This window comes from Streptosporangium sp. NPDC002524 (assembly GCF_040295985.1).
Lineage (GTDB): Bacteria > Actinomycetota > Actinomycetes > Streptosporangiales > Streptosporangiaceae > Streptosporangium.
The window spans coordinates 55,277-111,324 of sequence record NZ_JBEOWK010000033.1 but is presented as its reverse complement, the minus strand read 5'-3'; the positions used below and the strand labels follow the sequence as shown (position 1 = coordinate 111,324).

The window sequence follows — 56,048 nt, the reverse complement described above, 5'->3', positions numbered from 1 at the left end:
GCGAGCGCTACGGCGTGGGCATGGGAGAGTCGGCCAACTGCGTGATCGTGGCGGCGCCGCCCCCGGCCCCGCTCCCGCCTCCGCCCCCGTCACCAAACCCGTCACCGAACCCGTCACCGCACCCGTCACCACCCTCGTCACCACCCTCGTCGCCGAACCCGTCACCGCCCCCGTCGTCGAACCCGTCGTCGAACCCGGAAGGAAGTCACGACCCGTGAACCCCGTGAACAAGGTCCTGAGGTACGCCGCGGCCATCCTGATGGCCGGGCTCGGGCTGCTGCTCGGCGCCCCGGCCGCCTCCGCCGCACCCGCCACCATCTCCACCGCTGCCTCCACCACCGCCTCCGCCGCGCCCGGCTCGCCCCTCGCCCTGGAGGTCGCCGGAGACGGCGCCCGCAATGTCAACGTGCTGTTCACCTGGAAGAAGGACGGCCGCCCGGTCACCGACATCGTCGCGGCGACCCTGTTCGCGAAGGCGGCCGACGGCCGTACCTTCGGCCCGATCCCGCTGAAGTCGGCCCCCGAGGGCCAGAACCTCTACAACGCGGCCGAGCCGCTCCCCGCGGGCGAGTGGAAGGTCACCGTGACCGCCACCAAGCCCGCCGAGGCCCGCAGCAAGTCGACGACCGTGAAGGCACAGGACATCAAGCTCCCCGCCGCGACCACTCCGGCGTCCACCACGGCCCTGGCCGAACGCGCCGCCCAGGAGAGCTCGTCCGACGACCTCCCCCTCCAGATCGGCATCATCGCCGCCGCCGCCCTGGCCGCCGTCGGCATCATGGTCGTCCTGGTCCGCCGCCGGAACGTCTCCGGCTGACCTCCGGGCCTGAGGCCCCCCCGTCCGGCCTGTCGGCAACCCCGCCCCGACGACCCGACCGACAAAGCACCGCTAGGCGCCGCTGTGGATGTGGGCAGCCCATGCCGAGGGCCGGTTCGGCGCCAGCGAGCGAAGGGATCTCGTCGCCCGGTGCAGCGCCCTGGCGGCTGAGCCTTCCGGTGATCCCGGGCCCGCCGCGAGATCGGCCGTGAGATCGGCGTAGACGACCTTCGCGACCCGAACGGCCGGTCGGTCCCTGATCTCCCAGAGGGTGCCGATGACGTTCCGGTAGCCGGCCAGCTGGAACGCGGAGATCAGGTGGATCGCCTCGTCGGGGATCGCGGTGCCGGTCCGGGCGGTGGCGCAGGCGGACAGGAACGCGAACTCGGCCTGGGTGAGCCGGAGCCGCGCCACATCGGCGACCTTCAGCCCGCCCCCGGGATCGTCGTCCAGGTGAAGCCGGTTGCTGGACGGATCCGCGAGCTCACTGAACCCGTGGCAGCAGAAATGTGCCCACGGGTATCGCGACAGCGCCGCCACCACGGCCTCGCGCAGCCCCGGCCCGCCGTCAAGGACGCGGGCCCGCGCCCCGAACAGGGCGGTGAGCAGCTCCGCCTCGTGCTTGGTACCGGGAATGGCGGCCGTCGACGCGGTACGGGGCACAGACACCACGACGACCTGGCCGGCCGGCTTCTCAGCCGCCGGTCCACCCCGGCGGCGCGCGTGACGCAGCGAGCGGATCGTCGGCGTGTAGGACGACATCACCCGATCGAGCACCGTCATCGGGACGGGCTCCGACCGGGTCGCATGGTGCCCGGCGGCGTGCAGGGGCAGCAACGACAACAGCCCTGACGGGCACCACCACAGCCGCGGCCACGGTCCTCCCCGCGAGGGCCGGCCGCCGATGCCGAGTCCCTCGTCGAGTACCGGTCCCGCGATCGTGTCCCAGAGCCGGCCCAGCATCCGGATCAGATCCGGCTCCTCGGCGGCTCCGTCCACCGCGCCGAGTACGTCACCGACGTGCTCCCGGACGATCTCCGGAGTCTCCGGGGACAGCGGAACGACGCTGATTCCGCCCACGCTGAGGACGAGCGCGTCCGACCGGATCGAACTCACGTTGAGCAGCACGAAGTGCTCGTCCGCCGACGCGGGCAGCAGTTCGTGCGCGGGCGGCGGAAGCAGGAAGTTCGCGAAGCCGGGCAGACTGCGGATTTCCGCCACGATCTGCTCGAATTCCTCGCGGATCGCGCGCCGCCCGAGCGCTTCGCGCTGCTCTCGCCGAACGGCCGACACCACGTGGCCGCGCACAGGGACGGGCGCCGCGGCCGTATCGAGCGAGAACCCGCTGAGCCGTTCACGCAACGCCAGGAAGCGCCCGCCGATGTCCTCATGCGCCTGGAGCAGGTCGCTCACATCGCTCCTGATGTCGAGAGCCTGCCCGATGAGGACCCCTCGTCCTTGCTCCCAGAGGCTGACCGCCAGCTCGGGATCGCCGATTTCCAGGCAGCAGGCGACCGCGTCCGAGGCCAGCCCGGACAGGCGTCCCAGGGTGAATTCCTGATCGAGCCGGTTCAGGTCGCGGGGGGCCGTGCTCGTCAGCAGCTCGACCGCCGTCCGATAGCCCTGGACGGCTTCGGCCCAGTCCCCCGTCTCCGCGGCCACTCTCCCCCACCGGCGCGCCGCCTGAGCGCGGATCGCGGCAGGAGCCGTGCGGGCCGACGCGGCGGCCCTGAGGTGATCCATCGCCTCGGCGCGATCCCCCGACCGGTGCCGCACCAGCAGGGCGACCGCGAGGTCGTTCGACCGGCCGGCGAACTCGGGATTGTCGTGCGACGTCAGCCGGACGACTTCGCGGCCGACGGCGACGGCGTCATCGAGATCGGCAGGCCGGCCGGTGGCGTCGAACCTGGCGACCAGCGCGGTGCCGAGGATGGTCAGATATCTGGAGCGGTCGGGGTTCTCGGCCGCCGTGCCGTCGACCGCCGCCTTGACGGCGCGTACCGCCGCGTCCGCGTCGGCGGCCGAACCTCCGAGTTCCGATCTGACCCTGAGCGGGAGACTCAGGTTGGAGAGGATCGCCGCACGGTCCGGGTCGTCGCGCGGCATCGAAGCGACCGCCTCCTCCCCCGCGTCGATCGCGCCGTCGAGATCCGCGGTGGAGCGGGTCCGGTGGAACCTGACGAAGCGAGCGGTGCCCAGGTTGGAGAGCCGGGCGCTCCGATCCGGATGGCCGCGCGCGGTCTCGTCCACCGCCGCCTCGGCGAGCTCGACGGCATGGTCGAGGTCGACGAGCGCACCGGCGCGCTCGTACCGGGCGGACAGGGCCACGCTGAGATTCGACAGCCGGCTGGGCCGGTCCGGGTCGCCCACAGCGGTGACGGTGGCGGCCTCCAGGCCGGACGCGACGGCCTCGTCGAGATCCGCGGGCGCACCGGTCGCCTCGTACCTGCAGAGCAAGGCCACGCCGAGGTTGGTGCCGAACATGGCCCGGTTCGGATGGCCCACCCGGACGGACGCGACGGCGTCCCGGTACAGGAGGATGGATTCGTCGAGTTCGCCGATGTCCCCCCTCCACTCGAACGAGCGCAGCAGCGCGCCGGCGAGGGTCGAAAGGCGGCCGGGCCGTTCGGGATGGCCGTCCGCGGTCCGCGCGACCGCCAGGCGGCCGGCTCCGATCGCGTTCTCCAAATCGGCCGTCAGGCCCGTCCTGCCGAACCGCTCCAGCAGGGTCGTCCCCAGCCCGGCCAGGTACGTCGAGCGATCCGGATGCCCGGCCGGGGCGACCTTGAGCGCGGCTTCCTGTGCCCGGCAGGCCGCGTCCAGATCGTCGACGTCCGACGCGTGCTCGCCCCGGGCGGACAGGGCCATTCCGAGCGCGTTGAGCCGGCCGGCCCGTTTGACCGCGGAACCCGGCTCGATCGCGCAAGCCCGTTCGGCGGCCGATACGGCCTCGTCGACGTCGGAGGTCGTGCCGGTCCGCTCGAACCGGCGCAGCAGTGCGGTCGACAGGCCGGTCAGGTGGTCCGCACGCTCGGCGCCGTCCGCGACCGCCAGCGCGACCGCCTGCCGGCACAGGTCGACGGCCTCGTCGATGACGTCCGGCGCCCCGGAGCGTTCGAACGAGACACGGAGCGCGCCGGCGAGGTTGGCCAGGAACATGCCGTTGGAGGGAGCGGTCGCGACGCACTCCCGCAGCAGCGCGATTCCCTCGGCCGGATCGGCGTCGAGAAGTTCGTGCTCGGCCCCTGTGGACAACGCGGTGCCCAGCAGATTCAGCAGTGTGGCCCGATCGGGATCCGCGACGGGGGTTCCGGCGAGCGCGCTTCCGGCCAGGGCGATGGTCTCGGCCAGGTCCTCGCGGTCCTCGCCGAGGTCGAAGCGGGCGAACAGGTCGAACGCGAGATCGGCCATGCTCTCGGGCTGGTCGGGGCCGGCCGCCAGCCGGTCCCTGCCCAGCACGATCGCCTCGTCCAGATCGCGCGGGTCGCCCGCCTGGTCGTAGCGGTCGCGCAGGACGACGCCGAGGGCGACCAGATGGTCACGCCGATCGGGATGGTCCGCGGGGAGGCAGGCCACGGCCGCCCGCCCGAAGGCGACCGCGTCGTCCAGGTCGTTGAAGAGGCCCGTCCGCTCGAAGCGATCCTGCAGGTCGACGCGGAGGTTGCTGAGATACATGGCCCGATCGGAGCCGAGGTCGGCGGTGACGGCGACGAGCCGCCTGCCTAGGGCGATCGCCTCGTCCAGGTCGGTGAGCGAACCGGTGAGATTCCATCTCGCCGACAGCGCGAGGCTCAGCCCGTTCAGCCGATCCGCCAGGTCGGGATGGTCGTCCGGCGTCGCGGCCACGACCATCCGGAAAAGCCCGACGGACTCCTCCAGATCGGCCGGCTCGTCGACGTCCTCGGCTCGGCGGTAGAGGGCGTCGGCGAGGTGGAACAGCTGATTCATGCCGCCGGGATGGTCGATGGAGACCAGGATCATGCTGTGCCGCAGGAGGTGGATCGCCGCGTCCAGAGCGGCGGGATCTTCGGAATCCACCTCCGGGCGCACGCCGTACGCCACGGTGAGAAGGTCCAGCGCCGCGTCGAACGTCTCGTCGCTCTCCGCGCCCTCCGGCAACACCAGGAACCGGAACCAGAGCAACGTGCCCGCCGCCCGGGCGACGTCGACGTCGGCCGCCGGGTCGGCGACGGATCCGAGAAGATCGGAGACCTCGGTACGCGCCGCCTCCGACAGCACCGATTCCGGGATCGGCCTCTCCTGAAAGGCCGCGACCCTGGCCTGCACCTTTCTCAACCGCGCGCGAGCGGCACCGTCCGGCACAACCGTCACAGTCCCACGTGGATGAAGGCGGCCCACTGCTCGGGGTCGCGCGGGTAGCGCTTCCTGAGGCGGCGCACCGCGGCGTCGAGGGCGAAGGCGGACGCGTCGGAGTCGGGGACTCCTGCCGGGACGAGGGCGGCGTACAGGGCCGTGACCATGCGGCACGCGATCGCGTCCGTCACCGGCCAGAGGGTGGCGATGACGTGCCGGAAACCCACGATGCGCATGGCCGCCGCGAGATTGACCGACTCGTCGTACAGCCGCGCGCTCCCGCCCGAGGTCTCACACGCGGACAGGACCGCCAGGTCGGCGTCCGCCAACTGCTCCTGGGCGAGTTCGCCGACCGTGAGCGGGTCATCTCGCCAATCCCACAGCAGGAACGCGCTGTCGACCGGGTGCCGGTGGTCGTGCCGGGCGTGGCAGGCGAAATGGACCCACTGACTCCGGCGTAGTTCGCTTCGGACCGCGTCCGCGGTCGCGTCCGCACCGGAAAGGACGTGCACCCGATCCGCCGGAAGGCGTTTCGCCACTGCGGCGATCTCCCGGGCGGTGCCCGGCAACAGGGTCTGGCCGGTGAGGCGGGGCAGCCCGATCACGAGCTGGCGTACCGCGGCGGGCCGGGGTTTCGCCCGGGCCTCCAGCAGCGCGGCCAGCGTGGGTGTGTAGGAGGACACGACGTGAGCGGCGGCGCTGTCGTTCCGGTCCTCCGCGGCGTGCAGGGGCAGGAACGACGCGGGCCCGATCGGCGACCACCACACCCTCGGCCGTGTCTGCCCGGCCGCCCGATCCATGGCGGCCAGGACCGGAGCGACGATCGTCTGCCACAGCGAGGCCAGGAGCTCGGCGGTGGTCACCCGTTCGGCCGCTCCGGAGACCGGGACGGGCGACCAGGAGTCGGTGAGCCGTACGATCTCGGCGTGCGTCACCAGGTCGAGCGGGACGACACGGGCGTCTCCCGCGGAGACGACGATCGCGTGGCAACCGAGGCTGCTGGTGTTGAGCAGGACGACCGGACCGTACTCCGCCGCCTCGGCCAACGCCTCGAAGGGCGCCGCCCGCTGGAAGTCCGTGAACCCGTCGAGGTCCCGGACCTGTGAGATCAGCGCGTCCCACCGTCTGGCCGCTCGCCGCCGTTCGACGAGGCTCGCCTCGGTCCCCATTCTGGCGCCGCCGCGGAAGAGCCGGCTGGTGCGCGACCATTCGGCGGGCCGGTCGAGCCGGGTGCGAAGCGCACGCAGCTCCGCCGCGAGCTCCGGATGGGCGTCGCCCAGTTCCTGCACGGCCCCGCGCAGGTGCAGGAGCTGGCCCCACAGGACCGAACGTCCCTGCTCGGCGAGTTCGACGGCTCGCCGGGGCTGCCCGGAGATCGCCAGGCAGCTCACCGCCTGGGACACCAGGCCGTTCCATACGGCCAGGGAGTCCTCCTGCGTCTCACGGTCGAAGCCGTGCCAGGCGAGGGTCGGCAGCAGCTCGATCGCGGTGGCGAAACCGAGAGCGGCGTCCTGCTCGTCACCCCGCTCCCACGACCGCACCCCCCAGCGATGGGCCGCCCGGATGCGGTCCTTGACCCGTGCGGTCGGTAGGCCGGCCGCCGTTCGTACCCACGTCAACGCCTCGTCGTACCCGGTCGGCGAGGCGGATCGGACGGCGTCGGCGTGCACCGCGTCGGCGAGCGAGAGCAGGGTGGAGGCCCGGTCCGGATGATCCACCGGCGTCGATTCCACCGCCTGCCGGCCGAGTCGTACGGCCTCCCGCAGCTCGGCTTCGTCGCCGGTGCGCTCGGCGCGCGTCCGCAGCCTGTCGGCGAGCGCCGCGATGTAGAGCGGTCGCAGCGGATCGCTGTCGACCATCGCGCGCAGCGCGGCGCGACCGGCCTCGACGGCGTCGGCCAGGTCCTGCGCGCCGCCTCGGCGGCTGAACCGGTCCTCCAGGGCCAGGCCCAGATTGTGCAGGTAGAGCGCCCGGTCGGGATGCGGCCGGGGGCAGGCTTCCACGGCCTCCCGGCTGAACCTGACGGTGTCCTCGAGATCGGAGTCGGCCAGGGTCAGTTCGTACCGGGCGTGCGTCGCGGTGGCCAGGTTGGAGCGGAAGATCGCCGCCCCGGGGTTGTCCGGAGGGACGGATGCGTACGCGGTCCGGGCGAGCTCGACCGCTTCGTCGAGGTCGCGCCGGATGCCCATGAACTCGTAGCGCAACCGCAGGCTGAGCGCCAGGTTGGTCAGGAAGTCCGCCCGCTGGAAGTGCCCGTCCGGTATACCCGCCAGCGCGATGCGCTCGGCGTCGATCGCCTCGTCCAGATCGGCCTCGTCGCCGCGACGCAGGTGGCGTTCGCGAAGCGTCATGCCGAGGTTGGCCATGCACATCGCGAACGCCACGTCGTGGTCGGTCGTGCCGTCGACGGCGGCTCGGACCACGGTGATCGCCTCGTCCAGATCGGCGAGTCCACCGGTGTGGGTGTACCGCTCGCACAGCGTCGCGCCGTAGTTGCCCTGATAGAGGGACAGGTCCGGACTGCCTTCCGGGGTGCGGGCGACCGCGTCGCGCCCGGCCGCGAGAGCCGCTTCGAGATCGGCGAGGTCGCCGCGCCGATCGAACCGGGTGCGCAGGATCAGGCCGAGGTTGTTCAGGTACATGGGCAGGTCCGGGTCGTCGTCCGCGGTCGACTCGATCGCGTGCCCGAGCGCGTCGGCGGCGGCGTCGATGTCCTCGTCCCGGCCGGACGCCCCGAAGCGGGTGTTCAGCGCGACGCCGAGGTTGGACAGGTACATGCCGATGTCCGGGTCCTCCGGGTCCGCCCCCCGCACCGCCTGCCGGCCGGCCTCGACGGCGGCGTCGAGGTCTGCGGGACCGCCGTACCAGTCGTAGCGGGTACGCAGGGAGCCGCACAGGTTCGACAGCCAGGCAGGACGATTCGGGTCGTCCTCGGAGGCGTCCTCCAGACCGCGCCGGCCCACCTCGATCGATTCGTCGAGATCCTCCGCGCGCAAGGTCCGCTCGAAGCAGACGCGGAGCGCGAGGCTCAGGTTGGCGCGGTACATCGGCAGATTCGCGTCGCGGGGGGCGGCCGCGGCCACGGCGGCGCGGCCGTACCGGACCGCGTCCTCCAAATCGGCCGCCGATCCGGTCCGCTCGGCCAGGTCCCGCAGGGCGTTGCCGTGGTTGGACAGGTACATGGCGTACGAGGGATCGCCGGATCCGCTGGCCTCCACGGCCGCCTTGGAGAGGCCGACGGTCGCGTCGATGTCCGCCGGATCCCCTCGGTGGTCGAACCGGAGGTGCAGCGAGTTCGCCAAGGCGGACAGATGGAAGGCGAGGTCCGGGTCGTGCGCCGCGTCCCCCGCCACGGACTCGCCGCCGACCGCGATCGCGGCGTCGAGGTCGGCTTCGGAGCCGGTCCGGTCGAAGCGGAGTCGCAGGGCGAGCCCGAGGTCGCCCGCCAGCACCCGCCGTTCCGGCCCGCCAGGCGGCGTTCGGCGGAGGGCGTCGACGGCGGCGTCGAGTTCGCCGGCGTTCAGGCGCGCCCTGGCCTCGGCCAGGGACTTCTCCGCGTCACCCGCCCGGCTACGGCGAAAAACCCACCGCGGCATCCTGTCACCCGGTCTCTCAGGCGGATCCCTCGGCCCCGTCGGCATCGTCGGGTTCCATCGTGTGGACCAGGTAAACCACCTGCTCGCGCAACTTTTTCGACGGCGGCCTTTCCTCCTCGTCCCCCACCTTGATGACCCGGTACGGACTCGCCAGGTCGAGCTCGATCGTGGCCGCGTGCAGCGCGGACAGGTCACCGCGGGCGAGGGCGTCGGCGATCGATTCGATGATCGGGGAGATCGTCTCCCAGTGTGCTGGAGTGGCGCTCCAGTCCAGGACGTCCCGCAGGGCGTCGAGTGCTTCGGCCGTGATCTGCTCCGGGCCGATGGGGGGCTCGTCGTCGAAGGTGCCGAGGTCGTGCTCGCGCATACCCAAACCCTATCCAGTGGCCACGCGGCGGGAGTCTCCATCGTTAGACTTGGTATCCGTCACTTCCTCAGCGGCCCAGCGCCGCGCTCTAGCCGGGAGCCGTCGATGAGGACGACAGCAAACGTTTCCCTCGTAGCGGAGCAGGAACTCGTCGCGCATGTGTTCGTCGTCGAGGACGGCTGGCGGCGCGAGGGCTGCGGCCGGACGATCGAGCTCCTGACGGCGCGCGGCGAGGAACATCTGGGCACGACCAATCCCATCCCGCTGCGCGGCGGCCCGTTCGACGGTGTCATCGCCCTCCGGCAGAGCCCCGGCCGGGACGCCCAGCTGCTGACCCGCCGCGAGAACGGCGTCGTCTGCGTCTCCGTGCTGCTCGCCGCCTCCCGGGAGGCCCCCGACCCCGCGGACGCGCTGACTCCGTGGCAGCGGATGGACCGGCTGCTGGACGCCGTGGTCGGCGACGTGACCGAGGGCCTCATCGGTGTCGTACGCCTCTATCTGGGAAAACACACCGATCCCGCAGGCGCCGGCGCCGAGCTCGCCCCCCTGCTGCCGCCGGCCGGGCAGGAGACGGGCTGGTGGAATCGCGACTCCTCGTCCGGGTCCGGATTGACCGCCTGGGAGCTGACGTCCCGGCCGGACAGCCGGATCGAGCGAAGGATCGTGGTTCTCGCCCCTCCGGACGGCAACCGGCAGCTCAGCGTATGGACCTGGTCCGACGGAACGCCCCTGCTTCCACCGTTGGCCCGCTATCTCCAGCATGTCGCCAAGATCCGCTACGAACTGCGTGTCCTGTCCCGCGCACGACCGGCGAGCGAACTGTGCCGGCTGATCGAAAGCGGCATCCTCGAACTTCACGGGCTGGTGAACGCCGCGGGCCGGTCCGCCGGGCCGTTCGACCGGGACGCGATCGGCTGCCGGCTCGACTCCCTGCGCGCCGACCAGGCCCGGGCAGCGGCGCGGATCGCGAAGCTCAAGACCATGCGCCGCACCGTCGCGATCGCCACCGCGAGCGGGCGGGCGGCGCTGGAGGGCGACGCCGCCGGCCAGGGGTATCTGTTCCACGACGACACGGAGCTCTTCTCCTGGTTCGAGCGGCAGCTCGAGGATGACATCTCCTACCTGGAGTCCGCGTACGAGGGCGCGGCGCGGCTGGGCGAGAGCCTGGAGAGGTTCGGCGTTCCGCACCGGCCGGCCCGGCCCCCCGCCACGGTGCCGCGCCCGGTCGTGGGCATCGTGACGGCGATGCCGGAGGAGTTCGTGGCCATGCGCGCCATGCTCGAGAACCGGACCCGGACGAACGTGGCGGGCGACCGGGCCAACTACGTCGTCGGCACCCTGCCGGGCCTCGCGCCGGACGTTCCACATCATGTCGTGCTGACCCTGCTCGGCGACACCGGCAACGACTCGGCCGCCGACGGCTGCGCCAACCTGGTCCGGAGTTTCGACTCGGTCGCACAGATCCTGATGGTGGGGATCGCGGCCGGCGTGCCCGATCCGGTACGGCCGGAGCGACACGTCCGGCTCGGCGACATCGTCGTCTCCACCTGGGGAATCGTCGACTACGACCACGTGATCGACCGGGTCGGCGGGCCGGTTCTGCGCCAGCCGTTCCCGCGGCCGTCGCGGCTCCTCACGCACCACGCCAACTGGCTCGCGGCCGAGGAACTGCAGGGCAGGCGTGCCTGGGAGGCGCTGCTCTCCGCGGCCCTGGAAGCCGGCCTGCCCGACTTCGCCCGCCCGCCGGCGGCCACCGACCAGCTCTTCCTCGCCGAGGAGCCGACCCACCTCGTGCCACATCCGGACCCCCGGCTCAGCGGGCACCGGCCCGGCTGGCCGAAGGTCCACCACGGCCACATCGGCAGCGCGGACCACTCCCTGCGAAACGCCCGCGTGCGCGCCGAGCTCGCGGCCGAACACAACCTGCGCGCCCTGGAGATGGAGGGCAAGGGCATCGGGAACGCCGGGTTCGCCAACGGCCTCGAGTGGCTCGTCATCCGCGGCATCAGTGACTACGGCGACAGCCGCACCGACAACGTCTGGCGGAAGTACGCCTCGCTGGTCGCCGCGTCCTACGCGCGGGCGCTGCTGGCCGTCTGTCCCCCCATCGCCCCCCGGGGCGGGCACACGGGAGCGGCGACCTTGTCCGGGCAGTGAGGGGCGGTGAGCCTCTGTCCACAATGACTCGAACGGAATGCGGTCAAGGCGATGAGCGACCTTTTCACCGAGTTGGTGCACCTCCGTCGCGGACGCGGCGTCCTTACCGGCACTCTGATCGACCGCGTCGGCCCGCTGCTGCGCGCACGGGCGGGGATCGGCGACTCCGACGGGGACACCGAGGTCGCCGAACGCTTGGTCGCCTATCTGGAGACACTGGCCGACACACTGCCGGCTGATCTTGCCCTGGCCTTCCGGGTCGGCTTGGCGCTGCATCCGGACGCGCAGTTCCGGTTCTTCGAAGAGCGGATGGAGTGGCTCGGCACGGAGTTCGACCGGGACGCCCGCACCATGCGGCGCCGCTTCGACGAGGCGGCCCGTCTCCTCGAGATGAAGAGCCGGGAGGGCGTTCCCTCCGAGGGGCCGCTGAAGTACCAGAGCGAGTACCTCTACCGGCCGCGGGCGCTGACCGAGTCCTCGGACATCCGGATCGGCTTCATCACCGGAGACATCCGGCGGGTCAGGTGCGCCGACATCTGGGTGAACTCCGAGAACACCCGCATGGAGATGGCCAGGTTCGAGGAGCACTCCGTCTCGGCCGTCATCCGCTACCACGGCGCTCGGCGCGACGAGACCGGCCACGTGGTCGACGACCGGATCGCGCGGGAACTCACCCAGAAGCTGGGGCAGAGCGGCCAGGTCGCCCCGGGAACGGCCATCGCCACCCGATCCGGGGACCTCAGGGAGACCAACGGGGTCCGGTTCATCGTGCATGTGGCGACGGTCCAGGGCCAGCCCGGCACGGGTTACCGCCAGGTGCGCGACATCGGCCACTGCGTGGCCAAGGCACTGGAGACGGCCGAGAGGCTCGCGAGCACCGATCCCACCCTGCGGACCATCCTGTTCCCCATTCTCGGCTCGGGCGTGGGCGGCGCGGAGCCGGTGGGCACCCTCCGCACGCTGGTCGGAGAGACTCTCGACCACCTGGTGGCGGTCCAGGGCGGGCTGCGGACCGTGCTCTTCCTGGCCTACAGCGCGAAGGACCTCGCCGCCTGCCGGGTCGCGTTCCCGGCGGATTCCCCGTTCCTCGTCGCCGTCAACGACGTCAAGGCCCATCAGCACTGACGCCGGCCGATCTGTCCTTGAACTGTCCGGAAACTGTCCGCTGCGCCGAGAAGCCCCGTGGAAACATGATGGTCAATCACTTGCGATCATGTTCCGGAGGACGAGGTGGCCGTATTCGGTTACGACGAATCGTGTCAGGAGCGCTGGACGATTTCGGATGACGAGGCTTCCAGACGGTTTCCGCGCCAACCGGAACGGCTGTCCTTCGGTCATCTCGCGCGGCTCGCCAACGGTGTCCTGAACGCCGAAAGCCGCCGGCTCACCGCGCGCTGGACCAGCGCCGAACTGGCCGGGATCGATGTCGTCGTCCTGCCCGATCCGGCGCTGCCGCATCCGATCGACCGGGCCGGGATCGACGCCCTCGTGAACTTCGTCAGAAACGGCGGCGGGCTCTTCCTCATCGTGAGTCACCGCAATTCCGGACCCGAATCGGCCGCTTCGGTGATCGCGGCGGCCTTCGGCGTCCGAGTCACCGGCGACGAGGTCGTCTCGTCCCGGCACGGCCACGATCACCTGCTGTCGGCGGTCACGACGTGCGCGGGCATCCAGGCGCGCGGGCCCGCGTCGGGGGTGCGGCACATCGTCTGCCACGGGGGCGTCTCGCTGGAATGCGCACGCGAACCGCTCACCGCGATCACCGCGCCGGCCGGGCACATGGTTTTCGCGGCGGTGTCACACGGACTGGGTCGTGTAGCGGTCATCGGCTCCGGCGAACTCTTTTCGATCCCGTACGTCGGCCAGGCGGACAACGCGCTTCTCTACATCGGCACCCTGGCCTGGCTGGCAGGGGAAGACCCTCGCGAAGACGAGTCCGAACGCCGTAGGGAGACCATCCGTGAACTCCTCGGGGAGAACCATTACTCGCCCCGCCTGCCGCCACGCGGAATGGGAGCGGGCGACGAGAAGGCGATTCCCACCATCGACGTCTCGGCGGCGAAACGGAAACTCCTCCGGCTCTATCGAAGGGGCCTTTCACCGTATGCGGACATCGGCGGCTTTCTTCGGCATGCGGAATCGTCATACCACGAACTGCCCACGGACATCAGGCACGCCATCGCTGATTTCAGAAACAACTCCAACGATTCCGGCGCTCTTCTCGTCACGGGCCTGCCCAGCGACCCCGCCCTTCCGCCGACTCCCGGCGACCCGGCCGCCGCACCTTTCCGGGACACCTATTTCAGCGAATTCTGGCTCACCGTCGTGAGTTGCGGTCTCGGGGATCAGGTGGGCTACATGCAGGAGGGCGGCGGGACGTTCTTCCGCAACGTCCTGCCGACCTCGGAGAACGCGACACTGCTGTCCTCCGAGAGCTCCGCCGCCCCGCTGGACTTCCATACCGAGATCGCGTTCCACCCGGCCATGCCGGATTACCTGCTGCTCTACTGCCTGCGCCCGGCCCCGCGAAACGACGCCCGGACCCTGGTGGCGGGCGCCCGAAACATGATCGCGCTCGTACCACTTGGATTCCGCCCGGTCCTCTTCCGCCGGGCGTTCCGGACCGGCGTCGACTACTCGTTCGGCAGCCAGAACGGGCAGGCCGGGAACGGCCCCCTGACCTCCGTACTGTACGGAGATCCCTTCGACCCGCTGCTGTGCCTGGATCCCGACCTCATGGTCGGGGAGGACGAGGAGGCGAGCGCGGCCCTGGCGGCGATCAAGGCCACCATGGCGAGTTGCGCGGCCGAGGTATCCCTCGGCACATCCGACCTGCTGGTCATCGACAACCGCCGCGCCGTGCACGGGCGAAGCCGGTTCACGGCCTGCTACGACGGCCAGGACCGCTGGCTCCAGCGCTCCTACGCGGTGCGCGACATCAACCGGTACTCCGAAGAGCTGGTCGGCGACGGGCGGGTCTTCGGTACGGCCTTCGCCGTCTGACAGAAAGCGGGCACGAAAGATGGTCAACGCGCTCGGCTTCCTCGGCCACCCGCACCCCGGAACCGCGAGCCGCGAGCCGGTGTTCGCGGGGTGGGACTCGGGTTGGTACCACAATTCCGCGGCCGCGACGATGAACGGGAGGGGAATCGTCGCGGCCGCGGAAGAAGAGCGTTTCAGCCGGAACAAGCACACCGGTGTGTTCCCCGCGCAGGCCATCGGCTACTGCGTCGGGGAGACGCGCGGAGGTCTGGACGTGGTCGCGTTCGGCGAGACCGGCGGGTTCGGCGACCTGCGTGATCCCGCCATCAGCGTGGAGGCGGTGCGCGGCCTGCTCGAAACCGAATGCGGTCTCGACACATCGGGCACAGAGGTCACGCTGATCGACCACCACACGAGTCACGCCTACAGCGCCGCGATGGCGTCCGGTCTCTCGGACGCGCTGGTGGTCACCGTCGACGGGTTCGGGGACGGCATCTCCGGTTCGTTCCGGATGATGAGCGGCGGCGCTCTGGCGGAGCCGTACCGGGTGATCCCGTTCAGCAAGTCCCTGGGCCGGTTCTACTCCTCGGCGCTGTCCTACCTCGGATACGGCGACGGCGACGAGTACAAGGTCATGGGACTCGCCCCGTACGGGGATCCGGACCGTTTCGCGGCGCCCTTCGCGGAGTTGTTCGACATCGAGGACGACGGCGGGTTCGCCATCGCCGGCCATGAGCAGGACGCCATGTTCCAGCGGTTGCGCCGGCTGGGACCGGAACGGGCGCCCGGTTCGCGGTTCGCGAAGCATCACGCGGACATCGCGGCGGCACTTCAGGCGGCGCTGGAGAAGATTTTCCTCCATGTTCTCGATCATGAGATGAAGCGCACGGGGACGCGGGCGGTCTGCTTCGCGGGCGGTGTGGCCCACAACTCGAGCATGCTCGGGAAGCTGGCCCGGGAACTGCGGCCGGACGAGCTGTTCGTACAACCGGCCGCCGACGACGCGGGCATAGCGTTGGGCGCGGCGTACGCCGGCCTGGACAAGATCAAGGCCAACCCCGTCCGCGGTCTCGGCGACGCGTTCCTCGGGCCCGGCATCGACGAGTCCTCGGTCGGCGCGGCCGTCCGGCGGTGGCGCGGCTGGCTCTCGGTCGAGCGTTCGGGCAAGCCCGTCGAGGCCCTCACGCGACTCCTCGCCGAGGGTGCCGTGGTCGGGGTCGCCCGAGGACGGATGGAGTTCGGGCCGAGGGCACTGGGCAACCGCAGCATTCTGGCCGATCCCCGGCCCGCGGAGAATCGGGACCGGGTCAACCGGCTGGTGAAGTCCCGCGAGTCGTTCCGGCCGTTCGCACCGGCGGCCGCGGAAGAGGACGCGACCCGGTTCTTCGATCTCGACCTGTCGCCGTCGGCGTACCGGTTCATGACGCTCGTGAGCAGCGTGCGGCCGCGGTTCCGGTCGACCCTGGCCGCGGTCACCCACGTCGACGGCACCGCGCGCGTGCAGACCGTGTCTCGGGAGACGAACCCGTTCCTGCACGCCCTGCTCCGCGACTTCGGCGCGCGCACCGGCGTTCCGGTACTGCTCAACACCTCGCTGAACAACCACCGCGAACCGATCGTGATGACCGCGGAGGACGCCATCGCCTTCCTGCTCACCTCGGGCATCGACTGCCTCCTCCTCGGTGCGGACACCATCGTCCGCCGCGCGCCCGGCCGCTCCCGGATCGAGTTGCTCCGCGAGAGCCGCTTCGTGCTGCGGCGCGGGTGTTTCGCCGCGGCGGTCGACCGCGGCGAGGACCGCCGCCACGTCGTCGTGGGCCCGGGACGCAGGGAGATCCCGGTGGGGCGGGAGTCCTTCCTGGTCCTCACCGGCGTGATCCCTCCCCCGGAGGCGTCCGACGAGGGGCTCGACGACCTGTTCCGCCTGTGGACCGAACGTGTCGTCGACGTGGTTCCCGGTACCGACCCGACGTTCCACTCGAAAGGGAGCCGATGAGCAGCCTGGAGGGTCTTCTGTCCTCCGCGGTACGGCCGGCCTTCGCCGAGATCAGCGGCGACGCACTGGCCGATCCGATCCTGCGCAGGTCCACCCGGTGCGACTACCAGCTGAACGGGGCGCTTCCGCTGGCCCGGACGCTGTCGGTGAGCCCGCGTGAGGCGGCGGCCCGCGTCATGGATTCCGTCGATCTCCGCGACCTCGTCGACCTGGTCGAGATCGCTCCCAACGGCTTCATCAACCTCACCGTGCGCGACGACGTGATCTCCCGTCTGCTCGACGAGCAGCTCGCCGACCCCCGGCTGGGGATCCGGACCGCGACGGAGGTCAAGACGATCGTGGTCGACTACTCGCACCCGAACGTCGCGAAGGAGATGCACGTCGGGCACCTGCGTACGACGATCATCGGCGATTCGCTGGTCCGGATGCTGCGGCGCCTGGGCCACACCGTGATCAAGCAGAATCACATCGGCGACTGGGGCACGCCGTTCGGCATGCTCATCGAGCATCTCCTCGACATCGGTGAGGCGAACACCGCGGCGCTGCTGTCCGTCGGCGATCTCAACGGGTTCTACCGGGCCGGGCGGGAGAAGTTCGACGCGGACCCGGACTTCGCGGACAGATCGCGCCGGCGCGTGGTTTCGCTGCAGAGCGGCGACGAGGAGAGCGTCTCGCTCTGGCGCGTTCTCGTCGACCAGTCCATCGGCTACTTCCAGCACGTCTACGCCAAGCTGGGCGTGCTGCTCGAACCCTCGGACATCGTCGGCGAGAGTTTCTACAACGATCTGCTGCCCGGCGTCACCGCGGACCTCGCCGCCGCCGGTCTGGTTACCGAATCCGATGGCGCGATGTGCTGCTTTCCCACCGGTTTCGTCACGCGCACCGGCGATCCGCTGCCCCTCATCGTGCGCAAGTCCGACGGCGGTTACGGCTACGCGGCCACCGACCTGGCGGCCCTGCGCGACCGCGCGGGCCGCCTGGGAGCCGACGAGATCCTTTACGTGGTCGGCGCTCCGCAGCGCGAACACCTGGCCATGTGCATCGCCACCGCTCGTGAGGCGGGCTGGGTGCCCGACGAGGTACGGACCGAACATGTCGCGTTCGGCAGCGTCCTCGGCCCCGACCGCCGCCCGTTCAAGACCCGCGCCGGTGCCTCCGTCCGGCTGATCGACCTGCTGGACGAGGCGGTGCTGAAGGCCGGCCAGGTGGTGCGGGAGAAGAGCCCCTCGCTGGACCCGGACGAACACGAGTCGATCGCCGAAGCGGTCGGCATCGGCGCCATCAAGTACGCCGAGCTCTCCATCGACCGGGTCAAGGACTACGTCTTCGACTGGGCGCACATGCTGTCCTTCGAGGGCAGCACCGGGCCGTACCTGCAGTACGCGCACGTTCGAGCCCGCTCGATCCTGCGAAAGGCCGGACATGCCGGATCTGTGCCCATCTCTGTCCGCGAGCCGGCGGAGCGCAGGCTCGCCCTCGCCCTGCTCGACTACGGCGGGACGGTCACCGACGCGATCGCCGATCACGCGCCGCACCGGCTGTGCAACCACCTTTTCGGGGTCGCGGAGAGCTTCGCGGCCTTCTACGAGTCATGTCCGATCCTCAAAGCGGACGAACCCGTTCGGGGCAGCCGCCTCGCGTTGACCGAGGGCACCGCACTGGTCTTGAAAGACGGCCTGGGCCTGCTGGGAATCGCGGCTCCCGACCGGCTTTGACTCACGCCGAGGCGGCCCCGTCAAGCAGGCCCAGCAGCCGGGCGGCCAGATCCCGCCCGCCGCCGGGGTCGCGCGAGACGACGACGACCGAGTCGTCGCCCGCGACGGTGCCGAGAACACAGTGCCAGTGGACCTGGTCGACGGCGGAGGCCAGATACCGGGCGGCTCCGGGCGGCGTATGCAGAATCACCACGTTGTTTGACGTGTCGACCGATACCAGGAGTTTCCGAGCCAGCCGCGTCAGCCGGGCATCGGGTGACTCCACGGCCGCTCCCCGCCCGCTGCCGGGCTTCGGCGCCACGTAGACCAGCCTGCCGTCCGGCGCCCGCAGCCGGACGGCACCGATCTCCAGGAGGTCGCGCGAGATGGTGGCCTGGGCGACCCTCAGCCCGCGCGCCGCGAGGTGCCGCGCCAGCTCGGTCTGGGAGCGCACCGCGTGGTGCGCCAGGACGTCCCGCACGTACGCCTGCCGCGTCTCCTTGGTCGGGGGCGTCTTCCCCGAGACGCCCCCGGACCCGGGGTCAGGGCTGTTCCCGTCCGTCATAGCGCCGGTCCCGCATCGCAGCGATCTTGCTGGGCAGACGCCACAGATCGACGAAACCTTTGGCGGCGCTCTGGTCGAAGGCGTCCCCCTCTCCGTAGGTGGCGAGGTCGTACTGGTAGAGCGAGGCCGCGCTCCGCCGGCCGGTCACCTCCGCCCGCCCGCCGCAGAGGGTCAGCCGGACATCGCCGGTGACGTACTGCTGGGTGTTGGCGATGAAGAGATCGAGGGCGCTCTTCAGCGGGGCGTACCAGAGTCCGTCGTAGACGAGTTCGGTCCACCGCTGGTCCACCTGGCGCTTGAATCGGGCGAGATCCCGCTCGATGGTGACGCCTTCCAGCTCCCGGTGCGCGGCGAGCAGCGTGATCGCCGCCGGAGCCTCGTAGACCTCGCGGGATTTGATGCCGACCAGCCGGTCCTCGACCATGTCCAGCCGGCCGACCCCGCGTGCCCCCGCCCGGGCGTTCAACTCGGTGACGAGTTCGAACGGAGGCAGTGACCTCCCGTCGATCCTGGTCGGCACGCCGCGCTCGAAGCCGATGACCAGTTCGTCCGCCTCGGTGGACGCGGCCGGGTTGGTCGTGTACGTATACATGTCCTCCAGCGGGGCGTTCCAGATGTCCTCCAGCAGGCCGGCCTCCACGGCACGCCCCCAGAGGTTCTGATCGACGGAGTACGGCTTCGCCTCACTGGCCTCGATCGGCAGTCCGCGCTCCTCGGCGAAGGCGATGGCCTTGTCCCGAGTCCAGGCATGATCACGCGCGGGCGCGATGCATTGAAGGTCCGGTTTGAGTACGGCCAGTCCCGCCTCGAACCGAACCTGATCGTTGCCTTTGCCGGTGCAGCCGTGCGCGACATGGGTGCCGCCGAACCGGTCGGCCGCTGCGGCGAGATGTTTCACGATCAACGGCCGGGACAGCGCCGACACGAGGGGATACCGCCCCATATAGAGGGCGTTGGCGCGGATGGCGGGGAAGCAGTAGTCCCGGATGAACTCCTGCTTGGCGTCGACGACGATGGACTCGACGGCGCCGCAGTCGAGCGCGCGCCGCCGGATCGCCTCCATGTCCTCGCCGCCTTGTCCGCAGTCGACCGTCATGGCGATCACCTCGGCGCCCATCCGTTCGGCCAGGAACGGGATGGCGACAGAGGTGTCCAGCCCTCCGGAGAAGGCCAGGATGACGCGGGCGGTCACGGTCAGATCCCCTTTCCGCGCGTCGTGACCCAGGTCTGGACGCTTTCGTCAGCGGTACCGTTCCAGTGCACGCCCCGATTGAGCACCAGTCGCTCCGCAATGTCGAAAGCGCCGAAGACCTCACGGCAGACCCCGGCCACTTTGCCCTCGTCGAAGGGCTTGCAGGAGAACACGTCGAGGAACAGGCTTCCCCGCATGGGGTAGGTGTGCACCGCCGCGTGCGACTCGTAGAGAATGATGACGGCCGAGTGCCCGTATTTTTCGGGGTCGGCGTTCTCTGTCGCGGACCTGGGTCCGTCCAGGATGCGCATACCGATCCTGTCCACGAGATTCGCGAGAAAATCGCAGAGCCTCCGGGGATCGTCCAGCGCGTCCCGCCGCTCGACGCCGTTGAGCAGCAGCAGAAGATGAGTTCCATAATTGAGGACTTCGCCGTTTTGTGCTGATGTTTGGGTCATATCACCTCATATCCCAACCTCTGACCGCCTTTATCATCGCCTGCGAGCAGCGCACACACTGGACGAAAGCTGGACGGAACCAGGACAAAAACCTGGGCAGGGTCACGATGTCGTTCGGCCGCACCCCGGTGATGCGCTCGGCCGGCAGCGGCGCAGCGGCAAGCCCGCCCTCCGGCTTGTCGCCAACCGGCCCGAGCTCGACCCGGTCAGCCGGGCGGTCCTCCGAGATGCCGGCCTCGTCGCCGGGAAACAGCCGGTCAAGGGACACAGGACCTTGCGACCGTCAACGTAATGGTCGAAGGACACGGCCCCGTTCACGTTGACGAGGACACTCGCCGTGGCCGTCCCGGCTACAAGGGCCGCGGCACTTCGTCCAGCGTGCCGGCGAAGCCGTTCCACTCGCTCAGAACGGTCCCGCCCGCGGCCGAACGGGCACAGACGAGGCCCTCCTCGACCTCGCCTTCCTCGCGTGCCGACGTCCTGAGCGCGGTCCACGCGGACGGTCCGCGTCCACACGCCGGGCGCTCCCAGGCGGCCGCCCCGCTCGATGCGACGGCCTCATGCGATTGCCTCGGCCGATCCCATCGGACATCGGCTGAGCCGGTGGCGTTCAGCCGCTTCTCATTCGCCACGGTGGGCCACACCGGACCGTCACCGAGGATCCACAGGGCCCGCCGGGCCGGCACAGTTCGTTACTTGTGCTTCGACCAGTTCACGCGATAGAAACGTATCAATTCCTTCAACGCTTGATACAAGTCTTGCACCTTCTCCGAGAGAGCGCTCTCACGGTCCGGCGATGTCAGCCGCCCGTCGAAGGATCTCACCCCCCAAGACCGCTGCGCACGCAGCGGAAAGGACGAACCGTATGACGACGAAGCCTCCCGGCCACGGGAGTGTGACGACGCGCCGCCCGCGCCGTCGGCAGATCGGCCGGGCGTTGGCGTTCGGTCTCGTACTCGCGACCGCCGTCATGACGGCAGGCGGGACACCCGCCACCGCCGCGGCACCGACCTCCGGCGCCCCCGACCTCGGGCCGAACGTCACCGTCTTCGATCCGAGCATGCCCGTCAGCTCGATCCAGGCGACCCTCGACGCGAAGCACGCCGCCCAGGTCAACAACGAGATGGGCACCACGCGCCACGCGTACCTCTTCAAGCCCGGCACGTACGGCACCGCGGAGCAGCCGCTCCAGATCAAGGTCGGCTACTACACCGAGGTCTCCGGCCTGGGCGCCTCGCCCACCGACGTCGTCATCAACGGCAAGGTCGAGGTCTACAACCGCTGCCTGGAGGGCGGCGGGACCGGCAACTGCCTCGCGCTCGTCAACTTCTGGCGCACCCTGTCCAACCTCTCGATCAACATCAACGCGGCCGGCCAGGACGGCTGCCGGGGGTCGGCGAACTTCTGGGCCGTCTCCCAGGCCGTCTCCCTGCGCCGCCTCAACATCAACAGCGGCACCCTGTCGCTCATGGACTACTGCACCGCCGGCCCGCAGTACGCCAGCGGCGGCTTCATCGCCGACTCCAAGCTGCCGTCCGTCACGAACGGATCGCAGCAGCAGTGGCTGACCCGCAACAGCGAGGTCGCCGGTTGGTCGAACGCCGTGTGGAACCAGGTCTTCTCGGGCACCGTCGGCGCCCCCGACGACTCGGCGTTCCCGAACCCGCCGTACACCACCCTCGAGACCACTCCCCTCAGCCGTGAGAAGCCCTACCTGTTCGTCGACGAGCAGGGCAACTACAACGTCCGCGTGCCCGCCGTCCAGAAGGACTCGCGCGGCATCACGTGGGCCAACGGCCTGACCCCGGGCCAGACGCTGCCGATCAGCGACTTCTTCATCGCGAAGCCGTCGGATTCGGTGAAGACCATCAACAACGCGCTCAAGAGCGGTAAGCACCTGCTGCTCACGCCCGGTGTGTACGACATCGAGAAGAGCATCGACATCGAGCGCCCGAACACGGTCGTCCTCGGTATCGGGCACGCCACGCTGACCGCCGTCAACGCCTCGACCCCGCTCGATGTCGACTCCGTCCCCGGCGTGATCGTCGCCGGCGTGACCATCGACGCGGGTCTCAAGAAGTCGCAGGTCCTGCTGAGGGTGGGCAAGAAGGACAAGAGGAGCCACAGCACGGCGGACAACCCGATCACCCTGTCCGACGTGTACTTCCGCGTCGGCGGACCCCACGTCGGCAGGACCAACACCGCGCTGGAGGTCAACAGCGACCACGTGCTCATCGACCACACCTGGGTGTGGCGCGCCGACCACGGTGTCGAGGGCTTCACCGACACCCAGCGGTGGAACACCAACGACGGCCGCAACGGCGTCATCGTCAACGGCGACCACGTGACCGCGACCGGCCTGTTCGTCGAGCACTTCCAGCGGCACAACACCATCTGGAACGGCGAGGACGGCACGACGATCCTCTACCAGAACGAGCTGCCGTACGACCCGCCGACCCAGGCCGACTGGATGGACGGCGACGTCGAGGGCTACGCCGGCTACAAGGTCGGCAGGAGCGTGAAGAGGCACCTCCTCTACGGCGGCGGGGTCTACGTCTTCAACCAGAACAACCCGCAGATCCACACCGAGAACGGCTTCGAGGTTCCGGAGACCCCGGGCGTCAAGCTGCACCACATCATGACCGTCAACCTCAGTGCCGGAATCATCGACCACGTCGTCAACGGCGTGGGCGAGGCGGCCGACATGACGAAGGTCGGCGCGCCGGTGTACATCACGGACTACCCGGCCCCGTAGGACCCGCCCCGGTGGGCCGGAATCCCCGGACCCGGCCCACCGGGGAACTCGGCGGTCCCCTCCGTCGCCGGAACCGTTTCTGCCAGGAGAAGTTCACCTCGCGTCCCGTTTCCCTCCCCGGTGCCGGGTAGGTGGCCGGGCATGCGCTATCACGTTCTGGCCTGCGACTATGACGGAACGCTGGCCGCCGAGGGCCACGTCGACGACGACACACTGGACGCGCTCGAACGCCTCGCACGCTCGGGGAGGCGGCTGGTCATGGTGACCGGCAGGGAGATCGAATCGCTGACGCGGGACTTCGAACGGCTGGACCTGTTCGACCTGGTCGTCGCCGAGAACGGGGCCGTGCTCCACGACCCCGGCGAACAGAAGAGCTCGTCCCTCGCGGAGGCGCCGCCCGAGGCCTTCGTCGAGCGCCTGCGCGAGCTGGACGTGGAACCGCTCAGCGTCGGCTCGGTGATCGTGGCCACCTCCGAACCCCACGCCGAGACCGTCCTCGGCACCATCCAGGAGCTCGGCCTGGAGATGCAGGTGATCTTCAACAAGGGCGCGGTGATGGTCCTGCCCTCGGGCGTCAACAAGGCCACCGGCCTCGCCGCCGCCCTGGCCGAGCTGGAGATGTCGGCGCACAGCACGGTAGGCGTGGGCGACGCCGAGAACGACCACGCGTTCCTGGCCGCGTGCGAGTGCGCGGTGGCGGTGGCCAACGCGCTCCCCGCTGTCAAGGAACGGTGCGACCTGGTGACCGAGCACGAGCGCGGCGCCGGGGTCGTCGAGCTGATCGACCGGCTCGTGGACAACGACCTGGCCGACGTGGACGTGGAGCGCCACCGGCTGCTCCTGGGCACCGGCGACGACGGGGAGGTGCGGTTCCCGCCGTACGGCATGCGCATGCTCGTCGCCGGGCCCTCGCACAGCGGCAAGTCCACCGTCACCGCCGCGCTGCTGGAGCGGATCACCCGGGCCGGCTACCAGTTCTGCCTGATCGACCCCGAGGGCGACTACACCGACGGGGTCGAGGGCGCGTCCGTGCTCGGCGACGTCCGGCGCGCGCCCACCCAGGAGGAGATCCTCCAGGTGCTGCGGGACCCCGGGCAGAGCGTCGTGGTCAACCTGCTGGGCGTGCCCCTCGACGACCGGCCCGGTTTCTTCCAGGACTTCCTGCCCCGCCTGTCGGCGCTGCCGGCCGGCTCCGGGCACCCGCACTGGCTGGTGGTCGACGAGGCCCACCACATGATGCCCGACGGGTTCAAGCTGCAGTCGGTGGAGATGCTGCGCGAGATAGGCGGGATCCTGCTGGTCACCGTGCATCCCGAGGCGGTGAGCGAGGCGGTCGTGCAGACCCTCAACACGGTCGTCGCGGTCGGGGACGAGCCGGGGGGCGTCCTGGGCGCGTTCGCCGCCGCCACCGGCCACGACGCCCCCGGCGGGGACCTCTCCGACCTGCCGACCGGGAACCTGCTGTTCTGGGAGCTCGACGGCGAGCCGGTCAGGGTGCGGCTGGCACCGCCCGAGGAGGAACGCCAGAGGCACCGCCGCAAGTACGCGGCCGGTGAGCTGGGCGAGGACGCCAGCTTCTACTTCCGCGGCCCCGAGGACGCGCTGAACCTGCGGGCCGGCAACCTGACCGCGTTCTGCCGCATCGCCGACGGCGTCGACGAGGACACGTGGACCTACCACCTGCGCCGGGGCGACTACTCGAAGTGGCTGGCCGACAGCGTCAAGGACGAGGAGCTGTCGGCCGAGGTGGCCGAGGTCGAGCAGGACCCCGGCGACTCCGTCGACGACGCCAGGAAGCGGGTGCGCGAGCTCATCGAGGCCCGCTACACCGCCCCCGCCGAACCGAGCGGAATCACCTGATCCTGCGGCCGGACCGGTGTGCCGGTCGGGGACGGGTGACTCCGACCGGCACACCGTTCCCGCCCGGCACGCCGTCCCCGCCCGGAACGGTGAGAGCACCTCTCCCGGCGAAGGCGCGAGCGAGGGCGAGGGCGAGGGCTTCGCCGCCGGTCACGGCCGATCCGCCGTGTCGGACCTCGAAGCGCGTCACGGGCGGTCCCGCGCCCGGTGCACCGCCCGCTGCTCCTCCCGTGCCTGGCGCTTCCACTCGTCGTTGCCCAGGCGTTCGGCGAGGGCCATCGCCTCGGAGACGAGGTCGAGGGCGTCGTCGAGCCGGTTCAGCAGCCGGCACGCCTGCGACAGCCAGATGAGACAGTGCAGCTGACCGATGAGGTAACCGGTCGTGCGCAGCAGTGCCAGGGCCGCCTCCAGGTGGTGCCGCGCGGCTTCCGGGTCGTCGTTCCGCAGATACAGCTCGCCGAGGGTCCTGTGGGCGGTGCCCTGATGGGTCAGATCGCCCTCGCGCCCGGCGTTGTCCAGCGCCTCGGTCAACGCCTGTACCGCCTCGCGCGCATCGCCCAGCTCCCGGTGCGCGGTGCCGGTCATGATGAGGGCGTAGCGTACGCCCACGTCGCTGCCGATTCGCCGGGCTATGCGGAGCTGGCGCTCGGCGTAGTGCAGGACCCGGTCGTAGCGCTTCCGTTCGACGTGCAGGTTGGCCAGGTTGCCCAGCGCGCGCTGCTCGCCGAAAGGGTCCTCCCGCCGCGCGCACAGCGCCAGCTGTCTCTCCAGGTACGTGACGGCCTCGTCCCACTGCCGCCGCGCCTGCAGCCCTCCCGCCACGTGGCCGAGGGCCTCGGCGGCGATCGCCTCGTCGTCCAGGCGCCGGCTCACGTCCAGTGCCTGCTTGTTGAGGGAGACGAGGTCGGTCGCCCGATGGCCGAAGCGCTGGTGCCACATCAGGCCGAAGGCGATCGCCACGCCGAGCCGGGCGATCTCCGGGTCGGTGTCGGTCATGGCCTGCGTGGCGGCGGCCGTCAGGTTCGCCTCCTCGTCCGCGAACCACGCCGCCGCCTCGTCGGCACCGGCCACCCGGTGCGGGAGGACGGGGGACGGGCCGGAACCGATGCGGGGGGCGGCGGGCTGAACCCGGTGCGGGTCCCGGACCCTGCTGGCGTGCTGTGCCGAGAGCGTGTAGTAGCGCAACGCCGCGCGCAGGGGCTCGCGCGAGGGGAGCCCGCGGGCCAGCTCGGTGGCGTAGAGCCGGACCAGGTCGTGCGGCTGGTAGTGGCCGGGGCGGTCGTGGTCGAGCAGGTGGGCGTCCACCAGCCGCTCCAGGGCGCGTTCGGCCTCCGGCACCGGCGTGCCGAGCAGGGCGGCGGCCACCTCGGCCGTGATGTCGTGCACGTGCAGCAGGCCGAGGAGGACCAGCGCCCGCGCGGCCAGCCGGCTGGAGTGACGGGCGCTGTCGCGCAGCGACCGCCAGCTGGCCGACAGGCTGGAGCGGACCGCCAGGTCCCCGGCCTCCAGCTCGTGCAGCCGCCCCCGCTCGTCGCGCAGCCGGGCGACCAGCGCCGACACCGGCCAGTCGGGCCGGCCGGTCAGCCGCGCCCCGGCGATGCGCAACGCCAGCGGCAGGCCGTCGCACAACCGGACCAGATCCGCCGTCGCGTCCGGGTCCGCGGCGACCCGTTCGGCGCCGGCCAGCCTGGCCAGTACGGCGACGGCCTCGGCGTGCGACATCCGGTCCAGGCGCCGCTGGACGCAGTCGTCGCCGGCGACCATGCTCTCCCGGCTGGTCACTAGCAGGCACGTGCCGTGGGGCGCCGACAACAGCGGCTTGATCTGGCCGAGATCGACCGCGTCGTCCAGCAGCACCAGCATGCGTTTGGCGTGCAGCCGGCTGCGCCACATGGTCGCGGCCTCGTCCACGTCCGACGGCACCGCCTGGGGCGGCACGCCCAGCGCGCGCAGGAACCGGCCCAGCACCTCCTGGGCCGACAGGTGGGGCACGCCCGGCGTCGCCCCCCTGAGGTTGACGAACAGCTGCCCGTCCGGGAAACGGTCCTTGACCTGGTGCGCGATCCGTACGGCCAGGGCGGACTTGCCGACGCCGGGGGCGCCGGACACCACGACCAGCGGCGGCGGGTCGGCACCGTCCCGGGGGGCGAGCACCGCCCCCAGCCGGACGGATTCCTCGACGCGCCCGACGAACCCGATCAGGTCGCCGGGCAACTGGCGTGGCGGCGGCAGCCGCGTCTCGGCGGTGAGGCGAAGGATGCGCTGGTGGCAGGCGCGCAGCCCCGGGCCGGGGTCCACGCCCAGCTCCTCCGACAGGACCCGCCGCCCCTCCTCGAACACCTTCAGGGCCTCGGCCTGGCGGTCGCATCGGTGCAGCGCGAGCATGAGCAGCTCGCGTACCTTCTCGCGGAGCGGGTGCTGACGTGTCAGCTCCTGGAGGAAGGGAAGCGCCTCCCTCGGCCGTGACAGGCCCAGGAGCACCTCGGCGCGCCGCTCCAGGGCGACGAGGCGCTCCTCGTGCAGGCCGGCGCGCTCGGCCTCAGCGAACGGGCCGGGAATCCCCGCCAGCGCCTGACCGTTCCACAGCCGCAGTGCCAGGTCGAGGCAGCGCAGCTCGCCTTCGAGGTCCCCGGAGTCCCGGGAGCGGCGGGAGGCGTCCAGGTGGTCGGCGAAGGCGCCCACGTCGGTCTGCCGGCGATGCAGCCGCAGCACGTAGCCGGCCGCGGTACGGGCCAGCACGTCGGAATGCTCGTGGAGGCCCCGGCCGGGTTCGAGCACCCGCCGCAGTCCCGCGACGTAGGTGTAGACGCTCTGCGTCGCGGTGCGCGGCGGCCCCTCGCCCCACAGGGCGTCGATCAGCTGGCCCGGCGACACCACCCGTCCGGGGGGCAGGGCCAGCACGGCCATGATCGCCTGTTGACGCGGTGGGCCGAGATCGAGATCCGTCCCGTCCTGTGATCCCGTCACAGGTCCAAGAAGGCGAATGAAGGTTCCCTCAGCCACACATGCTCCGCAACCGTGTCGACCTGCCTACCACCGGAGCCTAGACACAAGATCCCGAAAAAATAAACCCCGCACCGCTTCGAGGGCCCGCGGCTCCGCCGGGAGCGGTTCTCCGGACGCGAAGGCCGGAGAGGGGCCTCGACCCGGGAGTCCGGGGAAGAGCATGATGGCCTGATGTCGTACGCTGACGCCTTCGCCCGCAGCATCGCCGACCCCGAGGACTTCTGGGCCGAGGCCGCCGAGGCGGTCACCTGGAGCAGGCCACCGCGCGAGGTGCTGGACGCCGGGGCGCCGCCCTTCTACCGGTGGTTTCCCGACGGGGAGCTGAACACCTGCCACAACGCGCTGGACCGGCACGTCGAGGCCGGTCACGGCGACCGGGTCGCGCTGATATACGACAGCCCGGTGACGGGCACCGGCAGGCGGTACACCTACGCCGAGCTGCGTGACGAGGTCGCGCGGTTCGCCGGGGTGCTGCGGTCGCTCGGGGTGGAGCAGGGCGACCGGGTGGTGGTCTACCTGCCGATGGTGCCCGAGGCGGTGATCGCGATGCTGGCGTGCGCGCGGCTGGGGGCGGTGCACTCGGTGGTGTTCGGCGGGTTCGCGCCCAGGGAGCTCGCGGCCAGGATCGACGACGCGCGCCCCAAGGTGGTCGTGTCGGCCTCCTGCGGGATCGAGCCCTCGCGCGTGGTGCCGTACAAGCCGATGCTCGACGCCGCGCTCGGCCTGGCCGCGCACGCGCCCGCGCACTGCGTGATCCTGCAGCGCGAGCAGGCCCCCGCCGAGCTGGTGGAGGGGCGCGACGTCGACTGGGCGAGCGCGAAGGCCGAACCGGCCGATTGCGTGCCGGTGCGGGCGACCGACCCGCTCTACATCCTCTACACCAGCGGCACCACCGGCCTGCCGAAGGGCGTCGTGCGCGACAACGGCGGGCACGCGGTGGCGCTGCTGTGGAGCATGGCCAACGTCTACGACATCGCGCCGGGCGAGGTGTTCTGGGCGGCCTCCGACGTCGGCTGGGTCGTCGGGCACTCCTACATCGTGTACGGGCCGCTGCTGCGCGGCGCCACCACCGTGCTGTACGAGGGCAAGCCGGTCGGCACCCCCGACGCGGGCGCGTTCTGGCGGGTGATCGCCGAGCACCGGGTGACCGCGCTGTTCACGGCGCCGACCGCGTTCCGCGCCATCAGGAAGGCCGACCCGGAGGCGGCCCTGCTCGGCGCGTACGACATCTCGTCGCTGCGGACGCTGTTCCTCGCCGGGGAGCGCCTGGACCCCGACACCTACCACTGGGCGGCGGACAGGCTGGGCGTGCCGGTCGTCGACCACTGGTGGCAGACCGAGACCGGCTGGCCCGTCGCCGCCAACCTGCGCGGGCTGGAGCCCATGCCGGTCAAACCCGGCTCCCCCACCGTGCCCGTCCCCGGATACGACGTGCGCGTGCTGAGGCCCTCCGGCGACGAGTGCGCCCCGGGCGAGGAGGGCGCGATCTGCATCCGGCTCCCGCTCCCGCCGGGCACCCTCCCCACTCTCTGGCAGGACGACGAGCGCTACGTGCGGTCCTACCTGTCGGCCTTCCCCGGCCACTACCTGACCGGCGACGGCGGCCACCTCGACGAGGACGGCTACCTGTTCGTGATGGGCCGCACCGACGACGTGATCAACGTGGCCGGGCACCGGCTGTCGACCGGGTCCATGGAGGCGGTGCTGGCCGCGCATCCCGCGGTGGCCGAGTGCGCGGTCATCGGGGTCGCCGACGAGCTGAAGGGGCAGGTGCCGCGCGGTTTCGTGGTGCTGAAGAGCGGGGTGGAGATCGCCCCGGAGACCCTGCGGGCCGAGCTGGTCCTGGCCGTCCGCGAGCAGGTGGGCGCCGTGGCGGCCTTCCGGCAGGTGGACGTGGTCCCGGCCCTGCCGAAGACCCGTTCGGGGAAGATCCTGCGCAAGACCATGCGCGGCATCGCGGAGGGCTCCGACGAGCCCGCCCCCTCGACCATCGAGGACGCGACGGTGCTGGACGCGCTGCGCCCCATCATCGGACGTCGCACCGCCGTCGACGGCTAGGAGACGACCGGGAATTTTTCGGCGTCACCCCGGCTTTTCCCGGGAATTGACGCGATGCCCGGTCCACGCTCGGCATCATCACGGTCACAATCAGTTTCTTCTATCCACTTACCGCACTATGACGTCGTTAAAGTCTCTTTGTGGCGAATGACGCGGGCAGGCTGGTCGCCGGGCGATACCGGCTGATGGATGTTCTGGGCCGCGGCGGGATGGGCACGGTGTGGCGGGCGCGTGACGAGAGCCTGCACCGCCAGGTGGCGATCAAAGAGCTCATCCTCCCCGATTACCTGGACGTCTCCGCGCGCGAGACGCTCCACAAGCGGATGCAGCGCGAGGCCCGCGCGGCCGCGCAGCTGAAACACCCGTCGATCATCACGATCCACGACCACGTCGTCGAGGCCGACGGCAGCCCGTGGATCGTGACAGAGATCGTCGACGGGCCCTCGCTGGACGAGGTGCTGAGAACCCGGGGGCGCCTGCCGCCCCGGCGGGTGGCGGCGATCGGCGGGCAGATCCTCGCGGCGCTGACGGTCGCGCACGCCGCCGGGATCACCCACCGCGACATCAAACCCGCCAACGTCCTGCTGGAAGGCGAACGGGTCGTGCTGACCGACTTCGGGATCGCCGCCGTCGAGGGGGACGTCACGCTCACCGGCGCCGGCGTCACCCTGGGCACCCCCGCCTTCATCTCCCCCGAGCAGATCAACGGCCACCCCGCCACCGCGGCGTCGGACCTGTGGTCGCTGGGCGCCACCCTGTACGCCGCGGTCGAGGGCCGCCGCCCGTTCGACGGCACGACGCACGGGTCGGTCTACGTCTCGATCGTCACCCGGCCGCCCGCCCCGCCCGTGCACGCCGGTCCTCTCGCGCCTCTCCTGGAGGGGCTGCTGCGCAAGGACCCCGCCCTCCGCCTCACCGGCCCCCAGGCCGCCGTCGCGCTCGCCGGGATCGCCGCCCTCCCTGCCCCCGGCGAGTCCTCCACCGGACCGGGAACGGGAGCGGGCTCAGGGGCGGGGGCGGGGCCGGACGCGGAACCGAAGCCGGAACCGGGATCGAGATCGGGACCGGGACCGGGACCGGGACCGGGACCGGACGACGCCGACACCCGGATCGCCGACCGCCCCGCTCTCCCCGCACCGGCGCCCCCTCCCCCGCCGACCGAGCGGTACGCCACCGCGCACCAGGAGGAACGGCCCGCCACCCTGCCGCTCACCGCCCTGTCGCCCCCGGTCTCGTCCCCCGCCACCGCGCCCGGGCCCGCGTCCACGGAGACCGTGGCGCGCGCCCCCCGGAACCGGCTCCGCCCGGCGATCGTCGCGGTCGCGGCTCTCCTGGTCACCGCCGCCACCGCGGGCTACCTGCTCCGGCCCGGGACGGGCCCCGCGACCGTGACCTCCGTCGCCCAGCTCAGGGGGCACACGGAAGCGGTGAACGCGGTGGCTTTCAGCCCGGACGGCGGGACGCTGGCCAGCGGCGGTGGCGACGGCGAGATGATCATGTGGGACACACTGACCCGGCGCCCCGCCGGCGGCCCGATGAAGGGTCACACCAGGGCGGTGCAGGCGATGGGGTTCAGCCCGGACGGCGGGCTCCTGGCCAGCGGCGGCAGCAACGGCGACGGAACCGCCCCCGGCGACCACACGGTGGTCCTGTGGGACACGCGGACCCGTCAGCCGGTCGGCGACCCCCTCACCGGCCACACCAACTGGGTGGAGGCGGTCGCCTTCAGCCCCGACGGCAAAACCCTCGCCACCGGCAGCAGCGACAGGACCGCGATCGTGTGGGACACGACGACCTGGCAGCCGGTCGGCGACCCCCTCACCGCCCACAACGACTGGGTGCAGGCGCTCGCCTTCAGCCCCGACGGCGGGACCCTCGCCACCGTCGGCGACGACATGACGGCGATCGTGTGGGACACGACGACCTGGCAGCCGGTCGGCGACCCGCTCACCGGCCACACCGGAACGGTGCTGTCGGTCGCCTTCAGCCCCGACGGCGGGACCCTCGCCACCGGCAGCAGCGACAGGACCGCGATCGTGTGGGACACGACGACCCGGAAGCCGATCGGTGCCCCGCTCATCGGCAATCCCGGCGAGATCCACACTCTCGCGTTCAGCCCGGACGGCGGCACCCTCGCCGTGGGCACCGGCTCCGTCGTCCGGCTGTGGGACACGCGGACCTGGAAGCCGGCCGGGGACCCGCTCACCGGCCACACCGGATCGGTGTGGTCGCTCGCCTTCAGCCCCGACGGCAAGACCCTCGCCACCGCCGGCGACGACAAGACGGTGATCCTGTGGGACACCTCCTCACCGGCCGGAGCGGGCACGCCCGCCTGGTGGCCGTGGCTCGCCGGAGCGGGCGTGCTCGTCGTGGCGGTGGCGGGAGCGGTGGTAATTCTGCGGCGCCGCGGCGGCCGGGCCCCGGCCCAGGAGGCCACCGAGGCGAGAGCCCCGGCGACCTCCTAGCGAAAGGCCGGCGTCTCCCGGCGAGGGGCTGCCCAGGAGACCCTGGCGAAGGGCTGCTCTAGGAGATCCTGGCGAAGGCCTGCCCTAAGAGACCCCGGCGAAGGGTTGCCCTAGAAGACCCCGGCGAAGGCCTGCCCTAGGAGACCGGTTCCCGTTCCCCGGTCTCCGCCGGGTCCGCCTCCGCACGACGTCTCCCGCCCGGGAGCAGCCGGGCGATCTGCTCGGAGCGGCTCGCGACCAGCGGCCCCAGCAGGGCGAGGACGAGCACGTACCCGGCGATGAACGGGGCGAGCCTGCCGTCCAGCCCGGCGGCGAGCGCCATGGTGGCCAGGACGAGGGCGAACTCGCCGCGCGAGAGCACGGTCAGCGAGATGTTGACCGCCTCCGCCCGGCCGAACGCGTTGAGCCTCGCCGCCAGCACCCCGGCCGCGACGTTGAGCACCACCGTGACCAGCACCGCGATCGCGATGGGCCAGGCCACCGAGAGCATGTCCCCCGGCTCGATGGACAGGCCGAAGGCGAAGAAGAACAGCGCGGCGAAGGCGTCCCTGAGCGGGTGGACGAGCTGCCGGATGCGCGGGGCCGCCCTGCTGGAGCTCAGGATGAGCCCGATCATGAAGGCGCCGATGGCGTCGGAGACGCCCAGCTCCTCGGCGACCCCGGCGGTGAGGATCGCCAGGCCGGTGAACGTCACCACCAGCAGTTCCTCGTCCCTGGTGGTGACCAGCTTGTTGACGAGCCGCGTACCCCACCGCGCCAGGGCGGTCAGCGCGATGAGGAAGGCGAACGCCTTGCCGAAGGAGAGCGCGGCGGCGCCGAAACTGTCGGCGCCGCTGAGGACCGGCTGCAGCACGGCGAGGTAGAGCGCGAGGAAGACGTCCTCGACGACGATGATCCCGAGGATGAGACGGCTCTCGGGGTTGCCGAGGCGTCCCATGTCGACCAGGAGCTTGGTCACGATCGCCGAGGAGGAGATGCCGATCACCCCGGCCAGGACCATCGCCTCCCTCGCCCCCCAGCCGACGGCGAACCCGAAGGCCAGGCCGCCCCCGACGTTGAGCACGATGTAGCCGACCCCGGCGAGGACCAGGCGCCTGCCTCCCGCCACCAGGTCGTCGAGGGAGAACTCCAGGCCGAGGTAGAACAGCAGGAAGATCAGGCCGAGCGCGGCGATGACCTTCAGGTCCGCCGGGTTCTCCACGAGGGCGAGACCGGGCGTGTGCGGGCCGAAGATGATGCCCGCCAGCATGAACAGGGGGATGGTCGGCAGCCCTATCCGGGTGCCGAGCCTGGCGATGATCCCGGCGGCGAGGAAGGAGCCGCCGAGCGCGACGAGAGCGTCACCCAGTGCCATTCGGCCCTCCCCCGGGGACGGTCGCGGGCATGGTGGACACACATTCGTGGAACATGGAAAAACCTCCGTCAAACGATCTCGGGCGGGAACCTCTGCTGATCGCTTGACGGGGGCGCTCGGGGCGAGCTGTCGTCGTACAGGGTGTGCGTAGCCGGGACCGGCCAGGCGGGCAGCGGCGCGACCCGCACGGGCGGGCCGGGCGGCGCGAGACCCGGGCCGGGCGAGCACAGGTCGCAGGACGGCGAATGAGGGGCCGAGGGAGCGAAGCCGACCCCGCTGGCCAGCGTGATCGCGGCACCGGGGGCGGCGGGATGGTGGGCGGGCCCCGGCAGCGGGGCGTACACGAGGGCGATCAGGGAAAGCAGAAGGGCCGCGACCGTACCGGCGACCCTCCGCGACAAACCATGCCCTAACGTTTTGTGGAATCTTCTACCATTTTATCAGGCTTCTTCGAGCGCCCCTGTGGCGCCAGGTACGCCCACTGCCAGAGCGTCTCGACGGGACCGCGTTCGAAGCGCCGCAGCCACAGCGTGGACAGCGTCATGAAGAGCGCGCAGATGCCCGCCCAGGCCGCCAGGACCCACCACGGCCGCAGGCCGTCGAGCGACGCGGCCAGGCCGAGCCCCCAGCCGTAGCAGAGCGCCGACGCGACCAGGTTCTGGAAGATGTAGGAGCTCAGGGCGGTACGGCCGACGTTGGTCAGCCCTCGCCTCAGCACGCCGGGAGCGCCGGTCGCCCGCCGCGCGAGGGTCGCGACGAGGCCGAGCAGGCCCAGCGCCACCAGCGGGGGCAGCAGGTACCGGTCCACCAGGAACCAGCCGGGACCGGCGAAGGCGGTGACCAGGTTGAGCGGCAGGGCCACGGCGAGCCCGGCGACCATGAGCCTGCGGCGCAGCGCGGCCCCCCGCTCCGAGTCCTCGAACACCCCGGCGCGCATCAGCCGGGAGCCGAGCAGGAACAGCACGATGCCCATCGGGACGATGAGGACGATCTCGATCCGGTAGAGGCCCATCATCTCGATCCGGGCGGCGACCTGCTGCGGGTAGGTGCCGTCGGTGAAGAGCGTGGAGGACTCCGAGGCCCCGCCCGTGCTCGCGGGGGCGGCGAGCATGCCGAGGGTGAGCAGGCCGATCAGCACGGCGAACACCGCCCCGACGGTGATCATCCACGCCCTGACCGCGCGGTCGCTCCTGCCGATCAGGTACGCCACGATGATCGAGGCCAGCGCGTAGCCCATCAGCACGTCGAACTCGAAGATCAGCAGGTAGTGGATCAGGCCCTCGACGAACAGCAGCCCGGCTCGCCACAGGTACCAGCCGGGCCACGGCACGCCCCGGCGCGCGGCCGAGCGGTACTGCAGTTCGAGCCCGACCCCGAAGAGCAGGGTGAGCAGCGCGAGGAACTTGCCGTTGGTGAGGAAGCGGAGGAAGGTCTCCACGGTCCCGGGCTGGCCCAGCGCCCCGATGACGTCGGCGGGGCCCCCGGGATCGGTGAAGATCCAGATGTTCGTGCCCAGGGTGCCGACGATGGCGATCCCCCTGAGCAGGTCGAGCACTTCTATGCGGCGACTTGTCACGCCTCCCACGATCTCGTCCGGCGGGCCCGCGGACATCGTCACGCAGGCCCATCCGGGACGTACATCGATGTATGTACGTCCCCGCCCCGGGCTTCGGCCCGCCCTGACCGCACAGACGTCGGACCGCCGGACCGTACGGGACCGCCCAAATGGCAGCCACCCCGCCCGGCCCGCGCGCCGGGGACGAGCCGCGGCCACCTCCGAAAGGCTGAAGAACCCGAAGAACCGGAGGAACGGGAGGGAGCGGAAACGGAGCCCGGTCAGTCCCCGGAGACGACGCGGGCGTGCAGCCGGGCGGCGGTCGCCCGGTCCCAGCCGAACGCCTGCCGTCCGGCGAGCCAGGCCGCCGCCCCCGCCCCGTCGCCCGCGAGGACCGTCGAGGGTCCTAGCCTCTCCCGTACGGCGGAGGCGACCGGTCCCTCGCTGGTCAGCACGCTCCCGGCCAGCACAATCGGGCTCGTCTCACCCGCCTGGCGGACCTCGGCCACCGTCTCGCAGAGCAGCCGGGCCGCGGTGGACACGATCTCCAGTGCGGCCGGGTCGCCCTCCGCCGCCGCCCGGCTGACGAGCGGGGCGAGCCGGGCGAGCTCCAGCGGGGGCCGCGACTGCGCGCGGACCACCAGCCTGATCGCCAGCGCCCGCATCCCCTCCAACGAACCCGCCGAACCCGCCGAACCCACCAGGCCGGCCGCGCCCGCGGAACCCACCGATCCAGCCGATCCAGTCCCTCCCGCCGAACCCGCCGAACCGGCCGCGCCCGCAGAACCCACCGGACCCATCGGACCCATCGGACCCGCCGAACCGGCCCCCATCTCGTCGACGCCCGTCCCGGGGATCCCCTCCTCCAGGAGGGCGGCCGTGACGAGGCGGGTGAGCCCGCCGCCCGCGTCGCCCCGGCTGAGGGCGTGGGCGGCGGCGCCGGCCGCCTCCCTGCCCAGCCAGAACCCGGAGCCCTGGTCGCCCAGCAGCCAGCCCAGCCCGTCGGCGATCATCACCGGCTCGCCGTCCTCGATCCTGGCGGCGATCGCCCCGGTCCCGGCGATGAGCGCGGTGCCGCGCGGTTCGGCCGTACCGGCGGCGAAGGCGATGCCCAGGTCGCCGGTGAGCCGAGGCGGGACGCGCAGGCCCGCGGCGGCCCACATGGGGTCGAAGACCAGCCGGTCCAGCGCCCCGCCGCCCGCCAGCCCGACGACCGCCCCGGCCACCAGGCCCGGGTCGACCCCGCGCAGGGCGAGCTCCAGCGCCAGGCCGATGTTGGCCACCGCGACGGCGTTGCCGTGGGCCGCGGGATTGCCGCCCGGAGCCCTCCCGTACCCGGCCCGGCGCCCCGAGGCGTCGAGCAGCAGGGCCCGCGAGGAGGTCCCGCCGACGTCCAGCCCGAGGACGTACATCGCGTTCAGAGGTGCTCGCCGAAGAACGCGGTGACGGCCTCGACCGCCCGGGTGACGTGCGGTTCGGTGTCGTAGAGGTCGATGTGCAGCTTCGCGTCCAGCCAGACGATCCTCTTGGGCTCGTCCATCCGCCGGTACGCCTCCTCCGCGCCCTCGGGCGAGCAGAAGCGGTCGACCACGCCGTGCACGATCAGGCCGGGCTTGGGCGACAGGAAGTCGGCGCCCGTCATGTTGTCCACGGTGATCAGCTCGCGGACGGAGGCCCGGGTGACCTCGTTGCGCCAGTGCTCCGAGGCGCCCCTGGAGGTGCCGTAGTAGGCGAACGGCTCGTCGCCCGGCATCGCCGCCTCGCCCTCCTCGGCCACCACCGGCAGGTACTCCACCTCACCACCCCCGTCCTGGCGCTCCAGCACCGCTGTGAACGAGGCCAGCGCCTCCTGGTACCCCGAGGGTGACATCCCGGCTCGCATGCCGTAGGGGTTGTTGTAGGCCCCCGCGACGCCCGCGAACGCCTTCACCCGGGGGTCGAACGCGGCGAACTTGAGCGCGTAGCCCCCGCCGAGGCAGATCCCGACCGCGCCGATCCGGTCGCCGTCCACCTCGGGACGCGAGCGCAGCAGCGAGACCGCGGCCCGCAGGTCCTCCAGCTTGCCCTGGGCGTCCTCGTGGTTGCGGGGCTCCCCGCCCGACTCTCCCCAGTTGCGGTGGTCGAAGGCGAGCGTCGCGTATCCCGCGTCGGCCAGCCGGGCGGCGTACAGGCCGGTGACCTGGTCGCGGGTGCCGGTGAACGGGCCCGTGAGGACCAGGGCGGGGTGCGGGCCCGGCGCCGCCGGAATCCGCAAATCGCCGACGAGGGTGATCCCTCCGGCGGTGAACTTCACCTTTTCGGACATGCTCCAAGTCTGTACGGACCGTGCGGCGGAAGCCAGCGGCTCCCCCGCCCGGCCCCCGCCCGGCCCCCGCGTCCCCTGCCGTCCCCGCCCCCGCTCGCCCGGCCCGAGCCGGGAACGGGGACGGGGACGGGGACAGGGACAGCCCTCGGGGAACCCGGGAACCCAGGAACCCAGAACCCGGGAACCTCAGGAGTCGAAGCCGAGACCCATCCGGTCCAGGGTCCGCAGCCATAGGTTGCGGCGCCCCTGGTGCAGGTCGGCCTGGGCGATCGACCAGCGGGTCATCTGGATCCCGGCCGAGCGGACCGGCTCGGGCGGGAACGGGACGGGCTTCTCCTTGACCATCCGGAGCTCGGTCCGCTCGGTCCGCTCTCCGGCGAGCAGGTCGAGCATGACGTTCGCCCCGAAGCGGGTCGCGCCGACGCCCATGCCGGTGTACCCGGCCGCGTAGGCGAGGCGCCCGCCGTGCGACTGCCCGTAGAAGGCGCTGAACCGGCTGCAGGTGTCGATCACGCCGCCCCACCTGTGGGTGAAGCGCAGCCCGGCCAGCTGGGGGAACGTGGTGGAGAAGTGTTCCGCCAGCTTGACGAAGGTCTCGTCGCGCTGCTCGTACTCGGGCTTGATCATGCCGCCGTTGTAGTAGACCGCGTCGTAACCACCCCAGAGGATCCGGTTGTCCTCGGTCAGCCGGTAGTAGTGGAACTGGTTGGCCGCGTCCCCCACCCCCTGCCGGTTGTGCCAGCCCACCGAGGCCAGCTGCCCGGCCGAGAGCGGCTCGGTCATCAGCGCGTAGTCGTAGACCGGCACCAGGAAGTGCCTCAGCCGCCGCAGCAGCGGCTGGAACACGCCGGTGCCGAGGGCGACCTTGCGCGCCCTGACGCTGCCGTGCGGGGTGACCAGGTCCAGGCTCGTCGGGGTGTCCCTCATCGTCCGTACCGGCGTGCGCTCGTAGATGCGCACGCCCACCGAGAGGCAGGCCTGCCGGAGCCCCCAGGCCAGCCGGGCGGGGTCGAGCATGGCGCAGCCGTCGCGCTCCCAGTGGCCCCCGATGTACGTGGGCGAGTTCACCTCCGCCCGCACCTGTTCCTCGTCGAGGACGTCGAAGCGGGCGCCCAGGTCGCGGGCGACGCCGACGTTGCGGTTCATCTCCTCCAGCTGCCACGGCTCGGTGGCCACGTGCAGCTCGCCGGTGCGCTCGTAGCCGCAGTCGATGCCGTACCCGGCGACCGCCTCGCCGATCTCGTCGAGGTTGTCGAGGCCGAGGCGTTCGAGCGTGGAGATCTCCTCGGGCCAGCGCTCCAGCCCGTTGGCGATGCCGTGGGTCAGCGTGGCCATCGCGAAGCCGCCGTTGCGGCCGGACGCCGCCCAGCCGACCCTGCGTCCCTCAAGGAGGACGACGTCGAGCGAGGGGTCGCGTTCCTTCGCCATCAGGGCGGTCCAGAGCCCCGAGAAGCCTCCGCCGACCACCGCCAGATCGGCGGAGGTCTCTCCGAAGAGCCGCGCGAGCGGCTCGGGTTTCGCCGGACTGTCGAGCCAGTACGGCTTGCGCTCCGCGTCAGCAAGAGCCTTCAGCGGATCCACAAATCTCACTTCCCTACGTGAGTCAGGTTGTCTTTGTGTGTATCGCGTGGTCTCCATGACCACGCGCGGGTTCCCCCCGCCTGGATCCGATCTCGCCTCCCTGTTCTCTGCCGGGAACTGTTCTTCTTGCCGACGCCGCCCGGGGACCCGGGTACACCGAAGCCCCGTGCCACCCGGTGAGGGCACGGGGCTCGGCGGCGACTAGGTGCGGCGGCGCGCGGTGACCGTGTTGACCACGGCGATGGCGACGCCTACCGCGAATATAAGCGTTCCGAGGACGTTGACCTGAGGCGGCACCCCGATACGGGTGGCGCCCCAGATCCACAGCGGGAACGTCTGGGTGGCTCCGCTGGTGAACTGGGTGATCACGAAGTCGTCGATGGAGAGGGCGAAGGCGAGCAGCGCGCCCGAGACGACGCCGGGCAGGATCATCGGGAAGGTGATCCGCCAGAACGTGACCCACGTGGACGCGCCGAGGTCGCGCGCCGCCTCCTCGATCGACCGGTCGAGCCCGATCACCCGGGCCCGTACGGTGATCGCCACGAAGGAGAGCGAGAACAGCACGTGCGCGACGACCACGGTCGCGAAGCCGGTCTGCACGCCGACGCTGATGAACAGCGACAGCAGCGAGGCGCCCATGACCAGCTCGGGCGAGGCGATCGCGGCGAACATCACCAGGTTGGTGGCGCCCTGCCCGCGGAACCGGTAGCGGCCCAGGGCGAGGCCCATGAGCGTGCCGAGCAGCGTCGTGACCGCCGTGGAGAGCAGGGCGATGAAGACGGAGTTGCGCACCGCCGCGAGCAGCTCGGGGTACTCGTCCAGGCGGCCCCACCACTTGAGGGTGAAGCCCTGCCAGGTCACGTTCGACTTGCTCTGGGTGTCGTTGAAGCCGAAGACGATCATGACGGCGATCGGCAGGAACAGCCAGATCAGGATCAGCCAGACGTAGCCGAAGAGCAGCCGGTCGCCCAGCCTCCTGCCCCTGCGCGGCTTCCGCGCGGCCGGCGCGTCCGCCGCGTCCGCCGCCGGTGCCTCCGTGACGTCGATGGTGCCGCTCATCGGGCCGCCGCCTCCAGGACGTTCTCGGTGCCGAGCGCCTTGGCGTAGGCGAAGATGCCGACCAGCATCGCCGCCATCAGCGTGAACGACAGCGCGGCGGCGGTCGGGTAGTCGTTGTTGACCAGATACTCGGTCTGGATGATGTTGCCGATCATCGTGTTCTCCGGGCCGCCGAGGATGCCCGCGTTGACGTAGTCGGCGGTCATCGGGACGAACGTCATCAGCACCCCGGCGAACACGCCCGGCAGCGAGAGCGGCAGCACGATCTTGGTGAACGCCTCGCGCTTGGCCGCGTAGAGGTCCTGGGCGGCCTCGACCACCTTGGGGTCCACCCGCTCCAGCGCGACGTAGATCGGCAGGATCATGAACGGCAGGTAGTTGTAGACCAGCCCGCCGATCACCGCGAACGTCGTCTGCAGCACGTGGAAGTCCTCGGGCAGCAGCCCGGCCGACTTCAGCGGCCCCAGCAGCATGCCGTCGTCGGCGAGCAGGAACTTCCACGACACCGTGCGCAGCACGAACGACACGAAGAACGGCAGCAGCACCAGCAGCAGGTAGGTGGACTTGCGCTCGCCGCCCTTGAAGGCGATCCAGTAGGCCATCGGGTAGGCCAGCGCGATGGAGACCAGGGTCGCCACCAGCCCGTAGCCCGCCGAGCGCAGGAACTGGGTCTGGTACTGCGTCAGGGCGTCGCCGTACACCGAGAAGTTGAACGTCTGGACGAATCCGTCGACCACGTTGCCCTCCTGGGTGGAGACCGAGGCCATGAAGACCATCGGCACCACCAGGAAGATCGCGAGCCAGAGTCCGCCGGGCAGGATGAGCAGGTAGGGGGCGAGGCGCTTCACCGGCCGCTGACCCCTTCCCGTCCGAGTCGCTCTCTCATCCGCCTAGCCCTGCGTGACCGGCTGGAAGATGTCCTCGAAGATCTTCTCCTCCGCGGAGGTCAGCGTCTTGTACGACCGCAGCTTGGCCATGTCCGCCTCGGAGGGGAAGATCAGCGGGCTCTCGGCGATCTGCTCCAGCGCCTTCTTCTCGTCGCCCTTGGCCTTGGCGGCGTCGGCGAGGACGAGGTCCTTGGCGGAGGAGACCGGCGTGATGTAGTTGATGTACTCGACCAGCATCGTGGCGATCTTGGGCTGGTAGACGTAGTCCATCAGGGTGAGCGCGTCGACCGGGTTCTGCGCGGTCTTCGGGATGCACATGTTGTCGGTCCAGATCGTGCCGCCCTCCTCGGGCACCACGAACCTCAGGTCCTTGCCCTCGGCGACCTGCTGGAAGATGTCGCCCGACCAGGCCATGGTGATCCAGATGTCGCCCCTGGCGAGGGCGTCGACGTAGTCGTTCTCGTAGTACTTGCGCACGAGCCCGGCGTCGCGCTGCTCCTTGAGCTTCGCCCCGGCCTTCTTCCAGTCGGCCTCGGTCGACTTGTCGGGGTCGATGCCCAGGGCGAACATGCCGAAGTTGGCGACCTCCTGGGTGTCGAGCATCATGCCGACCTTGCCCTTGTACTTGGGGTTCCAGAGGTCGGCGATGCTCTTGACCTCGTCCACGTACTTGGGGTTGTAGGCGATGCCGGTGACGCCGACCGTCCACGGGATCGTGTGGGCGTTGTTCGGGTCCCAGGTGGGGTTCTTCACCGCGGAGCTCGCGTTGGCCGCGAAGTTCGGCAGCTTGGAGTGGTCGAGGGGGACGAGGTAGCCCAGCGCGATGGCCTTGCCCAGCTGGAGGCCGTTGGTCAGCACCATCAGGTCGTAGCCGATGTCGTTGCTGGCGGCGAGCAGCGGCTGGACCTTGCCGAAGAACGTGCTGTTGTCCTGGATGGCCTCCTGGTAGGCCACCTGGATGCCGGTGTCGGCGGTGAACAGCTCCAGCGAGGGGTAGCGCTTGCCGTCCTTGTCGATGTAGAGCGGCCAGTTGGCGAAGCGCAGCGTGCCGTTCTTCTTCTTGGAGCCCCAGTACTCGGCGACGGCGTCTCTCGGGGGAACGGCCGCGACCTTCTTGCCCTGCACGCCGCAGGCGGCGAGGGCGAGACCGGCGGCGGAGAGGCCGCCGAGCCGGAGGGCGTCACGTCGCGTGACGGAGCGGCTCTGCGTCATGCCTCGCAGAAAGGCGGGGTTCTTGCGGGGGTCCATGTCGAGCTCAACTTCCGATCGCGTACGAGTGGTGCGGCAGCCACGACAGCCAGACGGCGTCGCCACGCTCCGCCGTGCTCGCGCTGTCGAGAGCGTTCTGCTGGAAGACGGTCACCTCTGCACCGTGGGCCAGGGAGACCGTGTAACTGGTGTAAAGCCCCAGATAGACCACCTCGGAGACGGTGCCTCGCACGACGCTGAGGTCTCCGGTGGGCTCCTCCGTGGTAATCCTGATCTTCTCCGGGCGCACCGTGATCGCGATGGGTTCCCCGGCACGGAACGATCCGCCCTCGGCGAGGACGTGGTCGTCATCCCCCAGCTTAAGCACCGCGAAGCCGGACTGAAACCGGTCGACAGTGCCGCTGAGCAGGTTGGACGTCCCGATGAACCCGGCCACGAACGCGGTCGCGGGCCGCTCGTAGATCTCCCTGGGGGTGCCGAGCTGCTCGACCTGGCCGTCGTTCATGACGGCGATGCGGTCACTCATCGTGAGCGCCTCGCTCTGGTCGTGGGTGACGTACACGAAGGTGATGCCGACCTCGCGCTGGATGCGCTTGAGCTCGATCTGCATGGCCTGGCGGAGCTTGAGGTCGAGGGCGCCGAGCGGCTCGTCCAGCAGGAGCGCGCGGGGGTTGTTGACCAGGGCACGGGCGAGGGCGACCCGCTGCTGCTGGCCTCCCGACATCTCCCGGGGGCGGCGTTTCTCCCGCCCGGTGAGATCGACGATCTCCAGGATTTCCCCGACCCGGCGCTTGATCTCCGCGTCGGCCACCTTCTTGCGCCGGAGGCCGAACGCGACGTTGTCCCAGACGTTCATGTGCGGGAAGAGGGCGTACGACTGGAAGACCATGTTGACGTCGCGCTTGTTGGGGGGGACGTCGGTGACGTCCTGGCCGTGCAGCCGCACGGTGCCGCGCGAGGGGTCCTCGAAGCCGGCGATCATGCGCATGGTGGTGGTCTTGCCGCAGCCCGAGGGGCCGAGGAGCGAGAAGAACTCCCCCTCGGCGATCGACAGGGTGACCCCCTTGACGGCCTGGACGACCTCGCCGTGGGAGGTGTACTCCTTGGCGACCCCGTCAAGTTCGATCGCGGGCACGTGGGGCGGGCGGGAGACGGTGTCGGCCGTCTCCGTACCCGCCTGGATTTCGGTCATTCCAGGCTTATCCCTCTGTTCGCGGCTATTCGCCGATGTAGTGCATGACGTGCTTGACGCGCATGTAGTCGTGCAGCCCGAAGACCGACAGGTCCTTGCCGTAGCCGGAGTGCTTGAAGCCTCCGTGCGGCATCTCCGAGACGAACGGGATGTGGGTGTTGACCCACACCACGCCGAAGTCGAGACGGTTCGACACCCGCATCGCCCGGCCGTGGTCGGAGGTCCACACCGAGCCGGAGAGGCCGTACCTGACCCCGTTGGCCTTGGCGAGGGCGTCGGCCTCGTCGGAGAAGGTCTGGACGGTGATGACCGGCCCGAACACCTCGTTCTGCACCATCTCGTCGTCCTGCCTGAGGCCGTCGACGATGGTGGGGGCGAAGAAGTAGCCCCGGTCGCCGATCCGGTTGCCGCCGGTCAGGACCTTGGCGTGGCCGGGGACCCGGTCGATGAAGCCGGTGACCCGGGCCAGCTGGTCGGCGTTGTTGAGCGGGCCGTACAGGGCGTCCTCGTCGGAGAGGTCGCCGGTCACGGTGCTCGCCGCCGCCTCGGTGAGCGCGGCCACGAACTCGTCGTGGACGTCCTCGTGGACGATCACGCGGCAGGCCGCGGTGCAGTCCTGGCCCGCGTTGTACAGGCCCGCGGTGGCGATGGACTCGGCGGCGGCCTTGAGGTCCCTGACGTCGTCGAACACGATGACGGGCGCCTTGCCGCCCAGCTCCAGGTGGACCCGCTTGAGGTCCTCGGCGGCGCTCCTGGCCACGGCCATGCCCGCGCCGACCGAACCGGTGATCGCGACCATCGACGCGGTCGGGTGGCCGACGACGAGCGCGCCGGTCTCCCGGTCGCCGACGACGACGTTGAAGACGCCCTTCGGCAGGACCTCGCCGAGGATCTCGGCCAGCTTGACCGTGGAGGCGGGTGTGGTGTCCGAGGGCTTGAGCACGACGGTGTTGCCCGCGGCGAGCGCCGGGGCGATCTTCCAGACCGCCATCATCATCGGGTAGTTCCAGGGGGTGACCTGGCCCACCACGCCGATCGGCTCGTGCCGGATGACGGAGGTGTGCTCGGCGAGGAACTCGCCCGACGTCGGGCCCTCCAGCGTGCGCGCGGCCCCCGCGAAGAAGCGGAAGTGGTCGGCCGCGATCGGGGTCTCGTCCTCGGCCATCCGGGCGCGCGGCTTGCCGGTGTTGCGGCACTCGGCCTCGTTCAGCTCCTCGGCCCGCGCGTCGATCGCGTCGGCCACCTTGAGGAGAAGGTTGGCGCGCTCGCCCGGGGTGGCCTGGCTCCACGACTCGAACGCGGCGGCTGCAGCGGCATAGGCCGCGTCCACGTCCTCCGCACCCGATACCGGGGCCTTAAGGTAGATCTCGCCGGTGCACGGATCGACGACGTCGGAGAGCCGGTCGCTCCTGGCCTCCACGAGCTCGCCGCCGATGTAATTTCGCAGGCGGGGCAATTCGCTGGTCTCAACCGGGGTGGTCACCATCGGCCTCCTAAGGATCGGGGCTGAGTTGTCGCGACTCTTACAGAGCGACAGCCCTACGACAAGGGATTTCGTTGTTAAGATACCAAATTGCTACGAAATCGCTTGACAGAGGCGCCGGAACTGACAGCATGTCGCATCGGAGCCGCAACATGACGGCAACAGCCCCGCAACATGACGCCAGGGAGCGCCCATGACGACGCCGCCCAAGGTTCGCCGTGAGAACGACGCCAGGAACGGCCCCGTCGTCCTCGACGAGATCTCCAAGCAGATCATCGAGCAACTGCAGACGGACGGGCGCAAGCCGTACGCCGCGATCGGCAAGGCGGTCGGGCTCTCCGAGGCCGCCGTGCGCCAGCGGGTCCAGCGCCTGCTCGACGCGGGGGTGATGCAGATCGTCGCGGTGACCGACCCGCTCACCCTGGGCTTCCCCCGCCAGGCCATGATCGGCATCAAGTGCGAGGGCGACCTGGAGACGGTGGCCGACGAGCTGTCGGCGATCCGGGAGATCGACTACGTCGTGCTGACCGCCGGGTCGCTGGACATCATGGTCGAGGTCGTCTGCGAGAGCGACCAGCATCTCCTGGAGATCCTCGGCAAGATCCGGGCCATCCCGACCGTCCGTGCCACCGAGACCTTCGTCTATCTCAAACTTCACAAGCAAACCTACTCCTGGGGCACCCGCTGACGGCTCCCGGCGTGCGCCCCGGCGCCCCCGCGTCCGGTCGCCCCTGAAGTCCCTGCTGCGCCTGACGTGTCGGCCGCACCCGCCGCTCACCGCTTTGACGCCCCGGGCCGCCAGAGGTCCTAGGGGGCTAGAGGTCGCGGGAGGCGTCGTCTCCGGCCGGACGGGGTTCCAGGGCGCCCGCGACCTCGTCGAGGAACTCGTCGACCTCGCCGATCGCGTACCCCGGCCTCAGCATCACCGTGGCGAACCTCGCCCCGCGCACGTCGCCGGGGGTGAGGGGCGAGTCGGTGGTGCCGCGCAGGGTGGCCACGATCCGGTCGAGGAAGGCGTCGACCTCGTCCTCGTCGTAGCCCATGCCGAGCCGTCCCGGCCGGAAGGCGACCCGCTCGACCCTGGCGGCGCGCTCCTCGTCCTCCTCGCGCTCCCCCGGCCCGGACTCCCCGGACTCCCCGGGCCTCTCGGGCGCGGTACGGCGGGCGGGCACGGCCGGGCGCCCGTCCGTGCCGGTGGGCCGGGTCTCGATCGCCACGATGAAGGCCTCCAGCGCGAAGTCGACGGCGACCTCGTTGTAGCCGCCGAGCCTGACGCGGAACCGGGCGTCGCGGATCTCGTCCGCGGTGACCGGCTCACCTTCCGGCGCGCCCCTGCCGAGGGTCCCCTCGATCCGGCGGACCAGCAGGTCCACCTGGTCCGTGTCGTATCCCAGGCGAATCCCGAGAACCCGTGGAAAGCGGTTCAAACCCGCGTCCTTTCCCGTCTCCCCGACAGGGTCTTTACCCGATGTATTCATTCTGGAGGGAATAGCCGGATAAAAGCGAGACGTCGGAAGCGGGTGCGGAGCCTGGTGTTCCAAGGGGCGTTGAGTTCCTGGCTGTCCCGCGATGACGAATGACCGGCGGACGCCGGGGAGGACATCCGGGCGTGACAGCTTGAGCCACCGGAGGAAAAACCGGAAACCGGGCACCGCGGATCGGGTGACCGGGAGGAAAGGCGAAGACCGCGCCGGGTGACCGGGGAGAAAGACGAGACCGGGCCGGGTGACCGGCGGGAATGCCCGGAATCAAACATCGGGGGCCGGGTGACCGGAAGCCCGGAAGACCGGTAAGACCGGTAAGACCGGTAAGACCGGTAAGACGAAAACCGAGTCCGGGGGGCGGGGCCCGCCGGACTCGGTTTCCCGAAAATCCGCTTACCTGGTCGTCTAGTTGTTCACCAGGTCGAAGCTCTCCCAGGGGCCGACCGAGTCACGGTTGGCGATCAGCGGCTGGGCGCCTCCGGCGTCGGCGCACACGAGCTTGCCGTTGACCTGGGCCCTGAGGCTGACCGAGCCGTCCGGGTTGGTGATGAGCTGGAAGGTCTCCCAGGGACCGACCGAGTCGCGGTCGGCGATCAGCGGCTGGGCTCCGGCGCCCTCCGCGGCCACGAACTTGTTGTTGACCCTCGCCCGCAGCGCGATGGTGCCGCCGCTCTGGTTGACCCTGTCGAACTGCTGCGCCGTCCCGACGGACGTCCCGTTCGCGATCAGCGGCGAGCCGTTGGCGGCGGTGACGTAGAGGCCGTTCGCCTTGGAGCGCAGGCTGATCGTCCCGTTGCTGGTGCCGCCCGGGAGACCCAGGGTGGAGGCGGTGCCGCTCAGGGCCTTGACGCCCTGGTTGGCGGAGCCGGTCAGCGTCGTCGAGGCGTAGCCGCTCAGCGGCTTGGCGGTCCGCTCCACGACGTACACGGTGTTGGCCGCGGTGGCGAAGGAGACCTCACCGGTGGAGACGGTGGCCAGGATCGCGTTGTCGGAGGCGCGGCGCACCCGGATCTGCTGGGTGCCCCAGGGGTTGACCACCGTGGCCTGCTTGCCGTGCAGGCTCCTGAGCCCGACGTACTTGATCTCCCCGGCCTCGCGCTCGGAGCTGACCAGGAAGCCGTCCTTGGCCAGGAGGGTGAACTTGCCGACGAAGGAGGAGTCGCCCGGCGCCGCGGGGAACACCCTGATCTTGTCGTTGTAGCTCTGCATGAGCGACTCGTTCAGCGCCGACAGGTGCACGCCGAGATACTCGAAGACGCCGTTGGTGTTGGTGGTCATGCCGTTGGGGTAGTTCTGGTACTTCTGCAGCATCGTCTTCATGCCCTGGTACGCCTGGTCGCCGAGGCCGAGGCGGGCCGCCTGCACCGCGTCGTTGGACCAGACGTTGCCGTAGGGGAACGGCCGCTGGTTCCAGGTGTTCAGCGCGGTCTGGTAGTCGGGGTAGCCGATGCCGGTGATGTTGTACGGCCAGATCAGCTCCGAGGAGACGTTCTCGTTGTTCCTCGTCTGCGAGATCGGCGGCTGGTGCGGCTGGTAGGCGCCGTTGGCGACGACGTACGGGGTGAGGTTGTTCACGATGTTCTGCCAGTCGGCGCGCAGTCCGGCGTCGAGGCCGAGCTGCTGGCTGACCTGGATCGTGAGCGGGAAGATGCTGCGCACCGCGGCGAGGTCGGTGATCGCGTTGCGGACGTTCCAGTACGTCTCGTGCGAGTTGGAGTTGGCCATGTAGTACTTGCCGGTCGGCCCGTCGAAGGACAGCAGGCCCTTGTAGAGCTTCGCGGTCTCCCGCATGTACGGGTACGCCACGTCGCGCAGGTAGTTCGCGTCGTTGGTGTAGCGGTACTGCAGGTACATGTTGTACGCGGCCTGGTAGCCGGTCGTCAGGATGTTCTTGGTGTAGTCGCTGTTGATCGTGCCGCGCGCGTTGCCGTCCCAGCCCATGGTCTCGGGCACCCACAGGGCGTCGATCCCGTACCTCGTCTGCGTGTACGACTTCAGCGCGTTGTAGTTACGGCTGTAGAGCCGGTTGAAGTTGTTCATCAGTTCGGTGTGGTTGGACGCGAAGAACGAGTTGTAGACGTCCCGTTGGTTCCAGTACCAGTAGGCGTTGCTCCACTTGGAGTTGTCCTGCGTGGCGCGGAAGACACCGTTGATGAAGTGCAGCGGGTAGTTGCCGTAGCTGCCCGCGGCGATCATGTACGTGCTGAGGTAGTAGACGTTCTCCAGGTAGTCCGCGTCGCGGTTGGAGTTGGAGTACTGGACGAACGACTTCTCCCAGAACGCGTGCCACCAGTTGCGGTAGTTGTTGTACGTGGTGGTGTAGCCGGTGTTCTTCACCGAGGTGAGCTGGCTGCGGGCCTGGGCGACCGAGTCGCGGTTGGGGGAGTTGATCCGGCTCGCGGCGGTGAACCAGATGGTGTAGCTGGAGGTGGGCGTGATGTTCAGCCGCACGTTCCTGCCGTTCACGACCTGGGTGGTGAAGTTCGCGCCCTCGACGGTGGCGGCCATGGTGTAGCCGAAGCCGTTCGCGTCGGTCTGGCCCCGGCTGAACCCGGCCACGTTGGCGTCGGAGAAGGTGGAGATCGTCCGCCAGGTGTTCAGGTCGGGCACGTCCGCGATGTTCTGGACGGTGGCCGGGTCCCACATGCTGAGGTCGAACGCCACGTTGGACACGCCGCCCCGGGTGTCCTCGACGTGGATGCCCATGACCTCGGAGTTCGGCGACCCCATCACGGTCACGGTCCGGTTGGAGTCGTACTTGGTGGTCAGCGTCCCGTCGTACAGCGAGAGCCGCTGCTGGAAGGTCGTGTACCCGGTGTCCATCGCGGGGGTGGTCCTGAGGTTCGCCAGGCCCGCCGCGTAGGTCGACTGCTGCGACAGGTCCACCCCCGACACCTGCATCGTGAGGCCGTTCTGGTTCCAGGCCATCGCCCCGGTGCGGCCGTTGCCGACGGTGAGGCCCTGGATCGGGTTGGTGTTGGGGCGGTTGTAGACGATGTCGTGCTTCGACAGGTACGACCCGTAGTTGACCCTCAGCGCCCCGGTCGCCTGGTCGAAGGCCGTGTCACCCGGTGCCGCCCACGCCGGCACGGCCAGGCCGACCGCGGCCAGGCATGTCACGAGGAACCACATGAACAACAGGCGTACTGGTTTTCTCGACATGATCTTCCTTAATCGCCACCGGGGACGGCGGCCACGCCGCCCCGTCCTGACCAAGCGCGCGACACACCCACCTGCGTGGCCGGCGCCTCCGCTTGGGGGGAGAGCGGGTCGCTTCGGCGGGACGGGGCGGCCGGTGGGTGACGTGATGCGGGGGAAGTACGCCGGGGAGTTAGGGAGCCGCCGCCGGCAATCGGCGACCGGCGGCGGCTCCCTAACTTCCCCGTGGGTACAGATCCGCCACCGGGACACCTGTGGTCACAGGACGGGCCTGCTTCACATTCGGTAGGTCGGATCTGTCAGCCGTAGTTAACATCGGACGTCTGCGAACGTCAAGATGGGAAATGTCCACTTTGGACAGGAAAAACTGGTCTCCAGATAGGGATAAGCCGCTGACCAGGCCGTATTTTGTCTATCTCCTCCGGAAATTACAGCCCGCCGCAAATAAATACATCCGATGTATCAAGATCGTTGCAAAGCGAATCATCCGTTAACACCCCCGACGCATTGACGCTTTCGCTGGTCCGTGCGAATCTTTTGTCGTACGGCGGCGAATGTCTCGACATCTCCGCCGAAAGGTTGTCACCAGGTGCGGCGGCGCGCTCCTCTCCCCCCTAGGAGTAGACGTATGCGCCGGATCTCGCGGGTTCTCCTCGCGCTGGCCGTCATGATCACCGGAGCCATAGCGCTGCTGCCCGGCACCGCCTCCGCGGCTCCCCTGACCAAGGTCCTCATCTTCTCCAAGACGGCCGGCTTCCGGCACTCGTCGATCCCGCTCGGGATCTCCGCCATCCAGCAGCTCGGCACCGCCAACGGCTTCACGACGGTCGCCACCGAGGACGCGGGCGCCTTCACCACCGCCAACCTCGCCCAGTACCAGGCGGTCATCTGGCTGTCGACCACCGGCGACGTGCTCAACGCGGCGCAGCAGACGGCGTTCCAGTCCTACATCGCGGGCGGCGGCGGGTACGTCGGCATCCACGCCGCGGCCGACACCGAGTACGACTGGCCCTGGTACGGCGGCCTGGTCGGGGCGTACTTCGCCTCCCACCCCGCCACCCAGCAGGCGACGATCCGCGTCGAGGACCGGGCGAACCCGTCCACCTCGCACCTCGCGCCCACCTGGACCCGCACCGACGAGTGGTACAACTACCGCGCCAACCCGCGCCCCGCCGTCAAGGTGCTGGCGAACCTGGACGAGTCGTCCTACAGCGGCGGCGGCATGGGCGCCGACCACCCGATCACCTGGTGCCAGGACTACCAGGGAGGCCGGGCCTGGTACACCGGTCTCGGTCACACCGACGAGTCCTACGCCGACCCCAACTTCACGAAGATGCTGCTCGGCGGCATCCAGGTCGCGGCCAAGGCGAAGGCCGCCGACTGCCGTCCCGAGACCGGCTACACGTCGCTGTTCGACGGCACGCAGGCCAGCCTCAGCCGGTGGCGGCAGGCCGGCGCCGGCAGCTTCACCCTGGCCAACGGGACGCTGTCCTCGGTCGGCGGCATGGGCCTGCTCTGGTACCCCGTCTCGACCTTCTCCAACTACTCGCTCAAGCTCGACTGGATGATGCCGGGCGACGACAACGGCGGCGTCTTCATCGGCTTCCCCGACCCGGGCAACGACCCGTGGCAGCCGGTCGACCTGGGACACGAGATCCAGATCGACGCCACCGACGCCGACCCCACCCGGACCACGGGCAGCGTCTACAGCTTCAAGGCGCCCGACACGGCCGCGCGCGCCGCGGCGCTCAACCCGCCCGGCTCGTGGAACACCTACGAGATCGCGGTGCACGGGCAGCGTGTCGAGATCTACCTCAACGGCACCAAGATCAATGACTACACGAGCACCCGGAACATCGCCAACGGCTACATCGGCGTCCAGAACGACGGCGCCGGGCTCGACATCAACTACCGCAACATCCGCATCAAGCAGGACGGCCCCTCCAACCCGCCGACCACCGACCTGGCGCAGGGCAAGCCGGTCACGGTGAGCAGCGTGGAGACCGGCAGCGCGCACGTCGGGACGAACGCGGTGGACGGCAACCCGGCCACCCGCTGGGGCAGCGCCTACGCCGACCCGCAGTGGATCAGCGTCGACCTGGGCGCGAACTACAACCTCAACCGGGTCCGGCTGAACTGGGAGGCCGCCTACGGCAGGGCGTACCAGGTCCAGACCTCCACCAACAACACCACCTGGACCAACGTCTACTCCACGACCACGAGCGACGGCGGTGTGGACGACCTGACGCTGACCGGGACCGGGCGCTACGTCCGCGTGTACGGCACCCAGCGCGCCCTCGCGTACGGCTACTCCCTGTGGGACCTCAACGTCTACGGCACCCCCGCCACCTCGAACCCCACCACCCTGCTGTCCACCGGCAAGCCGGTCACGACCAGCAGCGTGGAGACCGGCAGCGCGCACGTCGGGACGAACGCGGTGGACGGCAACCCGGCCACCCGCTGGGGCAGCGCCTACGCCGACCCGCAGTGGATCACCGTCGACCTGGGCGCCACCCGCACCATCAGCCGGGTCCGGCTGAACTGGGAGGCCGCCTACGGCAGGGCGTACCAGGTCCAGACCTCCACCAACAACACCACCTGGACCAACGTCTACTCCACGACCACGAGCGACGGCGGTGTGGACGACCTCACCGTCACCGGCACCGGCCGCTACGTCCGCGTGTACGGCACCCAGCGCGCGCTCCCCGCCTACGGCTACTCGCTGTGGGACCTCGACGTCTACGGCACCTGACGCCCCTCCCCCCGCACGCATCTGCCTTTTCACCCCCCAGGAGACCTTCGTGTTAGGTTTCACGCGCCTTCGTACGGCCTTGGGCGTCGCGGTCCTCGCTCTCTCCACCGTCGCGGCGGGAGCCACCGGCACCACCGCCTCGGCCTCTTCCACCTCATCGACCTCCACCGCGTCCGTCGCTTTCGCACCCCCGCCGACCAGCGCCTTCGAGAAGGTCAAGCTGGACGGCGGGCTGTCGATGGGCGAGCCCATCGAGCTCTCCGTCCTGCCCGACGGCAAGGTCCTCTACATCAACCGGGGCACCACCTCCGGCGGCGGCCAGGTCCGCCTGTACAACCCTGCGACGAAGGCCACGACCGTCGCGCTCACCGTCCAGCTGGACGCGCGCTTCGAGGACGGGCTCATCGGCATCACCCTGCACCCGCAGTTCGCCACCAACCGGTGGGTGTACCTCTTCTACTCGCCCAAGGTGACGCCGCTGGTGAACCGGATCTCCCGGTTCACCTTCAACGCCGCCACCAACGTCCTCGACCCGGCCAGCGAGGACATGATCATCGAATGGCCCACCGAGCGTGAGCTGTGCTGCCACTCGGCCGGATCGATGACCTGGGACAGCAACAACAACCTGTACTTCGCCGTCGGCGACAACACCAACTCCGGCGGCGACTCGGCGGGCATGGCCCCGATCGACGAGCGCACCAGCCGCAACCCGCAGTACGACGCGCAGCGCACCTCCGGCAACACCAACGACCTGCGCGGCAAGATCAACCGGATCCACCCGGAGAACAACGGCACCTACACCATCCCCGCGGGCAACCTCTTCGCGCCGGGCACCGCGCAGACCAGGCCCGAGATCTACATCATGGGCACCCGCAACCCGTACCGGATCTGGGTCGACAAGAAGTCGGGCAACACCCTGCACTGGGGCGAGGTCGGCCCCGACGCGAACGCGACCCTCGCCAACCGCGGTCCCGCCGCCTACGACGAGTTCAACCGCGCCACCGGGCCCGGCAACTACGGCTGGCCCTACTGCGGGGGCCCCAACGTCGCCTACAACGACTGGGACTTCGCGGCGAACGCCCCGCGCGGCTGGTTCCCCTGCGGCGGCACGACCGGCCCGGTGAACAACTCGCCGCGCAACACCGGCCTGCAGCAGCTGCCCCCCACCAAGCCCGCGCTGGTCTGGGAGCAGCACGGCGGCAGCAAGGAGTGGCCCGCCCTGGACAACCCCGGCGGCTGCGGCTCTCCCAACCACGCCGAGGTCTACCACTACGACCCGAACCTCGTCTCGGACGTGAAGTGGCCCGCCTACTACGACAACAAGCTGCTCATCTCCGAGTACTGCCGTAACTGGATCAAGGAGGTCCAGTTCAACAACGGCAACCCGACGACGGGGACGCCGACCATCATCGAGCCGGTGCTCGCGGGGATGAACCTCGTGCACCCCATCGACATGGAGTTCGGCCCCGACGGCTCGCTCTACCTGATGGAGTACGGCAGCGGCTACTTCTCCGGCGCCGCCGACGCCGGGCTCTACAAGATCAACCACGTGCAGGGCGGCCGGTCGCCGATCGCCCAGGCGACGGCGAACCGGGACAACGGCCTCGCCCCGCTCGCGGTCACCTTCTCCAGCGCCGGGACCTCCGACCCCGACGGCGACGCGCTCACCTACGCCTGGGACTTCGACGACAACGGCACCGTCGACTCCACCGCCGCCAACCCCACGTACACCTACACGACCAACGGCGACAAGCGGGCCCGGCTCACCGTCAGGGATCCGAGCAACCGCACCGGCACCGTCGTGATCCCCATCGTGGTGGGCAACAACCGGCCCGTGGTGACGCTGAACGGCCTGCCCGCCGGAGGCATGTACAGCTGGGGCGACGACCTGGTCTCGACCGCGTCCGCGACCGACGCGCAGGACGGCACGCCCGCCTGCGCCAACGTCGTCATCCGCGCCGCGCTCGGCCACCAGGAACACGCCCACGAGGAGGGCCAGGGCACCGGCTGCGGCTTCACCGTGAACACCGGTCCCATCCACGCCGGGCTCGACGCCGTGCAGTTCTTCGTGATCCGCAGCAGCTACACCGACCGCGGCGCGACCGGCTCCGTCCCGCTCACCGGCGAGAAGGAGATCACGCTCTGGCCCAAGCAGTGGCAGGCCGAGCACTACGCCCAGCTCAACGGCCCCAGGGTCGTCGACCAGGCGGCGGCCGAGGGCGCCAAGCGGCTCGGTGACATCCAGAACGGCGAGTGGGTCAGGCACCACGCCGTCAGCCTCAAGGGCATCACCGGGGTGAAGGCGCGCGTCTCCTCGGCCAACGCGGGCGGCACCCTGTCGTTCCGCTTCGACTCGCCCACCGGCCCCGAGGTCGCCCGCCTCACGGTCGGCGGCACCGGCGGCTGGGACAACTACGCCGAGGTGACCGCCCCGGTCACCAAGCCCGACGACAACACCCACGACCTGTACATCGTCTTCACCGGGACCGGCACCGGCGCCCTGTACGACCTGGACAGCTACACCTTCACCGGTGCCGGGGCCAGCACCCCGCCCGGCAACCCCAACCCCGGCGGCGACCTCGCACGGGGCAAGCCGGTCACCACCAGCAGCGTCGAGGAGGGCAACGTACTCGTCGGGGCGAACGCGGTGGACGGCAACTCCGCCACCCGCTGGGGCAGCCTCTACACCGACCCCCAGTGGATCACCGTGGACCTGGGCGCGAACTACAACCTCAACCGGGTCCGGCTGAACTGGGAGGCGTCCTACGCCAGGGCGTACCAGGTCCAGACCTCCACCAACAACACCACCTGGACCAACGTCTACTCCACCACCACGGGTGACGGCGGGGTGGACGACCTCACCCTCACCGGCACCGGCCGCTACGTCCGCGTGTACGGCACCCAGCGCGCCCTCGCCTTCGGCTACTCGCTGTGGGACCTCAGCGTCTACGGCACCCCCGCGAGTTCGAACCCGTCGCTGCTGTCCGTCGGCAAGCCGGTCACGACCAGCAGCGTCGAGGAGGGCAACGGCCGGGTCGGCTCCTTCGCGGTGGACGGCGACCCCGCCACCCGCTGGAGCAGCCTCTACAGCGACCCGCAGTGGATCACCGTCGACCTGGGCGCCACCCGGACCATCAACCGCGTCCGGCTGAACTGGGAGGCCGCCTACGGCAGGGCGTACCAGGTCCAGACCTCCACCAACAACACCACCTGGACCAACGTCTACTCCACCGTCGCCTCGGACGGAGGCGTGGACGACCTCACCGTCAGCGGCAGCGGACGCTACGTGCGCGTGTACGGCACCCAGCGCGCGCTGCCCGCCTACGGCTACTCCCTGTGGGACTTCGACGTCTACGGCAGCTGACCCCGTGAACGCGGGGCCGGACGACGGCACGTAACACCGAACGGGCTCGACCACGACGGAGACCTCGCGTCAGCGCGGGGTCTCCGTCCGCGTTCCGGCCACGTCCCGGTCGCGTCCCGGTCGCGTCCCGGCCACGTCCCGGCCACGTCCCGGAAGAACGCGGACCGGAACGCGGGCGCTGCCGGCCCAGGCCGGAAGCCGGGCGCTGCCGCCCTGGGCCGGAGACCGAGAGCGGGAACGTGGAGACCGTCACCCCGGGCCGGGAGACCGGGGGACCGGAGGACGCGGACCGGAGGACGCGGACCGGAGGACGCGGACCGGAGGACGCGGACCGGAGGACGCGGACCGGAGGACGCGGACCGGAGGACGCGGACCGGAGGAC

General features: G+C 70.4%; 33 protein-coding genes and 1 pseudogene. 13 read left to right on the top strand and 21 right to left on the bottom strand.

The genetic code is table 11. From position 1 onward, the window contains the following. Positions 1-817, top strand: a pseudogene (locus ABT053_RS38200) (hypothetical protein); the annotation flags it as partial. A gap of 72 nt (positions 818-889) precedes the next feature. Here the strand turns inward: ABT053_RS38200 and ABT053_RS38195 are convergent. Genes ABT053_RS38195 through ABT053_RS38185 form a run of 3 tightly spaced genes read right to left on the bottom strand, consistent with a single transcriptional unit; the run spans position 890 to position 9,094 of the window. After that, positions 890-5,104: a CHAT domain-containing protein gene (locus tag ABT053_RS38195; RefSeq protein WP_350976035.1), complete on the bottom strand. Its 4,215-nt coding sequence runs from the start codon at positions 5,102-5,104 to the stop codon at positions 890-892. Between the two features lie 41 nt (positions 5,105-5,145). Beyond that, positions 5,146-8,727: a CHAT domain-containing tetratricopeptide repeat protein gene (locus tag ABT053_RS38190; RefSeq protein WP_350976031.1), complete on the bottom strand. Its 3,582-nt coding sequence runs from the start codon at positions 8,725-8,727 to the stop codon at positions 5,146-5,148. Positions 8,728-8,743: 16 nt separating this feature from the next. Continuing rightward, the gene (locus tag ABT053_RS38185; RefSeq protein ID WP_350976030.1) at positions 8,744-9,094 is read right to left on the bottom strand and encodes a CATRA system-associated protein; all 351 of its coding nucleotides are present in this window, start codon (positions 9,092-9,094) and stop codon (positions 8,744-8,746) included. A gap of 105 nt (positions 9,095-9,199) precedes the next feature. On the opposite strand from ABT053_RS38185, the gene ABT053_RS38180 reads away from it, so the two are divergent. From ABT053_RS38180 to argS, 5 genes are all read left to right on the top strand, one after another. After that, positions 9,200-11,251, top strand: a complete 2,052-nt coding sequence (locus ABT053_RS38180; protein ID WP_350976028.1) for a CATRA conflict system CASPASE/TPR repeat-associated protein — start codon at positions 9,200-9,202, stop codon at positions 11,249-11,251. A 51-nt stretch (positions 11,252-11,302) separates the two neighbouring features. Next, positions 11,303-12,376, top strand: a complete 1,074-nt coding sequence (locus ABT053_RS38175) for a macro domain-containing protein (protein ID WP_350976026.1) — start codon at positions 11,303-11,305, stop codon at positions 12,374-12,376. 105 nt (positions 12,377-12,481) lie between these two features. After that, complete coding sequence (locus tag ABT053_RS38170) at positions 12,482-14,254, top strand: hypothetical protein (RefSeq protein ID WP_350976025.1); 1,773 nt, start codon at positions 12,482-12,484, stop codon at positions 14,252-14,254. A gap of 19 nt (positions 14,255-14,273) precedes the next feature. Then, positions 14,274-16,229 (top strand): carbamoyltransferase family protein, encoded by a 1,956-nt coding sequence (locus tag ABT053_RS38165; RefSeq protein WP_350976023.1) that lies wholly within the window; start codon positions 14,274-14,276, stop codon positions 16,227-16,229. Further along, entirely contained in the window at positions 16,226-17,944 is a 1,719-nt protein-coding gene (argS, locus tag ABT053_RS38160; RefSeq protein ID WP_350976021.1) for an arginine--tRNA ligase, read from the top strand. The genes ABT053_RS38165 and argS overlap by 4 nt, the downstream gene beginning before the upstream one ends. A 1-nt stretch (position 17,945) precedes the next feature. On the opposite strand, the gene argR is transcribed toward argS, so the two are convergent. From argR to ABT053_RS38140, 4 genes are read right to left on the bottom strand one after another with little or no spacing between them, the layout of a single operon-like run. After that, positions 17,946-18,488 (bottom strand): arginine repressor, encoded by a 543-nt coding sequence (gene argR / locus ABT053_RS38155; RefSeq protein WP_350976019.1) that lies wholly within the window; start codon positions 18,486-18,488, stop codon positions 17,946-17,948. Continuing rightward, complete coding sequence (locus tag ABT053_RS38150; protein ID WP_350976018.1) at positions 18,466-19,680, bottom strand: argininosuccinate synthase; 1,215 nt, start codon at positions 19,678-19,680, stop codon at positions 18,466-18,468. The genes argR and ABT053_RS38150 overlap by 23 nt, the downstream gene beginning before the upstream one ends. A 2-nt stretch (positions 19,681-19,682) precedes the next feature. Then, positions 19,683-20,138, bottom strand: a complete 456-nt coding sequence (locus ABT053_RS38145; protein ID WP_350976016.1) for an S-adenosylmethionine decarboxylase family protein — start codon at positions 20,136-20,138, stop codon at positions 19,683-19,685. Position 20,139: 1 nt separating this feature from the next. Beyond that, positions 20,140-20,406 carry a hypothetical protein gene (locus ABT053_RS38140; protein WP_350976015.1) on the bottom strand — a complete coding sequence of 89 codons (267 nt, stop codon included), beginning with the start codon at positions 20,404-20,406 and terminating at the stop codon, positions 20,140-20,142. A 597-nt stretch (positions 20,407-21,003) separates the two neighbouring features. Between ABT053_RS38140 and ABT053_RS38135 the strand changes: the two genes are divergently transcribed. Both ABT053_RS38135 and ABT053_RS38130 read left to right on the top strand, forming a co-directional pair. Continuing rightward, on the top strand, positions 21,004-22,893 hold the full coding sequence (locus ABT053_RS38135; protein WP_350976013.1) for a pectate lyase-like domain-containing protein: 1,890 nt from the start codon (positions 21,004-21,006) through the stop codon (positions 22,891-22,893). A 141-nt stretch (positions 22,894-23,034) separates the two neighbouring features. After that, positions 23,035-24,753, top strand: a complete 1,719-nt coding sequence (locus ABT053_RS38130; RefSeq protein ID WP_350976011.1) for an HAD family hydrolase — start codon at positions 23,035-23,037, stop codon at positions 24,751-24,753. Between the two features lie 186 nt (positions 24,754-24,939). Here the strand turns inward: ABT053_RS38130 and ABT053_RS38125 are convergent, their stop codons facing one another. Then, positions 24,940-27,720, bottom strand: coding sequence for an AfsR/SARP family transcriptional regulator (locus ABT053_RS38125; protein ID WP_350976010.1), 2,781 nt, complete (start codon positions 27,718-27,720; stop codon positions 24,940-24,942). 210 nt (positions 27,721-27,930) lie between these two features. Here ABT053_RS38125 and ABT053_RS38120 point away from each other — a divergent pair, with 210 nt between their 5' ends. Continuing rightward, positions 27,931-29,817, top strand: coding sequence for a propionyl-CoA synthetase (locus tag ABT053_RS38120; RefSeq protein ID WP_350976008.1), 1,887 nt, complete (start codon positions 27,931-27,933; stop codon positions 29,815-29,817). Between the two features lie 140 nt (positions 29,818-29,957). Beyond that, positions 29,958-32,282 carry a WD40 repeat domain-containing serine/threonine protein kinase gene (locus ABT053_RS38115; RefSeq protein WP_350976006.1) on the top strand — a complete coding sequence of 775 codons (2,325 nt, stop codon included), beginning with the start codon at positions 29,958-29,960 and terminating at the stop codon, positions 32,280-32,282. Positions 32,283-32,418: 136 nt separating this feature from the next. On the opposite strand, the gene ABT053_RS38110 is transcribed toward ABT053_RS38115, so the two are convergent. The 11 genes from ABT053_RS38110 to ABT053_RS38060 form a co-directional block, all read right to left on the bottom strand. Further along, entirely contained in the window at positions 32,419-33,636 is a 1,218-nt protein-coding gene (locus ABT053_RS38110) for a cation:proton antiporter (protein WP_350976005.1), read from the bottom strand. A 68-nt stretch (positions 33,637-33,704) separates the two neighbouring features. Continuing rightward, the gene (locus tag ABT053_RS38105) at positions 33,705-34,037 is read right to left on the bottom strand and encodes a hypothetical protein (protein ID WP_350976003.1); all 333 of its coding nucleotides are present in this window, start codon (positions 34,035-34,037) and stop codon (positions 33,705-33,707) included. Positions 34,038-34,045: 8 nt separating this feature from the next. After that, a complete protein-coding gene (locus ABT053_RS38100; RefSeq protein WP_350976002.1) occupies positions 34,046-35,212 on the bottom strand; it encodes a DUF418 domain-containing protein in 1,167 nt (388 codons plus the stop codon). 260 nt (positions 35,213-35,472) lie between these two features. Beyond that, positions 35,473-36,603 (bottom strand): N-acetylglucosamine kinase, encoded by a 1,131-nt coding sequence (locus ABT053_RS38095; protein ID WP_350976000.1) that lies wholly within the window; start codon positions 36,601-36,603, stop codon positions 35,473-35,475. 5 nt (positions 36,604-36,608) lie between these two features. After that, positions 36,609-37,496: an alpha/beta hydrolase gene (locus tag ABT053_RS38090; RefSeq protein WP_350975998.1), complete on the bottom strand. Its 888-nt coding sequence runs from the start codon at positions 37,494-37,496 to the stop codon at positions 36,609-36,611. Between the two features lie 186 nt (positions 37,497-37,682). Further along, positions 37,683-39,077 carry an NAD(P)/FAD-dependent oxidoreductase gene (locus ABT053_RS38085; RefSeq protein WP_350976034.1) on the bottom strand — a complete coding sequence of 465 codons (1,395 nt, stop codon included), beginning with the start codon at positions 39,075-39,077 and terminating at the stop codon, positions 37,683-37,685. A 201-nt stretch (positions 39,078-39,278) separates the two neighbouring features. Continuing rightward, entirely contained in the window at positions 39,279-40,136 is an 858-nt protein-coding gene (locus ABT053_RS38080) for an ABC transporter permease (RefSeq protein WP_350975997.1), read from the bottom strand. Then, a complete protein-coding gene (locus tag ABT053_RS38075) occupies positions 40,133-40,984 on the bottom strand; it encodes an ABC transporter permease (protein WP_350975995.1) in 852 nt (283 codons plus the stop codon). The genes ABT053_RS38080 and ABT053_RS38075 overlap by 4 nt, the downstream gene beginning before the upstream one ends. A gap of 42 nt (positions 40,985-41,026) precedes the next feature. Then, a complete protein-coding gene (locus tag ABT053_RS38070) occupies positions 41,027-42,271 on the bottom strand; it encodes a polyamine ABC transporter substrate-binding protein (protein WP_350975993.1) in 1,245 nt (414 codons plus the stop codon). A gap of 7 nt (positions 42,272-42,278) precedes the next feature. Next, the gene (locus ABT053_RS38065; protein WP_350975991.1) at positions 42,279-43,424 is read right to left on the bottom strand and encodes an ABC transporter ATP-binding protein; all 1,146 of its coding nucleotides are present in this window, start codon (positions 43,422-43,424) and stop codon (positions 42,279-42,281) included. A 25-nt stretch (positions 43,425-43,449) separates the two neighbouring features. After that, positions 43,450-44,910 carry a gamma-aminobutyraldehyde dehydrogenase gene (locus tag ABT053_RS38060; RefSeq protein ID WP_350975989.1) on the bottom strand — a complete coding sequence of 487 codons (1,461 nt, stop codon included), beginning with the start codon at positions 44,908-44,910 and terminating at the stop codon, positions 43,450-43,452. Between the two features lie 190 nt (positions 44,911-45,100). On the opposite strand from ABT053_RS38060, the gene ABT053_RS38055 reads away from it, so the two are divergent. Continuing rightward, the gene (locus ABT053_RS38055) at positions 45,101-45,595 is read left to right on the top strand and encodes an Lrp/AsnC family transcriptional regulator (protein ID WP_344745451.1); all 495 of its coding nucleotides are present in this window, start codon (positions 45,101-45,103) and stop codon (positions 45,593-45,595) included. 127 nt (positions 45,596-45,722) lie between these two features. Here ABT053_RS38055 and ABT053_RS38050 read toward each other — a convergent pair whose 3' ends face one another. Both ABT053_RS38050 and ABT053_RS38045 read right to left on the bottom strand, forming a co-directional pair. Continuing rightward, positions 45,723-46,334 carry a DivIVA domain-containing protein gene (locus ABT053_RS38050; RefSeq protein ID WP_350975987.1) on the bottom strand — a complete coding sequence of 204 codons (612 nt, stop codon included), beginning with the start codon at positions 46,332-46,334 and terminating at the stop codon, positions 45,723-45,725. A gap of 462 nt (positions 46,335-46,796) precedes the next feature. Then, positions 46,797-49,553: a glycosyl hydrolase family 95 catalytic domain-containing protein gene (locus tag ABT053_RS38045; RefSeq protein ID WP_350975986.1), complete on the bottom strand. Its 2,757-nt coding sequence runs from the start codon at positions 49,551-49,553 to the stop codon at positions 46,797-46,799. A 625-nt stretch (positions 49,554-50,178) separates the two neighbouring features. Here ABT053_RS38045 and ABT053_RS38040 point away from each other — a divergent pair. Both ABT053_RS38040 and ABT053_RS38035 read left to right on the top strand, forming a co-directional pair. After that, positions 50,179-52,302 (top strand): ThuA domain-containing protein, encoded by a 2,124-nt coding sequence (locus tag ABT053_RS38040; protein ID WP_350975984.1) that lies wholly within the window; start codon positions 50,179-50,181, stop codon positions 52,300-52,302. 49 nt (positions 52,303-52,351) lie between these two features. Next, the gene (locus ABT053_RS38035; protein WP_350975983.1) at positions 52,352-55,666 is read left to right on the top strand and encodes a galactose-binding domain-containing protein; all 3,315 of its coding nucleotides are present in this window, start codon (positions 52,352-52,354) and stop codon (positions 55,664-55,666) included. Positions 55,667-56,048 lie beyond the last annotated feature (382 nt).

Coding starts and splice junctions, on each gene's coding strand:
- ABT053_RS38190 (WP_350976031.1), bottom strand. CDS start 8,727: ATGCCGCGGTGGGTTTTTCGCCGTAGCCGGGCGGGTGACGCGGAGAAG.
- ABT053_RS38185 (WP_350976030.1), bottom strand. CDS start 9,094: ATGCGCGAGCACGACCTCGGCACCTTCGACGACGAGCCCCCCATCGGC.
- ABT053_RS38180 (WP_350976028.1), top strand. CDS start 9,200: ATGAGGACGACAGCAAACGTTTCCCTCGTAGCGGAGCAGGAACTCGTC.
- ABT053_RS38175 (WP_350976026.1), top strand. CDS start 11,303: ATGAGCGACCTTTTCACCGAGTTGGTGCACCTCCGTCGCGGACGCGGC.
- ABT053_RS38165 (WP_350976023.1), top strand. CDS start 14,274: ATGGTCAACGCGCTCGGCTTCCTCGGCCACCCGCACCCCGGAACCGCG.
- argS (WP_350976021.1), top strand. CDS start 16,226: ATGAGCAGCCTGGAGGGTCTTCTGTCCTCCGCGGTACGGCCGGCCTTC.
- argR (WP_350976019.1), bottom strand. CDS start 18,488: ATGACGGACGGGAACAGCCCTGACCCCGGGTCCGGGGGCGTCTCGGGG.
- ABT053_RS38145 (WP_350976016.1), bottom strand. CDS start 20,138: ATGACCCAAACATCAGCACAAAACGGCGAAGTCCTCAATTATGGAACT.
- ABT053_RS38135 (WP_350976013.1), top strand. CDS start 21,004: ATGACGACGAAGCCTCCCGGCCACGGGAGTGTGACGACGCGCCGCCCG.
- ABT053_RS38130 (WP_350976011.1), top strand. CDS start 23,035: ATGCGCTATCACGTTCTGGCCTGCGACTATGACGGAACGCTGGCCGCC.
- ABT053_RS38120 (WP_350976008.1), top strand. CDS start 27,931: ATGTCGTACGCTGACGCCTTCGCCCGCAGCATCGCCGACCCCGAGGAC.
- ABT053_RS38110 (WP_350976005.1), bottom strand. CDS start 33,636: ATGGCACTGGGTGACGCTCTCGTCGCGCTCGGCGGCTCCTTCCTCGCC.
- ABT053_RS38095 (WP_350976000.1), bottom strand. CDS start 36,603: ATGTACGTCCTCGGGCTGGACGTCGGCGGGACCTCCTCGCGGGCCCTG.
- ABT053_RS38090 (WP_350975998.1), bottom strand. CDS start 37,496: ATGTCCGAAAAGGTGAAGTTCACCGCCGGAGGGATCACCCTCGTCGGC.
- ABT053_RS38080 (WP_350975997.1), bottom strand. CDS start 40,136: ATGAGCGGCACCATCGACGTCACGGAGGCACCGGCGGCGGACGCGGCG.
- ABT053_RS38070 (WP_350975993.1), bottom strand. CDS start 42,271: ATGGACCCCCGCAAGAACCCCGCCTTTCTGCGAGGCATGACGCAGAGC.
- ABT053_RS38065 (WP_350975991.1), bottom strand. CDS start 43,424: ATGACCGAAATCCAGGCGGGTACGGAGACGGCCGACACCGTCTCCCGC.
- ABT053_RS38060 (WP_350975989.1), bottom strand. CDS start 44,910: ATGGTGACCACCCCGGTTGAGACCAGCGAATTGCCCCGCCTGCGAAAT.
- ABT053_RS38055 (WP_344745451.1), top strand. CDS start 45,101: ATGACGACGCCGCCCAAGGTTCGCCGTGAGAACGACGCCAGGAACGGC.
- ABT053_RS38045 (WP_350975986.1), bottom strand. CDS start 49,553: ATGTCGAGAAAACCAGTACGCCTGTTGTTCATGTGGTTCCTCGTGACA.
- ABT053_RS38040 (WP_350975984.1), top strand. CDS start 50,179: ATGCGCCGGATCTCGCGGGTTCTCCTCGCGCTGGCCGTCATGATCACC.